50 protein-coding genes, 1 rRNA gene and 1 pseudogene are annotated in these 52,973 nt (G+C 71.6%); 27 read left to right on the top strand and 25 right to left on the bottom strand.

Annotated features, from left to right (window positions below; all coding sequences use genetic code 11):
- Positions 1 to 112 (top strand): 5S ribosomal RNA (rrf, locus tag ACRYR2_RS20985); the annotation flags it as partial.
- A 396-nt stretch (positions 113 to 508) separates the two neighbouring features.
- On the opposite strand, the gene ACRYR2_RS20980 is transcribed toward rrf, so the two are convergent.
- Positions 509 to 1,555 carry an LLM class flavin-dependent oxidoreductase gene (locus ACRYR2_RS20980; protein WP_432564831.1) on the bottom strand — a complete coding sequence of 349 codons (1,047 nt, stop codon included), beginning with the start codon at positions 1,553 to 1,555 and terminating at the stop codon, positions 509 to 511.
- A gap of 184 nt (positions 1,556 to 1,739) precedes the next feature.
- Here ACRYR2_RS20980 and ACRYR2_RS20975 point away from each other — a divergent pair, with 184 nt between their 5' ends.
- Positions 1,740 to 2,021, top strand: coding sequence for a hypothetical protein (locus tag ACRYR2_RS20975; protein ID WP_432564830.1), 282 nt, complete (start codon positions 1,740 to 1,742; stop codon positions 2,019 to 2,021).
- Between the two features lie 76 nt (positions 2,022 to 2,097).
- The gene (locus ACRYR2_RS20970) at positions 2,098 to 3,168 is read left to right on the top strand and encodes an ADP-ribosylglycohydrolase family protein (protein WP_432564829.1); all 1,071 of its coding nucleotides are present in this window, start codon (positions 2,098 to 2,100) and stop codon (positions 3,166 to 3,168) included.
- A 156-nt stretch (positions 3,169 to 3,324) separates the two neighbouring features.
- Here ACRYR2_RS20970 and ACRYR2_RS20965 read toward each other — a convergent pair whose 3' ends face one another.
- Both ACRYR2_RS20965 and ACRYR2_RS20960 read right to left on the bottom strand, forming a co-directional pair.
- Complete coding sequence (locus ACRYR2_RS20965; protein WP_432564828.1) at positions 3,325 to 4,680, bottom strand: 6-phospho-beta-glucosidase; 1,356 nt, start codon at positions 4,678 to 4,680, stop codon at positions 3,325 to 3,327.
- Entirely contained in the window at positions 4,677 to 5,447 is a 771-nt protein-coding gene (locus ACRYR2_RS20960; protein ID WP_432564827.1) for a DeoR/GlpR family DNA-binding transcription regulator, read from the bottom strand. Before ACRYR2_RS20960 ends, ACRYR2_RS20965 begins: the two co-directional genes overlap by 4 nt.
- 137 nt (positions 5,448 to 5,584) lie before the next feature.
- On the opposite strand from ACRYR2_RS20960, the gene ACRYR2_RS20955 reads away from it, so the two are divergent.
- The 5 genes from ACRYR2_RS20955 (at position 5,585) to ACRYR2_RS20935 (ending at position 11,008) form a co-directional block, all read left to right on the top strand.
- Positions 5,585 to 6,547, top strand: coding sequence for a carbohydrate kinase family protein (locus ACRYR2_RS20955; protein ID WP_432564826.1), 963 nt, complete (start codon positions 5,585 to 5,587; stop codon positions 6,545 to 6,547).
- Positions 6,544 to 7,908 carry an extracellular solute-binding protein gene (locus tag ACRYR2_RS20950; RefSeq protein WP_432564825.1) on the top strand — a complete coding sequence of 455 codons (1,365 nt, stop codon included), beginning with the start codon at positions 6,544 to 6,546 and terminating at the stop codon, positions 7,906 to 7,908. The genes ACRYR2_RS20955 and ACRYR2_RS20950 overlap by 4 nt, the downstream gene beginning before the upstream one ends.
- A complete protein-coding gene (locus tag ACRYR2_RS20945) occupies positions 7,909 to 8,835 on the top strand; it encodes a carbohydrate ABC transporter permease (RefSeq protein WP_432564824.1) in 927 nt (308 codons plus the stop codon).
- Position 8,836: 1 nt separating this feature from the next.
- On the top strand, positions 8,837 to 9,661 hold the full coding sequence (locus ACRYR2_RS20940; RefSeq protein ID WP_432564823.1) for a carbohydrate ABC transporter permease: 825 nt from the start codon (positions 8,837 to 8,839) through the stop codon (positions 9,659 to 9,661).
- A gap of 72 nt (positions 9,662 to 9,733) precedes the next feature.
- On the top strand, positions 9,734 to 11,008 hold the full coding sequence (locus ACRYR2_RS20935; RefSeq protein ID WP_432564822.1) for an alkaline phosphatase: 1,275 nt from the start codon (positions 9,734 to 9,736) through the stop codon (positions 11,006 to 11,008).
- A 92-nt stretch (positions 11,009 to 11,100) separates the two neighbouring features.
- Here ACRYR2_RS20935 and ACRYR2_RS20930 read toward each other — a convergent pair whose 3' ends face one another.
- Genes ACRYR2_RS20930 through ACRYR2_RS20920 form a run of 3 tightly spaced genes read right to left on the bottom strand, consistent with a single transcriptional unit; the run spans position 11,101 to position 13,942 of the window.
- A complete protein-coding gene (locus tag ACRYR2_RS20930) occupies positions 11,101 to 12,126 on the bottom strand; it encodes an NAD(P)-dependent alcohol dehydrogenase (RefSeq protein ID WP_432564833.1) in 1,026 nt (341 codons plus the stop codon).
- Between the two features lie 5 nt (positions 12,127 to 12,131).
- The gene (locus ACRYR2_RS20925; protein WP_432564821.1) at positions 12,132 to 12,917 is read right to left on the bottom strand and encodes an iron-sulfur cluster assembly protein; all 786 of its coding nucleotides are present in this window, start codon (positions 12,915 to 12,917) and stop codon (positions 12,132 to 12,134) included.
- On the bottom strand, positions 12,917 to 13,942 hold the full coding sequence (locus tag ACRYR2_RS20920; RefSeq protein ID WP_432564820.1) for an amidohydrolase family protein: 1,026 nt from the start codon (positions 13,940 to 13,942) through the stop codon (positions 12,917 to 12,919). The genes ACRYR2_RS20925 and ACRYR2_RS20920 overlap by 1 nt, the downstream gene beginning before the upstream one ends.
- 135 nt (positions 13,943 to 14,077) lie before the next feature.
- On the opposite strand from ACRYR2_RS20920, the gene ACRYR2_RS20915 reads away from it, so the two are divergent.
- Positions 14,078 to 15,544, top strand: a complete 1,467-nt coding sequence (locus ACRYR2_RS20915) for an AAA-type ATPase lid domain-containing protein (protein WP_432564819.1) — start codon at positions 14,078 to 14,080, stop codon at positions 15,542 to 15,544.
- Between the two features lie 83 nt (positions 15,545 to 15,627).
- Here the strand turns inward: ACRYR2_RS20915 and ACRYR2_RS20910 are convergent.
- Positions 15,628 to 15,777: pseudogene (locus ACRYR2_RS20910) on the bottom strand (DUF4396 domain-containing protein); the annotation flags it as partial.
- A gap of 150 nt (positions 15,778 to 15,927) precedes the next feature.
- Positions 15,928 to 16,713: an SDR family NAD(P)-dependent oxidoreductase gene (locus ACRYR2_RS20905; RefSeq protein WP_432564818.1), complete on the bottom strand. Its 786-nt coding sequence runs from the start codon at positions 16,711 to 16,713 to the stop codon at positions 15,928 to 15,930.
- Between the two features lie 98 nt (positions 16,714 to 16,811).
- On the opposite strand from ACRYR2_RS20905, the gene ACRYR2_RS20900 reads away from it, so the two are divergent.
- Positions 16,812 to 17,396, top strand: a complete 585-nt coding sequence (locus ACRYR2_RS20900; protein WP_432564817.1) for a TetR/AcrR family transcriptional regulator — start codon at positions 16,812 to 16,814, stop codon at positions 17,394 to 17,396.
- 25 nt (positions 17,397 to 17,421) lie between these two features.
- Positions 17,422 to 18,363 carry a DUF808 domain-containing protein gene (locus tag ACRYR2_RS20895; protein WP_432564816.1) on the top strand — a complete coding sequence of 314 codons (942 nt, stop codon included), beginning with the start codon at positions 17,422 to 17,424 and terminating at the stop codon, positions 18,361 to 18,363.
- A gap of 123 nt (positions 18,364 to 18,486) precedes the next feature.
- Here ACRYR2_RS20895 and ACRYR2_RS20890 read toward each other — a convergent pair whose 3' ends face one another.
- Positions 18,487 to 19,098, bottom strand: coding sequence for a DUF998 domain-containing protein (locus tag ACRYR2_RS20890; RefSeq protein ID WP_432564815.1), 612 nt, complete (start codon positions 19,096 to 19,098; stop codon positions 18,487 to 18,489).
- Entirely contained in the window at positions 19,095 to 19,547 is a 453-nt protein-coding gene (locus ACRYR2_RS20885; RefSeq protein WP_432564814.1) for a MarR family winged helix-turn-helix transcriptional regulator, read from the bottom strand. The genes ACRYR2_RS20890 and ACRYR2_RS20885 overlap by 4 nt, the downstream gene beginning before the upstream one ends.
- Positions 19,548 to 19,813: 266 nt before the next feature.
- Here ACRYR2_RS20885 and ACRYR2_RS20880 point away from each other — a divergent pair, with 266 nt between their 5' ends.
- The 3 genes from ACRYR2_RS20880 (at position 19,814) to ACRYR2_RS20870 (ending at position 22,584) form a co-directional block, all read left to right on the top strand.
- Complete coding sequence (locus tag ACRYR2_RS20880) at positions 19,814 to 20,467, top strand: exonuclease domain-containing protein (RefSeq protein WP_432564813.1); 654 nt, start codon at positions 19,814 to 19,816, stop codon at positions 20,465 to 20,467.
- 209 nt (positions 20,468 to 20,676) lie between these two features.
- Positions 20,677 to 20,979, top strand: coding sequence for a hypothetical protein (locus ACRYR2_RS20875; protein WP_432564812.1), 303 nt, complete (start codon positions 20,677 to 20,679; stop codon positions 20,977 to 20,979).
- 327 nt (positions 20,980 to 21,306) lie between these two features.
- The gene (locus ACRYR2_RS20870; RefSeq protein WP_432564811.1) at positions 21,307 to 22,584 is read left to right on the top strand and encodes an ATP-binding protein; all 1,278 of its coding nucleotides are present in this window, start codon (positions 21,307 to 21,309) and stop codon (positions 22,582 to 22,584) included.
- A gap of 24 nt (positions 22,585 to 22,608) precedes the next feature.
- Here ACRYR2_RS20870 and ACRYR2_RS20865 read toward each other — a convergent pair whose 3' ends face one another.
- The 7 genes from ACRYR2_RS20865 to ACRYR2_RS20835 all read right to left on the bottom strand — a co-directional run bounded on the left by ACRYR2_RS20865 (position 22,609) and on the right by ACRYR2_RS20835 (position 31,033).
- The gene (locus tag ACRYR2_RS20865) at positions 22,609 to 23,463 is read right to left on the bottom strand and encodes a nuclease-related domain-containing protein (protein WP_432564810.1); all 855 of its coding nucleotides are present in this window, start codon (positions 23,461 to 23,463) and stop codon (positions 22,609 to 22,611) included.
- A 95-nt stretch (positions 23,464 to 23,558) separates the two neighbouring features.
- A complete protein-coding gene (locus tag ACRYR2_RS20860) occupies positions 23,559 to 24,614 on the bottom strand; it encodes an HNH endonuclease (RefSeq protein WP_432564809.1) in 1,056 nt (351 codons plus the stop codon).
- A complete protein-coding gene (locus tag ACRYR2_RS20855) occupies positions 24,614 to 25,999 on the bottom strand; it encodes an ADP-ribosylglycohydrolase family protein (RefSeq protein WP_432564808.1) in 1,386 nt (461 codons plus the stop codon). Before ACRYR2_RS20855 ends, ACRYR2_RS20860 begins: the two co-directional genes overlap by 1 nt.
- A gap of 54 nt (positions 26,000 to 26,053) precedes the next feature.
- Positions 26,054 to 27,688, bottom strand: a complete 1,635-nt coding sequence (locus tag ACRYR2_RS20850; protein WP_432564807.1) for an MFS transporter — start codon at positions 27,686 to 27,688, stop codon at positions 26,054 to 26,056.
- Between the two features lie 33 nt (positions 27,689 to 27,721).
- Positions 27,722 to 29,065 (bottom strand): glycosyltransferase, encoded by a 1,344-nt coding sequence (locus ACRYR2_RS20845; protein WP_432564806.1) that lies wholly within the window; start codon positions 29,063 to 29,065, stop codon positions 27,722 to 27,724.
- A gap of 184 nt (positions 29,066 to 29,249) precedes the next feature.
- Entirely contained in the window at positions 29,250 to 29,906 is a 657-nt protein-coding gene (locus ACRYR2_RS20840; RefSeq protein WP_432564805.1) for a response regulator, read from the bottom strand.
- On the bottom strand, positions 29,903 to 31,033 hold the full coding sequence (locus tag ACRYR2_RS20835; protein WP_432564804.1) for a sensor histidine kinase: 1,131 nt from the start codon (positions 31,031 to 31,033) through the stop codon (positions 29,903 to 29,905). The genes ACRYR2_RS20840 and ACRYR2_RS20835 overlap by 4 nt, the downstream gene beginning before the upstream one ends.
- 143 nt (positions 31,034 to 31,176) lie before the next feature.
- Between ACRYR2_RS20835 and ACRYR2_RS20830 the strand changes: the two genes are divergently transcribed.
- The 4 genes from ACRYR2_RS20830 to ACRYR2_RS20815 all read left to right on the top strand — a co-directional run bounded on the left by ACRYR2_RS20830 (position 31,177) and on the right by ACRYR2_RS20815 (position 34,244).
- Positions 31,177 to 31,893: an ABC transporter ATP-binding protein gene (locus ACRYR2_RS20830; RefSeq protein WP_432564803.1), complete on the top strand. Its 717-nt coding sequence runs from the start codon at positions 31,177 to 31,179 to the stop codon at positions 31,891 to 31,893.
- Positions 31,890 to 32,717, top strand: coding sequence for an ABC transporter permease (locus tag ACRYR2_RS20825; protein ID WP_432564802.1), 828 nt, complete (start codon positions 31,890 to 31,892; stop codon positions 32,715 to 32,717). The genes ACRYR2_RS20830 and ACRYR2_RS20825 overlap by 4 nt, the downstream gene beginning before the upstream one ends.
- Positions 32,718 to 32,778: 61 nt before the next feature.
- On the top strand, positions 32,779 to 33,018 hold the full coding sequence (locus ACRYR2_RS20820) for a helix-turn-helix domain-containing protein (RefSeq protein WP_432564801.1): 240 nt from the start codon (positions 32,779 to 32,781) through the stop codon (positions 33,016 to 33,018).
- Positions 33,015 to 34,244, top strand: coding sequence for a HipA domain-containing protein (locus ACRYR2_RS20815; RefSeq protein WP_432564800.1), 1,230 nt, complete (start codon positions 33,015 to 33,017; stop codon positions 34,242 to 34,244). Before ACRYR2_RS20820 ends, ACRYR2_RS20815 begins: the two co-directional genes overlap by 4 nt.
- Before the next feature lie 19 nt (positions 34,245 to 34,263).
- Here the strand turns inward: ACRYR2_RS20815 and manD are convergent, their stop codons facing one another.
- Positions 34,264 to 35,484, bottom strand: coding sequence for a D-mannonate dehydratase ManD (gene manD, locus ACRYR2_RS20810; protein ID WP_432564799.1), 1,221 nt, complete (start codon positions 35,482 to 35,484; stop codon positions 34,264 to 34,266).
- Between the two features lie 119 nt (positions 35,485 to 35,603).
- Here manD and ACRYR2_RS20805 point away from each other — a divergent pair, with 119 nt between their 5' ends.
- Positions 35,604 to 35,756, top strand: coding sequence for a hypothetical protein (locus ACRYR2_RS20805; RefSeq protein ID WP_432564798.1), 153 nt, complete (start codon positions 35,604 to 35,606; stop codon positions 35,754 to 35,756).
- 9 nt (positions 35,757 to 35,765) lie between these two features.
- Here the strand turns inward: ACRYR2_RS20805 and ACRYR2_RS20800 are convergent, their stop codons facing one another.
- From ACRYR2_RS20800 to ACRYR2_RS20790, 3 genes are all read right to left on the bottom strand, one after another.
- Entirely contained in the window at positions 35,766 to 35,972 is a 207-nt protein-coding gene (locus ACRYR2_RS20800) for a L,D-transpeptidase (protein ID WP_432564832.1), read from the bottom strand.
- Positions 35,973 to 35,991: 19 nt separating this feature from the next.
- Positions 35,992 to 36,270, bottom strand: a complete 279-nt coding sequence (locus tag ACRYR2_RS20795) for a peptidoglycan-binding domain-containing protein (RefSeq protein ID WP_432564797.1) — start codon at positions 36,268 to 36,270, stop codon at positions 35,992 to 35,994.
- A gap of 83 nt (positions 36,271 to 36,353) precedes the next feature.
- Positions 36,354 to 36,908 carry a very short patch repair endonuclease gene (locus ACRYR2_RS20790; protein ID WP_432564796.1) on the bottom strand — a complete coding sequence of 185 codons (555 nt, stop codon included), beginning with the start codon at positions 36,906 to 36,908 and terminating at the stop codon, positions 36,354 to 36,356.
- A 29-nt stretch (positions 36,909 to 36,937) separates the two neighbouring features.
- Between ACRYR2_RS20790 and ACRYR2_RS20785 the strand changes: the two genes are divergently transcribed.
- The 6 genes from ACRYR2_RS20785 to ACRYR2_RS20760 all read left to right on the top strand — a co-directional run bounded on the left by ACRYR2_RS20785 (position 36,938) and on the right by ACRYR2_RS20760 (position 46,103).
- The gene (locus ACRYR2_RS20785; protein WP_432564795.1) at positions 36,938 to 39,502 is read left to right on the top strand and encodes a Z1 domain-containing protein; all 2,565 of its coding nucleotides are present in this window, start codon (positions 36,938 to 36,940) and stop codon (positions 39,500 to 39,502) included.
- Positions 39,499 to 40,485, top strand: coding sequence for a PD-(D/E)XK motif protein (locus ACRYR2_RS20780; RefSeq protein WP_432564794.1), 987 nt, complete (start codon positions 39,499 to 39,501; stop codon positions 40,483 to 40,485). Before ACRYR2_RS20785 ends, ACRYR2_RS20780 begins: the two co-directional genes overlap by 4 nt.
- The gene (locus ACRYR2_RS20775; protein WP_432564793.1) at positions 40,482 to 42,290 is read left to right on the top strand and encodes a hypothetical protein; all 1,809 of its coding nucleotides are present in this window, start codon (positions 40,482 to 40,484) and stop codon (positions 42,288 to 42,290) included. The genes ACRYR2_RS20780 and ACRYR2_RS20775 overlap by 4 nt, the downstream gene beginning before the upstream one ends.
- On the top strand, positions 42,287 to 43,159 hold the full coding sequence (locus ACRYR2_RS20770) for a hypothetical protein (protein ID WP_432564792.1): 873 nt from the start codon (positions 42,287 to 42,289) through the stop codon (positions 43,157 to 43,159). The genes ACRYR2_RS20775 and ACRYR2_RS20770 overlap by 4 nt, the downstream gene beginning before the upstream one ends.
- 62 nt (positions 43,160 to 43,221) lie before the next feature.
- On the top strand, positions 43,222 to 45,015 hold the full coding sequence (locus tag ACRYR2_RS20765) for a DNA cytosine methyltransferase (protein WP_432564791.1): 1,794 nt from the start codon (positions 43,222 to 43,224) through the stop codon (positions 45,013 to 45,015).
- Positions 45,016 to 45,053: 38 nt separating this feature from the next.
- Positions 45,054 to 46,103 carry a DNA cytosine methyltransferase gene (locus ACRYR2_RS20760; RefSeq protein ID WP_432564790.1) on the top strand — a complete coding sequence of 350 codons (1,050 nt, stop codon included), beginning with the start codon at positions 45,054 to 45,056 and terminating at the stop codon, positions 46,101 to 46,103.
- A gap of 191 nt (positions 46,104 to 46,294) precedes the next feature.
- Here ACRYR2_RS20760 and ACRYR2_RS20755 read toward each other — a convergent pair whose 3' ends face one another.
- Both ACRYR2_RS20755 and ACRYR2_RS20750 read right to left on the bottom strand, forming a co-directional pair.
- Positions 46,295 to 46,984 carry a response regulator gene (locus ACRYR2_RS20755; RefSeq protein WP_432564789.1) on the bottom strand — a complete coding sequence of 230 codons (690 nt, stop codon included), beginning with the start codon at positions 46,982 to 46,984 and terminating at the stop codon, positions 46,295 to 46,297.
- Positions 46,981 to 48,090, bottom strand: coding sequence for a sensor histidine kinase (locus ACRYR2_RS20750; protein ID WP_432564788.1), 1,110 nt, complete (start codon positions 48,088 to 48,090; stop codon positions 46,981 to 46,983). Before ACRYR2_RS20750 ends, ACRYR2_RS20755 begins: the two co-directional genes overlap by 4 nt.
- A 136-nt stretch (positions 48,091 to 48,226) precedes the next feature.
- On the opposite strand from ACRYR2_RS20750, the gene ACRYR2_RS20745 reads away from it, so the two are divergent.
- Positions 48,227 to 49,477, top strand: a complete 1,251-nt coding sequence (locus ACRYR2_RS20745; protein ID WP_432564787.1) for a serine hydrolase domain-containing protein — start codon at positions 48,227 to 48,229, stop codon at positions 49,475 to 49,477.
- A gap of 139 nt (positions 49,478 to 49,616) precedes the next feature.
- Here ACRYR2_RS20745 and ACRYR2_RS20740 read toward each other — a convergent pair whose 3' ends face one another.
- Both ACRYR2_RS20740 and ACRYR2_RS20735 read right to left on the bottom strand, forming a co-directional pair.
- Positions 49,617 to 51,326, bottom strand: a complete 1,710-nt coding sequence (locus ACRYR2_RS20740; protein WP_432564786.1) for a putative bifunctional diguanylate cyclase/phosphodiesterase — start codon at positions 51,324 to 51,326, stop codon at positions 49,617 to 49,619.
- On the bottom strand, positions 51,323 to 52,159 hold the full coding sequence (locus tag ACRYR2_RS20735) for an alpha/beta fold hydrolase (protein ID WP_432564785.1): 837 nt from the start codon (positions 52,157 to 52,159) through the stop codon (positions 51,323 to 51,325). Before ACRYR2_RS20735 ends, ACRYR2_RS20740 begins: the two co-directional genes overlap by 4 nt.
- A 627-nt stretch (positions 52,160 to 52,786) precedes the next feature.
- Between ACRYR2_RS20735 and ACRYR2_RS20730 the strand changes: the two genes are divergently transcribed.
- The coding region (locus ACRYR2_RS20730; protein ID WP_432564784.1) for a hypothetical protein at positions 52,787 to 52,973 on the top strand (187 nt) is incomplete at its 3' end.

Here is a 52,973-nt window from a genome sequence, read left to right as displayed (position 1 = left end):
TGGTCATAGCGGTGGGGAAACGCCCGGTCTCATTCCGAACCCGGAAGCTAAGCCCACCAGCGCCGATGGTACTGCTCGGGAGACTGGGTGGGAGAGTAGGTCACCGCCGGCCACTCAACTTTGAGTGCGGAGGGGGAGATCCCCTTCCTCGGTTCAACCCTTCGGGGTGGACTGGGGGAGGAGGTCTTCCCCTTCGTCGTTCCCGGGCGCACTACGTCGGACGGAAACCGCTGGCCCGCGCGCCGCCGGAGACGGCACGGTGGCCCGGTGAACACCCTCGCCCGCGCCGCTGCCCACGGCTGTCCACCGTCGGCGCCTCGGTGGTCGAGGCCGGGCTGGACTCTCACGGGCGGGCGCGTGAACCGGTGGACCCTGGCCTGGCCGCGCAGGCCCGCCACCTGTGGAACGCCCCTCCGATCCCGTACACGCTGTACGCCCTGACCGCTCAGGCCGAGGAGCACCTCCGCGGCGGCCCGGATGCTGGACCCGCGAACCTGACTCCCCGAGGTCAGCCGACGGGGGTCCACCCCAGGTGCGGTGCGACGTGTTCGGCGACGGCGCTGAGCACGCGCCGGTGGACCTCGAGGCTCCCCTCGGCAGGCAGCACGATCACCAGTCCGTCGGTCTCGCGCACGGCCTCGTCGGCCAGCAGTTCCTCGACGATTCCCTCAGGTGCACCGCTGAGGACGGGACTGAACCGCACGGGGAAGGGCGAGGGGTCCTTCGGCCGTCCGTCCGACGTCATGCCGGAGCTGTACCCCTCGATGAACACCTGGTGGTCGTCGGCGTCCTGGCGGTCGAGGAAGGGCAGCACGATGCGACCCGCGGACGTGCGCGCCGCACGCCGATCGGCGTGACCGGCCTCGGCGAAGGCCCTGCGGTAGCTGCGGATCTGCCGCGCCTGCACGACATCGAACGGCTCGCCGGTCTCCTCGGTGTTCAACGTCGAGACCTGCAGGTCGAGACCCTGCTCGCCCGTGCGGACGGCGGTCCGTTCGCTGCCCGCGCCGTACCAGAGGCGGTCGGACAGACCGGGGGCGTGGGGGGTGACGACGAGGTCGCCGCCTTCGGGCACACCCATGTACGGTGCGGCGGCCTGGGCGATGGGGGCGCCGGAGACGGCGCGGCGCAGGACCTCGATGCGGTGCTGGGCCTCCCCGGCGAAACCCCGCTCGGACGTTCCGTGGATCGGGTCGAGCGCCGCGGCGAGCGGCGGGATGCCGTTGCTGAGACCGAGTTCGAGCCGGCCCCCGCTGAGCAGGTCGACCGTGGCCGCGTCCTCGGCGAGCCGCAGCGGGTCCTCGTAGCGCATGGGGATGACGCCCGTGCCCAGCGCGATGCGGCTCGTCACCTGCGACGCCGCGGCGAAGAAGGTCATGGGCGAGGACAGGAACGGCTCGTGGTGGCGCACCCGCACCCAGGCGGAGTCGAAGCCGAGGTCCTCGGCGTGGCGCACGAGGGACAGACCGTCGCGCAACGCGGCGCCCGCGCTGCCGGATCCGCCGTCGGCGACGAAGGTCAGGAACCCGAGCTCCAGACGTCCGGTGCGGCTCATCACGCCTCCCAAGTAGTTGTCCCTTCAATCGTACGCCAGCTTCAACAGTTGAGCGTTTCTCCCGAGGACCGACGGACGCGGTCACGCCCTCGACCACGTTGTGGACGGCGGCCGATCCGGTCCGCGACGTCGGGGTACGGTCGCCGCACCCGGAGCACTCCGGGACTGCGGAGAGGCGGGGACGATGCGGCTCGGGGTCACGACGGAAGAACTCAGCGCGGCGGCCGGCGTGCTGCGTGAGGACTCCTCCTCGACCGGTGGGCAGGAGTCAGGACTGACCGAGGCCTCCGGCAGCGTGGCGACCTGGGTGCCCGGCCGGTCCGCGCGTGTGGCGCAGGCGTTCTTCGACGCCCTCGCCGACGCCGCACGACAAGCCGGTGACGGGCTCCAGGAACTCGGGAACCGGCTCGGCGCGGCGGCCGGGGAGTACGACGGCGTCGAGCAGCGGCTCCTGCGCGAGCCGTGAGCGCGGTGCGGGCCAACCGGGTGGATTCGGAACCCTCCGGCTTGATGCCGGTCCCGCGGCGGCCGACGTCCTCTGCGTGAACGATGCAGGCCAGGCCGGACCGGGAGTCCCGCCACAGGTCGACGGCTCCCAGGTGGGTTCGCGCGTGCGCGGGTTGCTGCACGGCCTGGCCGTGGGCGAGGTGCTGGGCTCCGGTGCCGCCTCGACGGAGGCAGCGAACGCAACGCTGCGGCACGGGGTCGCCACCCAGCTCGCGTGCTTCACGGCCGCCGCCAGCATCCGCACGTCCCTGCGGCGGGCGCTGGGCGGAACGCCCGACGCGCGCGCCGACCTGCTCGAGGCCTACCGCCGCTGGGTGAGGATGTGGACGGCGACCGGGCGCGCCCCGTCGTCGACCGGTGCCTGGCTGGACGAGGTCCCGTTGTTCGCCCAGCCCGTCGGGGAGGCCGCCGACACCGTCCGTGGCCTCGCGACCGGCAGCGGCGGAACCCGCACCGACCCGGTGACGACGTCCGACGGGTGGCACGCCCTCGCCCGCGCGCTGCCCCTGGCCGCGCAGGTGGAGCGCGACCCGGCCAGGGCCGTCGAGTCGGCCGTCGACTCCGCCGCCCTGACGCACGGACCGAGGTCCTTCGCCCCGTCCGCCCTCGCCGTCCTGGTGGCCGGCGCCGCCGTGCGCACCGGCGACGTGGGCGACGCCGTCGCCGAGGGCATCACCTCGGCCATCCTGCTCGGGGTCGACTTCGCGGCCGTCTCGGTCGTCGACGACGCCGTCCGCGCCGCCCGTGAGACGCCCGCCTCGCCGGTCGTCCTGCGGTCCGGCGCTCCCGACGACAGCGCCGCGTCCACGCTGTGGGGCGCGACCTACTGCCTGTTGAGCCACCCCGGCGCGGATGCCGCCGGAGCGGCCTTCGCGCTGGCCGCCACCGCCCCCCACCTCGTCGCGGTCTCGGCCGTGACCGGTGCGCTGCTGGGCGCCGCCCACGGGGACGTCGCGCTGCCGCAGACCGTGCTCACCCGGGTCGACCTGGCGTACGTCATCGACCGGCTGGCCCGGGACCTGGCCCGGGAGAACCGCCCCAACCCGGACGGCAGCTGGGGCGCAGCCGCCGATCCGGTGCGGCGGGCCCGCTACGGGATCGACTGAACCGCAACCGCACCGACGGCGACGCGGTGGAGGGACGCGACGATCGGCGTCGTCACCCCCCGCGACCTCACCCGGCGATCAAGGACTCGACCACGGACGCGGAACTCTCGAGTCCTTGATCGCCGCGGGTGAATCCTTGATCGCGGGGGAGGAGGGTCAGGGGGTGAAGACGGCGGCGACCTCGGGGATCGCCTCGACGTAGCCGTCGAGCAGTTTCCGGGCCACCTGGACCGAATCCACGAGCGGGTGCAACGCGAAGGCACGCAGCGCCTCGGCGCGGTCTCCGTGGACGGCCGCGGCGATGGTGTGCCGTTCGACGGCCTTGACCTGCTGCATCAACCCCAGCTGGTGCAGGTCCGGCGCCGGCGTCGACAGCGGGTGCACACCGTTGGCGTCCACCGTGGTCGGAACCTCGACGACGGCGTCGTCGGGCAGGCCCGCGATCGTGCCGCCGTTGCGGACGTTGAGGATCATCGTGGACCGCTCGTTGCGGCTGATCGCGGCCATGACGGCCAGCGCCACCCCGGCGTACCCCTGGTGCGCGGGGTCGAGTTCAGGTTGGTCCTGGTGAGCCGGTGCACCCTGCTCGCCGCCCTTGGCCTCGGCCATGTAGCTGGCGCTGCGGGCCGTCACCGTGTCCCGCCACAACCCCGCCGCGTCCGAGGTCGTCGCGAGGTCCTCCCAGAACTTCCCCTGCGTCGACAGCAGGAACTCACCGCGGGTCTGCTGCGCACTCCTGATCGAGGCCACGGCCTCACGGTTGGAGTAGTAGTAGTACAGGTACTCGTTGGGAACGGCGCCGAGCGTGCGCAACCACTCCCCGCCGAACACCAGACCCTCCTCCAGGACCTCCAGCGCGGCGTCGTCGGCCAGCAACCGGGGCAGCACGTCGGTGCCGTCGAACACCAGGCGGCGCATCCAGCCCAGGTGGTTCAGCCCGACGTAGTCCATCTGCACGCGGGTGTGGTCCAGGCCGAGCTGCGCGGCGATCCGCCGCCCCAGACCCGACGGGGTGTCGCAGATCCCGAGGACGCGATCACCCAGGACCGACTGCATCGCCTCGGTGATGATCCCGGCGGGGTTGGTGAAGTTCAGGAAGTAGGCGTCCGGGGCGAGGTCGCGGACCTGCCGGGCGACGTCGAGCATGAACGGCACGGTGCGCAGCGCGTAGGCCAACCCACCCGGCCCGGTCGTCTCCTGCCCCAGCACGTCGAGGTCGAGCGCGACCCGTTCGTCGCAGCAGCGCCCCTGCAGGCCGCCGATGCGGACGGCGGCGAAGATGAAGTCGCTGCCCTGCAGAGCCTCAGTGAGGACGGTCGTGGGCACCAGACGCGGGGCGTCGGGGAAACCCTCCGAGATCTGGCGCAGGATCCGCACCATGCCCTCGAGCTTGCCGGCGTCGGTGTCGTACAGCGCGACCTCGTCGACGCGGGGGCTTCCCGCGTCCCGCAGCAGCGCCTGGTGGACGTACGGGGTGCGGAAACCGCCACCGCCGAGGATGCACAGCTTCATGCCCTGATCACCTTTCCGCCGGCTTCACGGCACAGGTCCGTGGTGGATTGCGGGGCACCGGTCGTCGTCACCAGGACGTCGACCTCGGACAGCGAGCACAGGCGGTACGAACCCTGCCCGGGGAACTTCGCCTCCGTCGCCAGCACGACGACCCGTTCGGCCGCCTCGACCATCGCCTGCTTGACCGGGGTCTCGACCGCCATGTTGTCGACCACGCGCCCCGTGGGTTTCACGCCCGTGCAGGACAGGAACACCACGTCGGCGTTCACCTGCCGCAACGTCGCCTCGGTGAAGGGACCCACCAGGGTCTGGTAGTTCCGCCGCAGCACGCCACCGAGCAGGACGACGTCGACCCGGTCGTCGTCGCGCAACTCGTCGAGCACCCCGAGGTTGGAGGTGACGACGGTGACGTCGCGGCCGCGCAGCCCGCGGGCCACCAGCGGTGTCGTGGTGCCGATGTCCAGGACGACGACGTCCCCGTCCTCGACGAGTTCGACGGCCCGTGCGGCGACCCGGCTCTTGAGGTCGAGGTGCCGGTCGCGTTCGACGCCGAACGGGGATTCGACGCCGTTCCCGTCGGCGGCGGGCTGGGCGGTCATCGCCCCGCCGTAGGTGCGCAGCAGCTCCCCGCCGCGGTCGAGGTACTCGAGGTCGCGCCGGATGGTCGACTCGCTGACCTGCAGTTCCTCGGCGAGCCGGCGCACGCTGGCCGCGCCGTCGGACTGCACGGCGACGAGGATGCGCCGTCGCCGCTCGCTCGAGATCACGCCACGACGGTAGCAACGTCGCGCAGACCCCGCCAGGGTCGAGCACCGGACACGATCACCGTCGCGCAGACCCTTGCACATCCGTGCAGAGCAGCGGCATGCTCACGAGACACCGGACGAGGCTCGCGGGAGGAACCATGGATCTCGACGTCCTCCTGGGCGGGCGGTTGTTCTGCGACCTGGTGTTCTCCGGGTCCTCGCTGCCGAAACCCGGGGCGGAGGTCTTCGCCGACGGGTTCGTCCTCAGTCCCGGCGGCACGGCGAACCGGGCGGTGGCCGCGGCCCGCCTCGGCGCACGCACCGGGCTGCTGGCCGTGCTCGGTCGCGACGTCTTCGGCGACGAGCTCGCCCGGTCGCTGGCCACCGAGCCGAACCTCGACCTGACCTGGCTGCAGCGCAGCGACACCGCGCGCACCGCGGTGACCGTCGCCGTCACCGACGAGCACGACCGCAGTTTCATCACCTACGAGGAGGCCGGGACGGAGGTGCCGCGGGACTGGCCCGGGACCCCGCCGACGGCCGCGACCTGCCACGTCGGGATGGCCACCGACCTCCCGCGCTGGGTGGGCCCGCTGCGAGCGGCCGGGACGACGGTCTTCGGCGGGGTCGGCTGGGACGCCACCCACGAGTGGTCCCCCGTCGTGCTGGACCGGCTCGCCGACGTCGACGTGTTCGTCCCCAACGAGGTCGAGGCGATGAGCTACACCCGCACCGACGACGTCCACACCGCCGCCGGCGTGCTCGCCGAACGCGTCGGCACGGTGGTCGTCACCCGCGGACCGCGCGGCTGCCTGGCGATCCACGACGGCTCCCTCGTGGAGGAACCCGCGCTGGAGGTCCCCGCGATCGACCCGACCGGCGCCGGGGACGTCTTCGTCGCCGGGCTGATGACCGCCACCCGCCTCGGCTGGGACCTGCGGCAGCGGCTGCGGTTCGCCGGGCTGGTCGCCAGCCTGTCCGTGCGCGGGCTCGGGGGAGCGGCCAGCGCCCCCGGACCCCGCGACGTGCTGCGGTTCCTGGAGGACGAGGGACCGCGGGAAGGGTTCGACCTCGTCCACGACTGGGCCCGTTCGGGTTCGCAGGAGCAGGAGGAACAGTGACCACACAGTTCACGGCCCGGCGTTCGGTGCTGCTGGGCCTGGCCGCCACCGGCGCGGGGGTCGCGGCCGCGTGCACGCCCGGGTCCTCGAACGGCGGCGGATCGCAGACGACGAGTTCGGAGCCGGTGTCCACCGACATCGCCGCGCTCGGCGACATCACCCTGACGGTGTGGGACCAGAACACCGACGAAGGCATCGACGCCGCGACCGAGCAGCTCAACGAGCAGTTCATGCAGAAGTACCCCAACGTGAGGGTCGAGCGGGTGTCGCGTTCGTTCGACGACCTCAAGACGACGTTGCGGCTCGCGCTGTCCGGGGACGACGCCCCCGACGTCGTGCAGGCCAACCAGGGCTACCCCGACATGGGCGCGTTCGTCGAGGCCGCGCTGCTGCAACCGGTCGACCCGTGGGACGAGCTGTACGGCTGGACCCAGCGCTACCCGGCGGACCTGCTGAGCCTGAACAGGTTCAGCGAGGACGGGAGGAAGTGGCGGGAGGGGAACCTCTACGGCGTCTCGGCCACCGGCGAGATCGTCGGGCTGTACTACAACAAGAGGCTGCTGCAGCAGGCCGGACTGGCCGCACCGGCGACCATGGAGGAGTTCCAGGCCGCGCTGCCCGTCGTCGCGGCCGCGGGGCTGCTGCCCATCCAGTACGGCGACGCCGACAAGAGCCCGGGGATCCACGTCTTCGGTGCGCTGCTGTCGGCGACGGCGGGGGAGCAGGCCGCCGGCGACCTCGTCTCCGGCTCGGGTGGCGCCTGGACCGACCCGGACGTCGTGGCCTCGGCGACGACGCTGCAGGAGTGGGCGACGCGGGAGTACCTGCCCGACGGGCACAACGGCGTCGCCGAGGACGACGCCGTCGCCCGGTTCGCCGGCGGCGAGGGCGTCTTCCTGTTCAACGGCACCTGGCAGCTGGCGACGCTGGCCGGGGCGATGGGTGCCGACGTGGGTTTCGTCGCGCTCGCCGGTGTCGACGGGAAACCCGAGACGCTGGGCGGCGTCGGGCTGGCCTGGGCGCTGACGGCGAGGACGGCCAACGCCAACGCGGCCGCCGCCTACGTCGACTTCGTGACGAACGCCGCGGCCGGTCAGGTCCTCGTCGACACCGGCAACCTGCCGGTGGTGTTCCCCGACGGCTACCAGGCGCAGTCGGGCACGCTGGCCGGCGACGTCGCCACCAGCTGGGAGGGGGTCAGCCGGAACGGGGGTCTGGTGCCTTACCTCGACTACGCCACGCCGACGTTCTACGACACCCTCACGGGCGCGGTGCAGCAGCTCACCGGTGGGCAGGCCACCCCGGAGCAGTTCACCCGGACGTTGCAGGACGACTACGCCGCCTTCCAGCAGGACCGCTGAGTGGCCGTCCTCCAGCGCGCTCGTGGCGCGGCCCGGCAGGTTCCGGGACGCGGGCCGCGGCCGCGGCGGCAGTGGAAGGCGTACCTGTACCTCGCTCCGGCGCTGGCCGTGCTCGGCGTGTTCCTGCTCTACCCGCTGGGCCAGAGCGTGTGGATCTCGTTCTTCGACTGGAACGGGCTGACGCTGGCGACGTGGGTGGGCGGCGACAACTACGTCGAGATCGTCACCGACCCCCGGATCCGGGCCGCCTTCGGGCACGCCTTCGTCCTCATCGCGTTCTTCTCGGTGCTGCCCGTGGTGTTCGGGTTGCTGCTGACGGCCGTCATGGGCCGCGCCGTGCGGATGCGCGGGCTCGGGTTCTTCCGGACGGTGGTGTTCCTGCCGCAGGTCGTCGCGTCGGTCGTCGTCGCGACGTCGTGGCTGGCGATCTACGCGCCCGACGGGTTGCTCAACCAGGTGCTGCGGGCGATCGGGCTCGAGGTGGCGACCCGGTCGTGGCTGGGCGACTTCGGGACGGCGCTGCCGGCCGTCGGGCTGGTCGGCAGCTGGGTCGGTACCGGTTTGTGCCTGGTGCTGTTCCTCACCGGGGCCGCGCAGATCGACCGCGAGCTGTACGAGGCGGCCCGGCTGGAGGGGGCCGGGTTGATCCGCGAGTTCTTCGCGATCACCCTGCCGGGGTTGCGTGGGCAGGTCGCCGTCGCGCTGACGCTGACCGTCGTCGCCGCCCTGAAGACGTTCGACCTCGTCTACGTGACGACGCGGGGCGGACCGGGGAACGCGACGACCGTGCCGGCGTACCTGGCCTACGAACGGGCGTTCCTGACCAACCAGGTGGGGTCGGCGTGCGCCATCGGCATCACGCTCGCGCTGGTCATCCTGCTCGTGTCGCTGCTGATCTCGCGGGTGCAACCGCGGGAGGAGGACTGACGTGCGGATCGGCCGCGTCGAGACGACGCTGAACTACGTCCTGCTGACGGTGTTCGCCGTCGGCGCGCTCGTCCCGCTCCTGGGGGTGCTGCTGTCGGCCGTGACACCGGCGGGCGAGCTGCGGGTCGGGTTCTCGCTGCCGTCGTCGGTGTCGCTGGGGAACTTCGCGACGGCCTGGACCGAGGGCCGGTTCTCCCGGTACCTGGTGAACTCCGTGCTCGTCGCCGCCGGGGTGGTCGTCCTCACCGGCCTCCTGTCGACGCTGGCGGGCTACGCGTTCGCCACCATGCGCTTCCCCGGCCGCACGGTGCTGTTCCACGTCGTCCTGCTCGGGCTGATGCTGCCCGTGGAGTCGTTCGTCATCCCGCTGTACCACGACCTGCGCGGCTGGGGACTGACCGACACCTACTGGGCGCTGCTGTTCCCGCAGACGGCGCAGTCGCTGGCGTTCGGCACGTTCTGGATGCGCAACTACTTCCTGTCCTTCCCCTCGACGGTGCTGGAGGCCGCGCGGATGGACGGCGCCAGCGACCGGGTGGTGCTGTGGCGGGTGCTCGTGCCCAGCGCCCGGCCGGCGCTGGCGACCATGGGCCTGCTCGTCGGGATGTGGACCTGGAACGAGTTCCTGCTGCCGCTGGTGATGATCCCCGGTGAGGGGTGGCGCACGGCGCCGCTGGGCCTGGCGTTCTTCCAGGGCCAGCACACGACGCAGACCCAGCTGCTGGCGGCCGCCGCGACGATCGTGGCGGTGCCGATCGTGCTGGCCTACCTGTTCGGGCAGCGGCGGTTCATCGCCGGGATGCTGTCGGGGGCGGTGAAGGGCTGACGGCTGGGCTGGCCCGAGCCCGCGCTGAGTGGGAGGGTGTGCCGGTTCATCGCAACGACGCGAGGAGGATCCGTGCGACACGCGAAGACCACCCTGGCCCTGGCCGCAGCTCTCACGCTGGCCCTGACGTCCTGCGCCACGGGCGCCTCCTCCCCGCCCGGCGACGGCCCCCACGGGGGAGGCGACGGGAGGTACGGGCACGACCGCGCGAGGAACGTCATCGTGCTGCAGGGCGACGGGATGGGCATCGCGCACCGCGAGCTCGTCCGGCTGGCCACCGTGGGCCAGGACGCGGAGCTGGCGATGGACAGCCTGGAGGTCAGCGGCTGGGTCCACACCGATCCGGCCGACCCGCTGGAGACCGTCACCGACTCCGCGGCCGCGGCCACCGCGTACGCGACGGGGGTCCGCACCTACAACGGCGCGGTCGGTGTCGACGTCGACGGCAACCCCGTCCCGACACTGCTGGAGGCGGCGCGCGACCTGGGCAAGGCCACCGGGCTCGTGACGACGTCGCAGGTCACCGACGCCACCCCGGCGTCCTTCGGGTCGCACGTCCTGGACCGCGACGACCAGAGCGAGATCGCCCGGCAGTACCTGGAGGAGACGAGGCCGGACGTGGTCCTCGGCGGCGGGGAGGACCGCTGGCTGCCGCCGGGCGAGGAGGGTGCCTGGCCCGACCACCCGGCGACCGACCCGACGGAGGAGAGCTCCGGCACGGCCGGCAACCTCGTCGAGCGCGCGCAGGACCTCGGCTACGAGTACGTCTCCGACGCCGACGAGCTCGCGGCCGCCACCTCCTCCAAGCTCCTGGGCCTGTTCGCCAACGAGGAGATGTTCGAGCACCGCAACGAGGGCGAGGGCGCGATCTACGACCCGTCCGTCCCGCTGCCCGACATGGCCGCCAAGGCGCTGGACACGCTGTCGACCGACGAGGACGGGTTCTTCCTGCTCATCGAGGAGGAGGGCATCGACGAGATGGCGCACCACAACAACGCCCACCTCACGATCGCCGCGGGCGCCGCCCTGGACGCCACCGTCGCGCTCGTCCTGGACTTCGTCGAGGCCAACCCCGACACCCTCGTGGTCGTCGTCGGCGACCACGAGACCGGAGGTCTGGCGATCGAGAACGTGTCCGAGGAGGACGAGAGCGGAGACGCCGACTCCGCCGAGGACGGGCCGTTCACCGTCCACGGGACCGACCTGCAGTTCACCGTCGACTGGACCACGACCGAGCACACCGGCGCCGCCACCCCGCTGACCGCCACCGGCCCCGGCTCGGCGGCTCTGGGCCGGGTGCAGGACAACACCGGCGTCCACGACGCGATCCTCGCCGCCCTGCGCTGAGGGGGTGGGCGGTTGGGGACCGTTGACGCGAAGGGCCGAACCTACCGGCCCGATGCGTCAACGGTCCCCACCCGGACCGCGACCAGGACGCCTCAGGGGACGAGGATCGCCCGGCCCCGCACCCGCCCGCCGTCCAGGTCGTCGATCGCCGTCTGGAAGTCGTCGAGCGCGTACTTGGCGGTGTGCAGCTTCACCAGCCCGCGGGCGGCCAGCGCCATCAGTTCGGTGAGGTCGTTGTACGACCCCACGAGGTTGCCGATGAAGTCGATCTCGGCCGAGATGATGTCGATCGTCGGGACGTCGATGTTCTCGCCGTACCCGACGACGTGGTAGTCCCCGGCCTGCCGCAGCATCCGCACGCCCTCGGACGTCGAACCACCTTCGCCGACGAAGTCGACGACGACCTCCGCGCCGTGGCCGCCGGTGAGTTCCAGCACCTGCTCGACGTGGGAACCGTCCGCGACGACGGCGTGGTGCGCACCGATCGACAGGGCGAGCTTCACGGCGTCGGGGTTGCGGTCGACGACGACGATCTCGGCGGCGGTCATCGCCGCGAGGACCTGGATCCCGATGTGCCCGAGCCCGCCGGCGCCGATGACGACGACCCTGTCGACCGGTCGCAGCCGCCGGGCCGCCTTGGCGCACGCGTGGTACGCCGTCAGACCCGCGTCGGCCAGCGCCGCGACGTCGGCCGGCTCGAGGGAGTCGTCGATCTTCACGACCGCCCGTGCCGAGGTCTTGAGGTGCTCCGCGTACCCGCCGTCGGTGTCGATGCCGGGGAACAGCTTGTTCACGCAGTGCACGTCGTCGCCGGAGCGGCACGCCCGGCACAGCCCGCAGGTCACGTTCGGGTGCAGGATCACCTTGTCGCCCTCGGCGACGTTCGTGACCGCCGAGCCGACGGCCGTGACCCAGCCGGCGTTCTCGTGGCCGATCGTGTACGGCAGCCTCACGCCGGACTTCTGCTCCCACTGCCCCTCGAGGATGTGCAGGTCGGTGCGGCACACCCCTGCGCCACCGATCTTCACGATGACGTCGAACGGGCCGGTGACCTCAGGGGTGGGAACCTCCTGCATCTGCAGCGGCTGGTGGTACCCGACGACCCGGACGGCCTTCATCGTGCTCATGCGGAGAACTCCCTGGTGGAGACGGGGGTGAGGGGCAGCAACGGGTGGTCGCCGGGTTCGGCGCCCTCCGGCCGGACCGTCTGGTCCTGTTCGGACCCGGGGTAGCGGGTGCGCAGCAGACCCCGGCAGAAGTGCGCGTTGCCGTCGATGGAGATGCGCGTGGAGCGCGCGCGCCGCAACCGCATCGGCACCTCCTCGCGCGGGTACGCCCGACCGTGGTCGTCGACGAGGACGGTCGCCCCGGGTTCGGTGGAGATGCCGAGCGCGACCCGCCGGCGCAGCAGCGCCGTCGTCGTGCGCTCGTCGCGCAGGTCGGCGAGCGTCACCTCGCCGACCTCCTCCTCCCGCAGGGAGGCGTCCGCGCGCAGCAGCGTCGTCAGGGCGCGTTCCATGGCCGCCGTGTGCGCCTTGCGGCGGAACGTCAGCCGCAGTTCGTCGAGGTCCTGCTCGGCCTCGTGCTTGAACGTCCCCTTGTACCCGGCGTCGGCCGCGAGACCGGCGTTGATGAGGTCGGAGTCGTGGTGGTCGTCGAGTTCGACGACGACCTGCGACACCCCGGGCAGTTCAGCGAGCGCGTCCTTGCTGTCCGAGGCCATGAGGTAGGCGAAGTTCGGCGAGCAGAACGACGTCGGCAGCCGCAGGTGCACCGTCACGGTCGACCCCTCGACGTCCAGGGACCGCACGAACCCGAGGTCGGTGATGGGTTCGTCGAGTTCGGGGTCGAGCACGGCCGACAGCGCGTCGAGGCACTCCTGTCGCAGGTCAAGGGTGGTGGTCGTCATCAAGCCACCGCCACGGCCTGCGGTTCGGCCAGCTGCGGCGGGTTCGCGACCTGCAGCTCCTCCGGTACCGGGATGCCGTACACCGCGGCGGCGTTCAGCCCGAGGATCTTCTTCTTCTGGTCGGTCGTCAGCGGCGCGTACTCGCTCATGTCCTCGGGGATCTGGAAGTCCACGAACGTCTCGACCAGCCACTTCGGCGTCCACAGCGCGTAGTCGCTGGAGAAGAAGATCCGGTTCTCGTCCAGCCAGTACAGCAGTTCACCGATGATCTGCGCGAAGTACCGCGGGCGGGTGTGCATGAACGGGATGGCGACCGCGAGGCCGGCGTACACGTTGGGTTCCTGCGTGGCGATCCAGCAGAAGTCCTCCAGCCGGGGCAGCCCGCAGTGCTCCACGACAAAGTTCAGGTCGGTGAAGTCGGTCGCGACGTGGTCGACGTCGGCGACGTCGAACGCGTCCCGGTCCAGCGGCCGGATCGTGGGGCCCTTGTGGACGTGGATGTTCTTGATCCCGACCTCGCGGCACACCTCCAGGTACCGGTAGGTCCACGGGTCGGACAGCTTGTAGCCGCGGGAGTCGCCGTGCCAGTCGGCGGTGTAGAGCTTGACGCCCTGCAGGTTCATCTCCTCGGCGTCCTGCCGCAGCCGGTCCAGGCCGCGTTCGCCGTCGCGGGGGTCGAAGTAGTGGTTGTAGGTCAGCTTGTCGGGGTGCTTGCGGGTGAGCTCCAGGGCCTCGGCGGTCTGCCCGAACCCCTTCCGGTAGAACTCGCCGAGCCGGGCCGGCTGGAAGATCGCGTGGTCGGCGTAGCCGACCTCGAAGACGTCGTGCATGAGGCGCTCGCCGCCCTGGTACAGGTACTCCTCGTACGACCACAGCTCCGAGTCCGGGCTGAGGTTGCGGTGGTAGTCGTAGAAGCAGTCGATGAACTGCTTGCCGTGGACGTTCCGCTGGTTCTCCGGGCGGGCGTCCCACAGCGCGATGTGCGCGTCGACGATGAAGTACTTCTCGCCGTCCTTGGTGTACATGCTGCTCTCCATCTCCAGTGACGGGCTCTGCGTGTCTCGACGGTAGGGACGTCCGGGGCGCGGGGGAGGTGCCCGGTGTCTCACTTTGAGACGGAACGGCTCGTGCGGTCCCCGGCCGGGTCGTACGGTGGGCCCATGAGCGATGCGGCTCGGCGACGCGCCGTCCACCCGTTGCGCACCGGTGTGCAGGTCCCCGACCGGCTCGTCGCGTCCTGGCGACGCAGTTCCGACTACGGAGTGCGCACGGACGACGTCGAACCGGTGTTCTCCGGCACGTGGGAGCAGGACTCGCTGTTCTTCGAGTGCGGCCGCGAGGTCCTCACCGACCTGCACCGCACGCTCGCCGACGAACCCGTCAGCCTCATGCTCACCGACGCAGAGGGACTCGTCCTGAACCGGCTGTCGGGGGACACCTCGCTGCTGCGCAGCCTGGACGCGGTGCACCTCGCGCCGGGGTTCGCCTTCTCCGAGCGCGAGGCCGGCACCAGCGGGCTGGGCCTGGCGCTGGCCGACCGGTTGCCGTCGGTGGTGCGGGCCGAGGAGCACTACAGCACGAGCCTGGCCGGGTACACGTGCGCGGCCGTGCCGGTGCTGGACCCCGTCAGCGGCCGGCTCGAGGGCAGCGTCAACATCACGACGTGGGCCGAGCAGCCCGGCAAGCTGCTGCTCGCCCTGGCGCAGTCCGCGGCGGGCGCGACGTCGGCGCTCATGCTGGCCCGCTCGCGCGGGCGGGCCCCGCGGCCGGCTCCGCGCGGGGAGGTCTTCCACGTGCGGGGCGGCACCCTCGAACCGGGGAGCGGGACGGTGCAGGGGCTGTCCGCGCCCTGGCGGGCGGTGCTGCAGCGGTGCGAGGACGTCGTGCGCGACGGGCGCGTCGTCGTCGCGGTGGGCGAGCGCGGGTCGGGGCGCTCGACCGTGCTGGCCCAGGCGGTGCGCCGGGTCCGCCCGCGCGACCGGATCCTGTCGGCGAGCCCACCGGCGCCGCAGGACCTCGACGCGTGGCTGGCGCTGTGGTCGCCCGAACTCGGCAAGGCCGACACGGCCGTCGTCGTGTGCGAGGTGGACAGCCTGCCGGCCCGGGCCGCCGACGAGCTGTGCTCGCTCATCGTGACCGCCCGCGCCGTCCGGCCCGACCTGCCGGTGGTCCTGACGGCCGAGGACCTCGCCGAGGTGCCCGCGTCCCTGGCGGCGCTGGTCGACGCGGTGGTGCCCGTCCCGCCGCTGCGCGAACGGACGGCGGACGTGCTCCCGCTGGCGGCGCACTTCGTCCGCCAGACCCGCGGTCGCGACCTGGACATCACCCCCGCCGCCGCCCGGGCGCTGGAGACGTGCCCGTGGCCGGGGAACGTCGACCAGTTGCACCGCGTCGTGCGAGGCGCTGCGCTGCAGGCGGACACCGTCGACGTGCGGCACCTGCCGGCGGAGGTGTTCAGCGGGTCCGGGCACCGGTTGTCGCGCATCGAGGCGCTCGAGCGCGACGAGATCGTGCGCGTGCTGACGACGCCGGGGGTGTCGATGAAGCAGGCGGCGCAGGAGCTGGGGATGAGCCGGGCGACGATCTACCGCAAGGTCGCGCAGTACGACCTGCGGATCCCGCGCTAGTCGACGCCACCCGCCGGTTCGCCCGTCAGCAGGCGACGCAGGCTCCACGTCGGCGCACCGCCGCCTCCTGACGTCGATCCTGACGTCAGCGCGTACCCGAAGACGAACGCCAGGGCGACCGAGAGGGCGACCGTGGCCGCGTTGTGCAGACCCAGGCTGGTACCGACGACCATGCCGAGGACCTCGCCGACGGCGCAGCCGGTGAGGCAGTGCGACGTGGCCCGGGCCGCCACCGCCCACGTCGCCGGTGGTGGCCGGCGTGAGCGGTGGGGACGTGCTGGACGGGACGGTCGGACATGGCGGGCTCCTCGGCCGGACGGCCAGCGACGACCGTGCCGAACGCCGAACCCGGGCGGCTGTTCCCCGGAGCGCCGGCGGTGGGGTCAGGCCACCTTCACGGCTCCCGCGTCCACCCCCCAGTTCTGCCCGACGGCGCTGGGCATGGTCGGGGAGGCCAGCAGCACGACGGCCCGGGCGATCTCGGCCGGGTCGATGAACCGGCCCGTGAGCATCCCGGTCTGCTGCGGGAAGTTCGCGAGGACCGCGTCGTGGTCGACGCCGGAGGCGGTCGCGATGAGGCGGGCGATGCCGTCCTCGCCCGCGATGAGCGGGGTCAGCGTCGCGGAGGGGCTGACGACGTTCACCCGCACGCCCCGGGGCCCGACGGCTTCGGCGAGTCCGCGGGAGAAGGCGCTCAGCGCGGCTTTGGCGGTCGAGTAGGACAGCGCGCCGCCCGGGCGGCGGGCGCTGTCGGAGGAGACGTTGACGACGGCGCCGCCGGCGGTCAGCAACGCCGGCAGGGCGGCGCGCGTGGTGCGCACGGCCGCGAGCAGGTTGAGGTCCAGCATCTGGGCCCACTGCGCGTCGGTGCCGCCGAAGGGATCGGTGAGCGCGTCCGGGGTGCCGCTGCCGCCGCCGGCGTTGTTCACGAGCACGTCCAGGCGTGAGTCCGCGGACAGGACGGCTTCGAGCAGTTCGCGCGGTCCGTCGGGGGTCGCCAGGTCGGCGGCGAAGAACTGCACGCCGGTGTCGTCGAGTTCGGGGGTGCTGTTGCGGGAGGTGGCGACGACGTCGGCGCCCTCGGCCTGGAAGGCCTGCACGATCGCGAGGCCGATGCCGCGGCTGGCGCCGGTGACGAGGACGCGTCGGTCGGTGAGTCGGAGGTCCACGGGTTTCTCCTCAGGTGGGTCGAGGCGAGAACTGCAACACGCCTGTCGCAGTTTCGTCAAGAGAACTGCGACACTTCTGTGTCAGTTACGCTGGGCCCGTGACCGGCACCCGACGCGTCCGTGCGGACGCCGAACGCAGCACGGCCCGCATCCTCGAGGCGGCCGAGGGCGTGCTGGCGGCCGACCCGAACGCGCCGCTGGAGCGGATCGCCGACGCCGCCGGGCTCGCCCGCGCAACCGTCCACCGGCGCTTCGCCAACCGGACGGCTCTCCTCACCGCACTGGCCGACCAGCTGAACTGCCGCTACGAGCTGGCCTTCGACGAGGCCGAGGCCGCGACCGACGACCCCCTGGCCCTGCTGTGCGAGCTCTCGCACCGCGTCTTCGCGCTGAAGATCGCCAACCGGTTCGCCCTGGCGCTCGCCGACACCCCGGGGCCGCGGTCCCTCGAGCGGATGACCCGGCTCTTCGAGCGGCTGCACGAGGCGGGGGTCATCGCCACCGCCGACCCGGCCTGGACCCGTGGGGTCTGCCTGGCGCTGCTCGACGAGGTGCACCGCCTGCCGGCCGACTCGCCGGCCCTGGGGGGCGGCGACGAGATCAGCGCCCGCAGCGAGCTGTTCGTGCGGGCGCTCCTCGGGGCGCTGGGTGCGCAAGGCCGTGACAACCTGAGAGGGCTCTGAACGCCCGACCGAGGAGGAACCCGCCGTGGCCGGTGGACTCGTGGCCCTGCTGGACGACGTCGCGCTCATCGCGCGCGCGGCGGCGGCCTCCGTCGACGACATCGGCGCCGCCGCCGCCAAGGCCGGCGCCAAGGCGGCCGGGGTCGTCGTCGACGACGCCGCGGTCACCCCGCAGTACGTGCGTGGGCTCACCCCCGACCGCGAGCTGCCGATCATCAAGCGCATCGCGATCGGCTCGCTGCGCAACAAGCTGCTGATCATCCTGCCGGCGATCCTGCTGCTCAGTCAGTTCGCCGACTTCCTGCTCACGCCCATCCTCATGCTGGGTGGTGCCTACCTGTGCTTCGAGGGCGCCGAGAAGGTCTGGGCGAAGGTCAGCGGTCACGGGCACGCGAAGGACGGCGGGCCCCAGGACGAGAAGACGGTCGTGTCCGGGGCCATCCGCACCGATCTCATCCTGTCCGCCGAGATCATGGTCATCTCGCTCAACGAGGTCGCCGACCAGTCCTTCTGGGCCCGGCTGATCATCCTCGTCGTCGTCGGCATCGCCATCACGGTCCTGGTCTACGGCGCCGTCGGGCTCATCGTGAAGATGGACGACGTCGGCCTCAAGCTCGCCCAGCGCCCGTCGGCCGGCGTCGCCCGGTTCGGCCGCGGCCTGGTCAACGCCATGCCGAAGCTCCTGACGTTCCTCACCGTCGTCGGCACCGCCGCGATGCTGTGGGTGGGCGGGCACATCCTGCTGGTGGGCACCGACGAACTCGGTTTCCACCCCCTGTACGAGTTCGTGCACCACCTCGAGGAGGCCGCGCACGAGGCGACCGGGGCGGTCGGCGGAATCGTCGGGTGGCTCGTCAACACGTTCTTCAGCGCCGTGCTCGGCCTGGTCGTCGGCGCGCTGGTCGTCCTGGTGGTGAACCTCACCGTGCACCGCAAGTCGAAGCGCACCGACGCCGTCGCCCACTGACCCCGCGAGCGGGGATCCGTCAGCGGGTCAGCGCCGCCGCCGGGTCGAGGAACCGAGGCCGGCGACCGCGCCAGTCGCTCGTCGGTGGACGTCAGCAGCGCCGAGGGCCTCACGGTGGCGCGGTCAGCGTCCGGTGGCCCCGGTGAGCAGACCGCTCGTCACGAGCAGGTACGAGATCGCGATGCTCACGAGGAACACCCGCTCGCTGAGACCGAAGGTGCGCGCTCGCAGGGGACGGACGGGGAGGGAGAGCACCAGGCAGGTCAAGGAGGCGGCCGCCACCAGGTGCAGCACCCCCAGGGCACCGCCGAGCGCGCTGCCGGTGAACAGGTCGCGGAAGGTGCCGGTGAGCGAGTAGCTGATGGCGAACCAGGTGATGGCCGCGACGTGGTGCAGGACCCCGGTCCGGGTGCGGGGTGCGCCCTCCAGGTCGGTCGGCAGGTGCGGCAGGAGGGTGAACACGAGCGCGAGGAGCAGCAGCCACAGCGTCACCGACGTCCGGTGCTCCCAGCCAGGCAGGGCGATCGCCACCGTGGCCGCCAGCCCGGCCCAGGCGGTGGCGCCGACCCACGTCATGGCCGTCGAGAGGCGGCGGGTGCGGCCGACGGCGTAGTCGCTGACGGCGTGGCGCACCGGGGAGTAGTCGCTGGGCACGACGTGCAGGGCGGCCAGCAGGCCGAGCCGGGTGAGCATGAGGGCCGCGGTGGGGGCGGCGACGACGGCGGTGGGGATCACTGGTCCTCCTCGGAGGCGGGAGCGGGTGTGTTCGCGGGGGCGGGGCGGCGGACCTCCTCGTGCAGGGCGCGCACCGCGGCGGCCAGCCGGTCCGGGTCGAGGCCGATGCGCCGGGCGCTGTCCTCGAGCGCGGCGCCGAGCAGGTCGGTGCAGCGGATCCTGGTGGCCTTCCCGAGTTCGGTGACCTCCAGTCTGCGCACGTTGCCGGCGCCGGCCGGGGCCACGTCGTGCACCAGCCCGGCCGCCACCAGTTGGCGCACCAGGGTGCTCGTGGAGGGCTCGGAGATGCCCAGGGCCCTGGCCAGCTGCCGGCCGGTCAGGCCCGGGTGCTCGGAGGTGATGACGAGGGCGACGTAGCGGTGGTAGCTGAGTCCTTCGGGGCGCAGCGCTCGTTCGGCGTGCTGGTCCAGGGTCCGCACCAGGTCGTGCAGTTCGTGCGCGAGGTCCACGACCAGCAAGTTAGGCGCCTAACTTGCCGTCGTCAAGGGTGAGGGCGGAGAACTCGGGCGACCCGCAGACCGCGCCACGTGACGGGAGTCGTTCGGCGAGGAGTTCCGGATCCACCCTGCGGGGAGCTCCGCGCGGAACGTCCTGCCGTCGGCGCGGTTCACCGTTCGGCGACGAGCGTTCGAAACCCGGTCGAACGGTGAGGGCGTGGGGGCCGGTGTCGGACCCGTCTGCCATGGTCTGTCCCGTTGCACAGCGAGGAGACCCGATGACCACCCGCCTGACCGCCCCACCGGCCGCCGCGCCCCTGCCGCGCGCGGTGGCCTGGCGCTACCGGCACCGCTACGCGGTGCTGGACGTCGAGACGACGGGGCTGAGGCCGGAGGCCGGCGACCGGATCGTCCAGGTCGCGGTGACGTTGCTCGACGCCCGCGGGGTCGTCGAGGAGTCGTGGTCGACGCTGGTCGACCCGCTGCGCGACCCCGGCCCCACCGATCTGCACGGCATCACGGCCGAGCACCTCCTCGGGGCACCGACGTTCGACCAGGTCGCACCCCGGCTGGCCCGGTTGCTCGCCGGGCGGGTGTTCGTCGCCCACAACGCGAAGTTCGACTGGAAGTTCATCGCCGCCGAGATGCAGGCCGCGGGCGTCCGGTTGCCGGTGCGGCAACGGTTGTGCACGTGGAAACTGGCCAAGCGCCTGGAACTCCCGCTGGAGAACCTGCGGCTCGCGACGTTGGCGGCGCACTGGGGGGTCGCGCAGGTGCGCCCGCACGACGCCGCCGACGACACCCGCGTTCTCGTCGAGGTGCTGCGCGAGCAGTTGACCCTGGCCCACCGCTCGCGGGTCGAACTGCCGTTGGTGCGGGTCGCCCCGCGCGGAGTTCGGGCCTGGCTGCAGTGGACGCTGCGCCGCGGGTGAACCCGGAGTTCGACGGGACTGGTTGCACCCGGTACCGATGTGGATCCGGCTGTGTAGAGGCGCCGGGACGGGGTAGCACGGCTGGTGGAGTACCCGAACTGCGGCTGGAACCGGTGGCCGACGCAGGATGGCCGAACCGGCTCCAGGTGGGCGCCTCCGCGTGACGGCGGCGCCCGGGGCTGCGGTCCGGTGCGGAGGAGGAGTACGGCGTGGACGTGGAACTCGGTGACCGGTCGTCGGTGGAGGTCGCGCTGGGGGACCGGGTGACGCTGCGGCTGGCGCAGCCCGTCACCGGACACGAGTGGGACGTGGCCGTCGAGGGACGGCTGATCGTCCTCGACGACATCCTGGAACCCGCCGCCACGGGCGCCCCGGGAGCGACCGCCCAGCGGGTGGTGACCGTCGGGGTGAACGGGCCGGGCACGGCCGTCGCGCAGCTGAAACGGGGGTGGGAGACCGGGTTCCTCGAGCGGCGCGAGATCGAGGTCCTCGTGGACGGGGCGCCGTGGTGACCGATCCCTGAGTCACCGGTTGCGGAGGCTCCGGGTGGTGCGTCCCGGGGGGCGATGGTGGTTCCGCACGCCTCGCGGGTCGAGGAGTTTCCCGGGCCCGCCTCGGCGAACGGGTTGACGACGAACTGCTGCCGCGGGTCGACCGGTCCGCTGTTGCGCAGTTGGCGCGCAGTTCCAGGAGTTCTGCCGCGGTCTCGGGTCCTGTTGCGGCCCGACGGACAGGTGCTCGGCGGGCGACGTCGTCCGCTCCTCACCAGCCCGCCGATCGGTAGCGTTGAGGTCCGCCAAAAAGTAGCGTGATCATGCGCCAAAAGGTAGCGTTCACGCATGCCTGCGCCGCCCTACGCACCTCGTGTCGTCGACGCTGAGCTCGACGAGTACCTCTCGGGGTTGGCTGCCGCGGCGCTGGAGGGCGCGAAGGGAGTCGGCAAGACGCGCACCGCTCTGCAGCGTGCGCGAACCACCGTCCAGCTGGACGACCCCGCACAGCGCGCTCTCGTCGACGCGGACCCCAAGCGTGCGCTGCTGGGTCCGTCGCCGGTCCTCGTCGACGAGTGGCAGCACGTTCCCGCCACCTGGGACGCCGTTCGGCGTGCCGTCGACGCCGGAGCGGCCGTCGGCTCCTTCCTCCTGGCGGGCTCGGCCGTGCCTCGCGATGTGGGCATCCACAGTGGGGCAGGTCGCATCGTCCGATTGCGCATGCGACCGATGACGTTGGTCGAGCGGGGGGTCGCACAGCCCAGCGTGTCCCTGGCCCAGCTGTTGTCCGGCCGCCACGGCGACGTGTCCGGCACGACCGACGTGGGCCTCGGCGACTACGCCGAGGAGATCTGCCGTTCGGGGCTTCCGGCAATCCGCCCGCTGCCCCCACGCCTGCGGCGGGCCCAGCTCGACGGTTACCTGGACACGATCATCGACCGCGACTTCCCCGATCTCGGGCGAGCGGTGCGCAATCCCGCACCGCTGCGCCGCTGGATGACCGCGTACGCCGCGGCGGAATCCACGGTGACGGCCTACGACAGGCTGCTCGAGGCCGCTACGCCCGGAGAGATCGACAAACCGGCGAAGACGACGACGACCGCCTACCGGGACATCCTCGAGCGACTGTGGTTCCTCGACCCGGTTCCCGCCTGGACGCCGTCACGCAACCACCTGGCCCGGCTGGCCGCCGCCCCCAAGCACCACCTCGTCGACCCCGCCTTCGCCGCCCGCCTGCTCGGTGTCGACGCGGACGCCCTGACCGGAACGCACCCCGCGCGGGGCGCCGGCCGCGAGGCGACGCTCCTGGGGCAGCTGTTCGAGTCGCTGGTGACGCTCGACGTGAGGGTCTACGCGCAGGCCGCTGAGGCGCGCACCGGGCACCTGCGACTGCGCGGTGGTGACCACGAGGTCGACCTCGTCGTCGAGCGCGCCGACGGCAAGGTCCTCGCGGTCGAGGTGAAGTTGGCGGGCAGCGTCACGGACGCGGACGTCAAGCACCTGAACTGGCTGAGTGGTGCGCTCGGAGACGACCTGCTGGACGCGGTGGTCGTCACCTCGGGGACGGACGCCTACCGACGCAGGGACGGGATCGCGGTCGTGCCGGCGGCGCTCCTGGGCCCCTGACAACGCTCGCGTGGACGAGGCAGGTCACCCGGGCGTCCGGAGGAAGGATGCGACGACGTGGGCCACCAGCTGCGGTCCGACCGTCACGACCACAGCGACGATCACCACTGCGACGGCGAGGTGGAGCAGCGCATCGAGGAGGACCCGGACCACCCGCGACCGTGCGCGTCGGCGAGCCGGGACGGTGCACGGCACGCCTCGCCGGGCTCGCGGCGACGGCTCGTGGTGGGCGGCGGGTGCGGTGGTCGCCGCCGTGGTGGTCAGCGTCGGGCTGACGGGACCGTCCAGGGCGGTGCGCAGCAGTTCCGCGACCGTCGCCACGTCCTGGTCGGTGAGCCGTTCCCCGAGATCGCGCACGTGCTCGACGAGCTGCCCACGCCCGACCACGGTCACTCCGGCGGTCGTGGAGCTGGGAGCGATGTCCTGCCCGACGACGCACAGCACACCGCGTGCCGCGGATCGATGAGCGGGTGGCAGCAACGCCGCCACGGCCGCGACGGCGCTCGCGATCGCTTCGAGTTCACGGTCCTTGCGCCAGGACTCGCACCACAGGACGCCCTCGTGGACGGTGATCTGCCACGACCAGTTCTTCGCGTCGACCACCACGATCCCGCCCGGACCGATCGCGACGTGGTCGAGGTTGGCCTTCGGCCGGCCGGGCCAGTGGACGTCGTGCAGCAGGATCCAGCCGGCGGCCTGGAGCTCACCGAGCGTCGCAGCGACCAGGCGCTCGCCTTCTGCGCCGGCCGACCAGGCGTACTCGCGGCGTTCGGCGGCGGCGAGCCGCTCGCGCAGTTCGGCGGTGGACGGGTGGCGACGAAGCCGGTTCACCCGCTGCGCGGCCCGCCGGGCCTGCTCGTCCGCTCTGCCGCCCGCCACACCCACGGCATGGGTTTCGGGGGCGGGCGCTGCGCTCTTGAGTTCATGTCACCCGGTCGGCCCCGTGCGGGGGGATCCTGTCGTTCAGCTGCGGATCACCAGGCGACGTGCCCGTCGAAGAAGTCGTACAACCCCGGCTCCCGCCACAACGGCGACCCCACTGTCGCCGCCCGGTACAGTCCCGCCGCCGCCCCACGCACCCGTGCCGTCTCGACCGGCCACCGCAGCGGCGCCGCGATCGTCTGCAGGTCCGCCTCCGGGCGGGCGAGCAGGTCCCGGACGTGGTCGACGGCCGGCAGGGTGGCGAGTTTGTCACCGTTGCACCGCGGGTCGGTGAGGACGAGGTTCCGCACGCCGTCGAGGGGAACTCGGGACCACGGCAGGACGTGGTCGACGTGCACCTCCCGGATCAGGGTCCGGTGGCAGTAGTAGCACCGGTTCGCCTGGTACTCCCGGAGCCCGGGCGCCAGGCGGTCGACGGCGGTGCGGCCGGCTCCGAAGAGGAAGGCGTGCAGGTCGGGGAGTTCCAGTTCGTCCCGGTTCAGGCGCTGGACGTCCTCGACCCACCACTGCCGGACGACCGGCTGCAGCATCGACGAAACCCTGGCCAGCGCCGACGGGACGCCGGGGAGCAGCTCGATCGACCAGTCGTGGGCGTCCAGCGTCGTGATGGTGACGTCGTCGCTGAGCCACGAATCGTCGTAGAGGAACGCGACCCCGGGTTCGCGCCCGCCGGTCTTCTGCAGGCGGAAGAGCGGCTGCCGAGCGAGGGTGGTGGAAACCCTGCGCAACGCCTTCGACCACTCGCGAGGAGCGGCGGCGCGGAGCTGCGCGGCCGTCGACAGACCGCGCTGCTCGGCCTCGCCGCGCAACGCCCGCACGACGTCGAGGAGGGACACGGCGTCGGGCCGCGTGTGCTGGATCTGCCGCAACACCCCGTGCTCGCCGAACACCCGGACCTGCGGCCAGTACGCCTCGACGACCCGGTCGGCCAGGTCGCCGATCGGCACGGTGAGGCCGGCGTCGTCGGGAACGGGGTTCTCCAGGCAGTGCTGGATCAGGGCGTCGAGCGTGGCCAGCTTGTACGTCGCGACGCGCCGGCCCGTCGCGAGCAGCTGGGCCAGGCGGGCACCGAGGTCGAGCGGGTCCACTACCGACGGGCCAGCTCGTCCAGCGCCGCCGTGAAGGTGGAGTTCCACTCGCTCAGGTGCGGCCAGACCGCCGCCACCCGGTCGGTCGCCGCCCGCGCGGACAACCCCTCCGAACGGACCAGCCAGGAACGCAGCACCAGCCCGGTGCGGGACGCCCCGGCGTGGCAGTGCACGAGCACCCGTCTGCCGTCGGCCCGCAGCGCCTCGATGTCGCCCAGCACGTCGTCCAGGACCGTGACGAGTTCGGTGTTGCTGTCGTCGTCGGTGAGGTAGGCGAAACGCTGCACGTCGTGCCCGAACCGTCCGCCCGTGCGGCACAACGAGACGACGGCGAAGTCGCGGTCGCTGCGGCGGGCGCCGTCCAGGTCGGCGGCCCAGACACCGGGCGAGATCTCGGTGGGTTCCAGACCCCGCGTGGGCGGCGGTTCGTACAGGCCGCCCGACGAACCGTCGAGGCGGACGGCCAGCCACTGCAGGTCGCGCAGTTCCCACACCCGGTCGCCGGAACCGGGAACGCGCCCGTGCACGACGGAGGTCCAGCGGATCGGGATTCCGGTCATGCCGGCGCGGGCGCCCGCGAGCGCCCCGGTGACGCAGGCGACGGTGTCGGTGTCCCCGCCGAGGTCGACGACGAGCCGCATCGCCTCCTCGAACGTGGTCGAGTTCCGCAGCGCCCACAACGCCGACCCCAGCGTCGGCCACACGGCGCCGTTGGCCTCGGTGGCGTCCTGCGGTGTCCAGCCGTGGTCGCACACCAGCGCCCACTTCTCGCGGTACGGTTCCCCGACGAGGGGGAGCGCGTCGGCGACGGCCGCGTCGGCGTCCCCGCCGTCCAGCAGCACCCGGAGGGCCTCGTGGAACAGCGCGCACCCCTCACCGGCCGCGGGATCGCCGTGGGTGAGGGCGCTGATCCGGCGGGCGGCGTCCATCGTCGCGTCCCGGCCCGCGGCGGCGAAGCGGATGGCGGCGGGGGTGGTGCGCATGAGCGAGCCGTTGCCCGCGGCGCGGTGCCCGGCGCGGACGTGCTCGACCGCAGCGGTGTCCCAGGGCAGGCCGGACAGCAGCACCGCGGAGGTCTGGACGCCGATGTCGGGTGGCCCGGCCTGCGCCCACCGGCGGAACCGGTCGAAGACGTCGGCCTCGTCCAGACCGTCGTGGTCGAGCAACGACTCCGCCAGCAGCAGCGCCATCTGCGTGTCGTCGGTGAACTCACCCGGTTCCCAGTTCAGCGTCCCGCCGCCGCACATCTCGGTGTGCACGCCGCGGGCGGGGGTGGGGAAGCGGGCGCTGAACGCGTCCGGCGGGCCGAACTCGAACGGCGCGCCGAGCGCGTCGCCGACGGCGGAGCCCACGAGGGCCCCCATCACCCGGTGCTGGCGGTCCACGACGTCTCCTCGCTGGTGCGGTCGGGCAGCGGGGACGGTTCCCCACCGGGAACATCATCGCCGTGACGGCTGCGGCGCGGGTTCCGGGCGGGCCCCGGACAGTGCCGGGGACGGGACGTCGCCCTCCAGGACGGCTTCCCCGCGGGCGACCATCCCGGCGACCTCGGACAGCGGGACCTCCTTCAGCAGCAGGGCCAGCACGACGGCCACGGCCAGGACGGGCAGCAGCCAGCCGAACAACGGGGCGAGCGCGTCGGCGTAGGCACCGACGAGGGCGCCGTGCAGCGGTTCGGCGGCGGCGTGCACGGCCTCGGGCACCAGGCGGTCCGCGGACGTGATGCCGGCCTCGAGGGCCTGCGGGGTGTGCGCGGCCAGGGCGCCGGCCAGGTTGCCGGCCAGGGCGCTGGCGAAGACGGCGCCGCCCACGGCGATCCCGACGGTGGCCCCGACCTCGCGGACGTAGGCGGTCGTCGCGGTCGCGGCCCCCAGCACCTGCGGGCCGACGGCGTTCTGGGCGATGAGGACGACGATCTGCATGATCAGCCCCAGGCCGAGGCCCGCCACGAAGAGCATCGCGCCGACCACCCACAGCGCGGTGGTGGCGGACAGCGTCGTCATCCACCCCACCGCCGCGGCGATGGTCAGGACGCCGGCGACCGGGAAGACCGTGCAGCGACCGGTGCGCGCCACGACGATCCCCGAGCCGATGAGCGTCAGGAACAACCCGGCCGTCATCGGCAGCATGAGCAGCCCGGAACCGGCCGCGGACGTCCCGGAGGCCATCTGCAGGAACGTCGGCATGAACACCACCGGGGTGAGCAGACCCATCCCCACCAGGGCGCTGAGGGCGGTGGCGAGGACGAAGTTCCGGTTGCGGAACAGCCCCAGCGGGACGATCGGTTCCTGTGCGGTGCGTTCGACCAGCACGAAACCCACCGTGCAGACGGCGAACGCGCCCAGCAGGGCCAGCGCCGGCCAGGAACCCCAGCCGCGGCTGCTGCCCGCTTCGGTGCCGAGGATCAGCGAGGTGGTCAGCAGGGACAGGGTGGCGATGCCGGCCAGGTCGAGACGGGCGGTGCTGCGCCGTCGTGGCAGGCTCAGGGCGACGCAGCCGATGAGCAGGGCCGCCACCCCGACCGGCACGTTGATCCAGAAGCACCAGCGCCAGCCGAGCCCGGCGTGGTCGGTGAAGTACCCGCCGATGAGGGGACCGGCGACGGCGGACAACCCGAAGATCGCCCCCAGGGGACCCATGTACTTCCCGCGTTCGCGGGCGGGGACGACGTCGGCGACGATCGCCTGCGACAGGACCATCATCCCGCCGCCACCCAGGCCCTGGACCCCGCGCCAGAACACGAACGCGGTGAAACCGTCGGCCAGGGCCAGCCCGGCGCTGGCGAGGGTGAACAGGGCGACGGCTCCCAGGAACAGCGTCCGCCGCCCCCACAGGTCGCCGAACTTGCCGTAGACGGGCATGACCAGGGTGCTGGCCAGCAGGTAGGCCGTCGTCACCCAGGCCATGTGGGAGATGCCGCCGAGGTCGCCGACGATCGTGGGCATGGCGGTGGAGACGATGGTCTGGTCCAGGCTCGCCAGGAGCATCGCGGCGGCGAGCGCGCAGAACACGAGGTTGATCCGCCGCCTGGTCAGCACCATCGGCGAGGTCGTCGCGCAGGTCGAGGTGTTCACGGTTCTCCTGTCCGGTACCGGTTCTCGGCGGGGTCAGTTCTGTGTGCTCGTCGGGGTGCTCGTCGGTGCGGTCGTGGGCGGCGCCCAGGGGTCGGTGGAGCGCAGGACGGGCGCGCGCCGGTCCAGCAGCTGCCCGAGCAGGCCGACCACCTCCGCCGGGGTGTCGTGCGCGGCGAACTCGGCCGCCAGCCGCTGGGCGTTGCGCCGGTAGGACGGGTCGCGCAGCACGGTGTCCACGGCCTCGCCGACGGCGCGCGCCGAGGGGCGGCCGGTGCGCAGGTCGATGCCGGCGCCGCTGCGGGCCACCCGGGCGGCCACGACGGGTTTGTCGAGGTCGGCACCGGCCACGACCAGGGGCACGCCGTGGCGCAGTGTCGCCAGAACCCCACCCCAGCCGCCGTTGGTGACCACGACGTCGGTGCGCGGCAGCAGCCGGCCGTGCGGAACCCGGCCGGCGACGACGGCGTTGCCGGGAACGGGGAAGGGCAGCCGGTCGCGGCCGGTGATGCCGGTGACGGCGGCGACGGTGACCTCCCGCTGCCCCAGCGCCTCCAGCGCCGGGCGCAACAGCTGCTGCGGGTCGGTGCCGAAGGTGCCCTGCGTGACGTGGACGACGGGCCGCGGCGCGGCCAGGGCCTGGTCCCACCCCGGCGGGAGTTCCCCGTCGGCGGGGGCGAAGGACCCCACGAAGTGCACGTGCGTGGGCAGGTCACCGCGGACCGGTTCCAGGCCGGGGATCCCCAGGGTGAGGACGAGGAACGGGGAGAACCACTGCTCGTCCAGACCGACGTCCGTCGGCCCCAGGCCCACCTCGGCCCGGACGTCGGCCAGCGCGGTCCGCAGCCGGCGCGTCGTGACGTGCACGAGCCCGCGCAGGGCCGCGTCGCGCGTCCGGCCCAGCCGGCCGCGGGCCGGGGCGAGCGGCAGACCCGGCGGAGGGAGTTCCCGGCTGGGCAGGGCCAGCGGCGCCACCGAGACCGTGGCCCACGGCGTGCCCAGCAGTTCCGCGGCCAGCGCACCGCCCATGCTCGTGGAGTCGGCGACCAGCAGGTCCCACGGACGCCGCTCCCACTCCTCCCGCAGGTCCTGCACCTGAGCGGGGGCGGTGCGCAGGAACACGTGCTCCAGGTTCGCCAGGAACCCCAGCGGGCCGCCGCGCCCCGTGGCGGGGAACGTCGCGCTCAGGTCGTGCTCGTCGAAGTCCGGCGCGTGACGCCACGGCAGTTCCTGCGCACCCGCCGCGCGGACCGACTGGGTGAACCGCGAACCGGTGTGGAACCGCACCCGGTGACCGGCGCGCACGAGGGCCTCGGCCACGTGGGTCAGGGGGATGACGTGCCCGCTGAAGGGCATGGCCGTCACGAGGACCTCAGCCACGGGAACCACCTCCTCCGCACAGGGTTTCCGCTGACGACAGCACGACGGTGGTTCTCACGGCTCCTCCTGGTGGCTGCGGGGAACGGGTACGCAGCGAGGGTAGGAACGGAGGTGGTCGCCGCACCTGTGCCGGAGGTCACGGATGTGCTGCCACGCACGCCGGACGCCGGCGGGGAACCGGACCTCAGCCGTCCAGCAGACCCAGTTCCAGCGCGCGCAGCACCGCCCGGGTGCGGTCGCGGACGCCGAGTTTCAGCAGGACGGCCGTCACGTGGTTCTTCACCGTGCCCGGCGCCAGGTGCAGGGCGGCGGCGATCTCCTTGTTCGACCACCCGGCCGCGGCCAGGCGCAGCACGTCCAGTTCCCGCCGGGTCAGCTGCGCCAGCGCCCCCAGGTCGGCCGGTGCGGCCGGCCGGTTCGCGACGGCCCGCAGCAGCCGGTCGGTCAACGCCGGCTGCAGCATGCTCCCGCCGTCGGCCAGGGTGCGGATCGCGGCCAGGACCTGGTCGAGGGTGACGTCCTTGAGCAGGTACCCGCGGGCCCCGGCGCGCAACGCGGCCAGGACCAGTTCGTCGTCGTCGAAGGTGGTCAGCACCAGCACGGGAACGGTGCTGCCGCGTTCGCGCAGGGCCTCCAGCGTCGCGATGCCGTCGCGGCGCGGCATCCGCAGGTCCAGCAGCAGGACGTCGACGTCGCCGCGGGCCACGAGGTCCAGCGCCTCGTCGCCGTCCTCGCCCTCCCCGACGACCTCGACGGCGTCGCTGAGGGCGAGCAGGCGCAGGATGCCCTGCCGCACCAGCGTCTGGTCGTCGACCACGGCGACCCGCACCGGAGCGTTCACGCCGGCACCTGCAGTTCGGCGGTGAAACCCCGGCCGGGAGCGGTGCTGAACCGCACCGTCCCGCCGACGTCCTGCACGCGTTCGGTCAGACCCGTCAGCCCGTTGCCCGGCCGCAGGTGGTGGGTTCCGCGGCCGTCGTCGCCCGCGCGCAGGCGCACCCCGGCCGCGGTGGCCTCGACGTCGAGGGTGAAGCGGTGCGCCCCGGCGTGGCGCAGGGTGTTCGTCAGCAGTTCCTGCGCGCAGCGCACCACCACCAGGGCCCGTTCGGGACTCACCGGCACCTCCTCGCGCACCGTCAGCACCACCGGCAGGCCGGGGGCGCGACCGACGACCTCGCGCAACGCGCTCTCCAGCCCCCGCACCTCCCCACGCAGGTCACCCACGACGTGCCGCACGTCGCCCAGCAGTTCCTTGGCGATCCCGCGGGCCCGCTCGACCTGCTCGGCGGCCGGTCCCTGCACGCGGTGGACGGCGACCTCCAGTTCCAGCGCCAGCGCGGTCAGGCCGTGACCGACGACGTCGTGCAGTTCCCGGGAGATGCGCAGCCGCTCGGCGTCGCGGCTCGAGGCGGCCAGCAGCGCCGAGGCGGCCCGCAGCTGGGCGTGGGCCGCGGCCAGCGCGGCGCGCTGCTCGGCCTGCCGGCGCCCGGCGAGGACCACGACCGCGGCGAACACCTGGAACGCGCCGTACAGCGCCCCCAGGGCGACGACCTCGTCGGTGTCGGCGCCCACCCGGGCCACGCCCGCCACGATGGCCAGCACCTGCACGCCGATGAGGCCGGCGGTGGCGGCCGGGGGCAGGCTGAGCGCGGCCGGGACCGCGGTGACGACGAACAGGATGGCCGTCCAGTTCACCTGCGGCGCCAGCCACCACGCCACCAGCGCGGCCGCGACGTCCACGGCCAGCAGCGCCCGGCTCGGCAGCCACCGCGGCCGCGGGCCCAGCACACCGCTGTCGGCGACGTCGTCGGCGACGAACGCGACCACGAAGACGCCGTAGGCCAGCCACCACCAGGTCCGGGCGTCCGGTGGCCCGTCCCAGCCGCCGACCGCGGCGCTGGCGCCGACGGCGGCGAGCGCGACGTACCCCGTCACCGCCGTCGAACGTTCCTGGGCCCCGGTGAACACGGGGGAATCGTAGGGGCGCCCGCACCGGCGGCACCCGTGCTGGAAGTCACGGGTGCAGGTGGTGACCTCCGGCACTTCGGCCGGACCCCGCGCCCTTCCTACCGTCCTGACCACCACGACGGAGAACGAGGAAGGAGGCACCGGTGGACGTCATCGAGATGGACGGGGTCGTGAAGACCTACGGCTCCGTGCGGGCCGTCGACGGGATCGACCTGCAGGTGCGGGCCGGGGAGGTGGTCGCCCTGCTCGGCCCCAACGGCGCCGGCAAGAGCACCACGTTCGAACTGCTGCTGGACCTGGTGCACCCCACGGCCGGGACGGTGCGCGTCCTGGGCGGCAGCCCCGGCGCGGCCCGCGGTCGCGTCGGGGCGATGCTGCAGTCCGCCGGCCTGCCCGAGCAGGTCACGGTGCGCGAACTCGTCCGGCTCGTCGGGCGCGCCTACCCCCACCGCCGGCCGCTGGCCGAGGTCCTGGAACGCACCGGGCTGACGACCCGCGCCACCCGCACCGTGACGGCCCTGTCCGGCGGCGAACGGCAACGGCTGCTGCTGGCCCTGGCCCTGGTCGGCGAACCCGACCTGCTGCTGCTGGACGAACCGACCGCCGCGATGGACGTGCTCGCGCGCCGGTCGTTCTGGGAGCAGGCCCGCGCCGCCGCCGCCGGTGGCGCGACGATCCTGTTCGCCACCCACGACCTCACCGAGGCCGCCACCGTCGCCGACCGCGTCGTCGTCCTGGCCGCCGGCCGGACCGTCGCCGACGGCACCCCGCAGGCGCTCGCCGGCGACGGCGACCTCGAATCGGCCTACCTGGCCCTCACCGACGCACGCCCCACCACACAGGCAGGAGAACGGTCGTGACTGTTCTGCAGGAGAGCACCGCCCGCCGCGCCGGGTCCCGGTTCGGTTTCGCCGGCCTCGCCGTGCGCACCGAGGTGCGGGCCGGTCTGCGCACCCCCGAGTTCGCGGTGCTGGGGATGGCGCTGCCGCTGATCCTCTACGCGATCTTCGCGTTGCCCAACGCCGACTCCACCCTGCCCGGCGGAACGTCGTTCGGGCTGGTCATGCTCGCCGGGATCGGCTGCTACGGGTCCCTCACCCTCGGGATCGTCGTGTTCGGCGAGGACGTCGCCAAGGACCGCGCCCGCGGCTGGTTGCGGACCCTGGCCGCCACCCCCGTCCCCGCCGGCGCCTACCAGCTGGGCAAACTCGGCGCCGGGTTCGTGCACGGCCTGCTCATGGTCAGCGCGCTGTGCCTGTTCGCCGGGCTGGTCGGCTCGGTCGACCTGTCGGCGGGGGAGTGGCTCGCCCTCGGCGCGCTCCTGGTCGCCGGGGTGCTCCTGTTCAGCCCGCTGGGTTTCGCGATCGCCTACCTGGCCCGGCCCCGCGCGGCCGTCGTCGTCACCAACGTCCTGTTCCTGCCGCTGTCCTTCCTCTCGGGGTTCTTCGTCCCGCTGTCCGAACTGCCCGACGTCATCGGCCGGATCGCGCAGTGGCTGCCGAGCTACCACTTCGGGCAGCTGGTGCTGCAGACCGTCGTCGACGACACCGACATCGCGGCGCTGACCGGGCTGAGCGTCCAGCCGGTCGCCGTGAACGTGGCGTGGGTGCTCGGCAGTGCCGTCGTGTTCGCCGCGGTGGCGCTCGCGGCGGCGCACCGGGAGGCCGTGACGCGGCGAGGGTGAGACGGGCGTGACGACAGTCCAGAGTTGACGGGATGTCCGGGCATGACTGACGATGACAGTCATGCCCGAGAATCCTGGCACCACCGCTCGTGTGGCCACCCCCACCCAGCTGGGGGCCCTCCTGCAGGAGCGACGGAAGGCAGCGGGACTCAGTCAGCAGGACCTGGCCGAGTGGGCGGGGGTGAGCCGGCAGTACGTCAGCCTGCTCGAGACCGGAGACGTCTCGCTGCAGGTCAAACGGCTCTTCGACCTCTTCGGCGTCCTCGGCTGTGACCTCGCGGTCGTGGACCGGGCACGGTGAGCCCTCGGATCCCCACCCTGACCGCCTGGCTCGACGGCCACCCCGTCGCGGAACTGCGCGAGGTCCGCTCCCGCCAGGTGGTGTGGTCGTGGACGCAGGACGCCGTGGCGCGGTGGGGCGAGGGTGCGGTGGTCGTCTCGGCCTCGTTGCCGGTCCAGAGCCGTGCCTTCTCCGTCGGCAGGACGCGTCCGTTCATCGAGGGCCTGCTGCTCGAGGGAGAGGCCCGGACCGCGGTCGAGCGCGCGTTCGAGGTCCCGCGGGGGGACGTCTTCCGGCTGCTGGCGGCCGTCGGTGGGGACTGCGCGGGAGCGTTGCAGATCCTCCCGGACGGCGTCCGCCCGGGGACGGCGCCGGAACCGGGCCCGCTGGAACCCGGCGAGCTGGAACGGCTCGTGCGGAACCTTCCGCAGCACCCCCTCGGGACCGGTGACGGGGTGCGGTTGTCGCTGGCCGGCATGCAGGACAAACTCCTGCTGACCCGCCGCAGCGACGGTCGCTGGGCCCGGCCGGTCGGCGGGTACCCCTCGACGCACATCTTGAAGCCCCAACCGGAGACGTTTCCCGATCTCGTCGCTGCCGAGTGGTTCGGCCTCGCCCTCGCCCGCGCGGTGGGTCTCGACGCCGCCCGCGCCGAGGTCATCGAGGTCGACGACCGCCCGGTGCTGGTCGTCGAGCGGTACGACCGGACGGTCACCGCCGGTGGAGGTGTCGACCGGATCCAGCAGGAGGACTTCTGCCAAGCCTGCGGCCGGCTGCCCGAGCAGAAGTACGAGGCGGACGGAGGTCCGGGCTGGCGAGAGCTCGCAGGTGTTCTGCGCGCAGTGGCGGCCGATCCGCGCGCGGAACTGGAACGTCTCGCGAGGGTTCTGGTGTTGACCGTCCTGTCCGGCAACGCCGATGCCCACGCCCGAAACCTGTCGATCCTCCACCCACCCACCGGATCCCGTCTCGCCCCCGTGTACGACGTCGTTCCCACGGTGCACCTGGCTCGCACGCCGGGCGCGGTACCGCTCGGGAGCGCGATGGCCATGGCGGTCGACGGGACCTGGGACGTCCAGCAGGTGCAGCGCGACGACGTCCTGGCCGAACTCGCCTCCTGGCCCCTGCCGACCCGGGTAGCCGCCCGTGTCGTGGCGGACGTCGTGGACCGGGCGTACGAGTTCGCAAGCGCGCAGCCTGGAGCGTGCGCGCAGGCGGTGGCGCAGCGGGCCTCCAGCTGGCGGTGATCCACGACTCCCGGGCGTGTCACCAGTCGTGCACCGTCCCGTCGGCCAGCCGGTTCACCGGCAGGTACGCCGGGTCGTACGGGTGCGCCGCGGCCAGTTCCGCGTCGTACTCGACGCCGATCCCCGGCGCCTCGCCCGGGTGCAGGTGGCCGTCAGTGAACGTGTAGGCGTGCCGGAACACCTGGTCGGTGAGGTCGGTGTGCCCGGAGTACTCCTGGATCCCGAAGTTGTGCACGGCCAGGTCGAGGTGGACCGCGGCGGCCATCCCCACGGGGGAGATGTCCTCCGGCCCGTGGATGGCGCCCTTGATCTGGTACTGCGCGGCGAAGTCGAACAGCTTGCGCAGCGCGGAGATCCCGCCGAAGTGGGTCACGGCGGAGCGGACGTAGTCGATGAGCTGCTCGGTCACGAGGGTCTGGTAGTCGAAGACCGTGTTGAACACCTCACCCACGGCCAGCGGCGTGGTGGTGTGCTGCCGCACGAGCCGGAAACCCTCCTGGTTCTCCGCCGGCGTGCAGTCCTCCAGCCAGAACAGGTCGTACGGTTCGACGTCCTTGCCCAACCGCGCGGCCTGCAGCGGCGTGAGCCGGTGGTGCGCGTCGTGCAGCAGCGGCAGGTCGGGGCCGAACTCGTTCCGCACCGCCTCCAGGACGGTCGGCAGGTGGCGCAGGTAGGCGCCGGTGTCCCAGTCCTCCACGACGGGCACCGCGCGCTGGTCCAGCCGGGTGGGGTCGAGCGCGACGGCCTCGCCGGTGTGGACGCCGTAGACCTTCTCCAGCCCCGGCACCCCGGTCTGCACGCGGACGGCCTGGTACCCCTCGGCCCGCCGCTGCCGGACCGAGTCGAGGAGTTCAGGAATGTCGCGGCCGTTGGCGTGCCCGTAGGTGCGGACGCGCTCGCGGGAGGCGCCGCCGAGCAGCTGGTACAGCGGCAGGTTCGCGACCTTGGCCTTGATGTCCCACAGCGCGACGTCGACGGCGGCGATCGCGGCCATCGTCACCGGCCCACGCCGCCAGTACGCGCCCCGGTACAGCGACTGCCAGGTGTCCTCGATGCGGTGCGGGTCGGTGCCCAGGAGCAGCGGGACGACGTGCTCGCGCAGGTAGGCCACGACGGCCTGCTCACGGCCGTTGAGGGTCGCGTCGCCCAGGCCGGTGATGCCCTCGTCGGTGGTGATCTTCAGGGTGACGAAGTTGCGGCCGGGGCAGGTGACCATTACGGCGGCGTCGACGATGCGCACGGTGCTCCTCGGGTCCGGAGGGGTGGCGCCAGCGTAGGCGTTGGAGAACCGAGGGTGAGTGTCCGATCCGTGCGGCACCCTGCGCGGCGGAGGTGGTCGGAGTGCCGACGGGGGTGTGGATGGTGCAGCAGAAGCGGGACCAGGCGGCTGCGTTCCTGCAGCAGGCGCTGGCGCGGGGGAACGAGGAGGAGATCGCGTTCGGGCGCCTTTGGCTGGCGGAGCGGCAGCAGACAGGCGCCGAGGCGGAGCGCATCTACGACATCCGGCTGTGACGCCGCCGCTCAACGGACCACAACGAGCGAGTTCTGCGGCATGAGGTTGTGCGCCCAGACGACGTCCATCGCGGCGTTCGTCACCCGCGCGCAGCCGTGCGAGGCGGCGAAGGCGGGAGCGCTCGCCGTCCCGTGCATCGCGATGCCCTGGCGCGGGCTCAACGACGACGGGTAGCGCTGGCAGCTGCCGGTGGAGGTGTCGGACACCGCTGTGATTCGCCGTCGTCCGCGACGGTCAGGGTCCCCGCGGCGCGATCGACCTCGACGACGTGACCGAGCGTCCCGAAACCGCCGGTAGGGCGCCCGTCTGCAGGGCCGCTCGGGTGGCCGACCTGGCGACCCCGTCGCGCGGCAGGTCGGCCGCACCCTGCAACGCCAGGACAGCCTGCTTCGTCAGCTCACCAAACCTCCCGTCCGGAGCGCCCAGCCAGTACCCGAGGCCGGACAGTCGCTGCTGTAGTGCGAGGACCTGAGGGCTGCAGGCCCCTACTGCGAGGTTGTCGACCTGCGTCATCGCTGATGTGATCGTGGGAGCGGCGCACGCCTGGCCCTGGGTGGGGGCGTTGACTAGCGCCGTGTGAGTCGACGCCCGACGACCTAAGCAGTGCGACCCGAGGGGCGCAATCCGCCCACACACTCGGCGATGACCTCGACGATCTGCTCCGGCGATTCGTGCTCCCAAAACCTTAGAACGGTCCAGCCCATACTCTCGAGCTGGTCCGTCGACGCGCGATCTCGGGCCTGGTTGACTCCTAACTTGTCGCGCCACCACTGCTGGTTCGCCTTGGGCATCGTCCCGTGGACCGGGCACGAGTGCCAGAAGCACCCATCGATGAAGACGGCCAGGCGGCGCTTGGTGAAGGCGATGTCGATGGTCCGACGACGCTGACCCGGGATCGGCCACGCCACGCGGTACCGGAGTCCCCGGGCGTGGAGCAGCCGACGCACTGCGAGCTCGGGACCGTTGTCCCTGCGCTTTACCGCGCTCATCCGCCGAGAGACCGACGCGCTCGAGGCCCCGGGGTGGGGAGGTGTGACAGTCACTGCTCCAGTGTCGCGGGTGAGCGCCCCGAGATTCTGGTCCTCCTCCGCATGAGATTCGGTACCCGGACCACGCGTGAGCGCTCGACCGCCTAAAGTTACGGTGTGCATGCGCAGCGTAGTGCTCGAGAGGACAGGCGATGAGTGAGGACTTCTTCCCCGTCTTCGCGGGGTGGGCGCGCCAACATGGCCTCGATGAGGCGAGTCAGCGCTTCGGTCCGGTCCTCGAAGGGCCCGTCCTCGAACGGTTCGTCTTGGAGTACCAACGGCGGATCGACACCATCGAGACCGACGATCCGGTCGTCCTCCATGGTCCCAGGGACCCCTGGTATGCAGGACCGAACGAGGACGCCGACGTCTACTGGCCGAAGCTCAAGCAGCATTTTGAGGAGGCGCTCGGCTGGTCCGAGCGAAGGATCGAGCCGGTCGACCGATCCTCCACCAAGGTGGTCGCCTACACACCGAGGCCTCAGCTGCCGAGGTGGGCGTCCAAAGGCCTCGTCGTCGGCTACGTTCAAAGCGGTAAGACCACCAACTTCACGTCGGTGATCGCCAAGGCCGCTGACGCGGGGTACAAGCTCGTCATCGTTCTCTCCGGAATCCACAACGGGCTCCGTCGCCAGACTCAGGAGCGGCTGAACGAGCAGCTGCGCGACCTCGTGCCCACCGACTGGCTGACCCTGACGGACGAGCACAACGACTTCCGCCCTCACTCCATGCCGGCGACGGCCCTCCTGCACAACCAGGGGTCAAAGGTGGCCCTGTGCGTCGTGAAGAAGAACAAGGCTGTTCTGACCAAGCTGGACGCCTGGCTCGAGGGGGCAGCGCGGAAGAACGTCCTGGACGACGTCCCCGTGCTCGTCATCGACGACGAGGCCGATCAGGCAACGGTGGCCACCGCCACCATCAACCCGCTGATCAAGAAGATCCTCGGCAAGTTGCCTCGGTGCACCTACATCGGCTACACGGCCACGCCCTTCGCGAACGTGCTGATCCGGCCGGGTCAAGACGATTTGTATCCCGACGACTTCATCCTCAACCTTCCCAAGCCTGAAGGGTACTTCGGCTCCGAGCGGATCTTCGGACGAGACGCAGTGGAGGGTGATGAGGCCTCCGGGGCCGACCTCGACGGGTACGACATGGTCCGTCTCATCGGGGACGACGAGCTGGACAGTCTGCGCCCGGCGGGCAAGTCGGCGGCAGCCACGTTCAAACCGGCGGTCACAGGCTCCCTTCGTGCTGCGGCTCTCTGGTTCTGGATGGCCACGGCCGCCCGGAGGGCTCGGGGGGACGCCGGCCACTCCACGATGCTGATCCACACTTCCATGAAGATCGCCGTGCACGAGGCGTTCAAGGAGCCGCTCGTCGAGCTGAGGGACAACGTCCTCTTCGGGGTGCGGCACGGCGACGAGCAACTCCTAGAAGAGCTAGAGGCCACCTGGCGCGACGAAAGCGGTAAGGTCCCGGCCTCGCAGTTCGGTGTTCCTACGCTGACGTTCGAGGGCGTGCTCGATCGACTGCCCGAGGTCGTTGCGTCCACCAAGGTCATCCTCGACAACTGCGCGAGTGAGGATCGGCTCGACTACAGCGGGGAACCTCAGGTTGCGATCGCCGTCGGCGGAAACACCTTGAGTCGAGGGCTGACCCTCGACGGCCTGGTTGTAAGCTTTTTCGTTCGTTCCGCCCAGGCCTATGACACGTTGCTTCAGATGGCCCGCTGGTTCGGCTTTCGCCCCGGATATGAGGACCTCCCCCGGATCTGGATGACGCCTCAACTGGAGCAGTGGTTCCGGCACCTGGCCACGGTCGAGCACGAGATCCGACTCGACATCGATCGCTACGAGCAGCAGGACCTGACACCGACGGAGTTCGGGGTCCGCATCCGGACGCATCCCGTACTCAGGGTCACCGGAAAGATGGGTGCCTGGGTCCCCGCTTATGCCTCGTACGGTGGCCGACGAATCCAGACCAGGTACTTCGTCGCCGGCAACGAGTCATGGCTTCAGGGCAACGTGGATGCGGCTCACGAGCTGGTCCGCGATGCACGAGCCGCCGGTGCTCAGGGTGAGCAGCTGCCCAGCGGCGGCCGTCTGTTCCGGGATGTGGAGGCCGAGATCGTGGAGCGGTTCCTGCGCCGCTACGAGAGTCACCCGGACTCGCCGGACCTCGATCGCGAGCTGGTGTTGAACTACATCGCGAAGGAACGCGAGTCCGGAAGTCTTGAACGATGGAGTGTGGCCGTGATGTCTGCACCGAACGCGGATTTGGGAACCGTTCGTCTCGGCGGCCTCGACTTCGGTCGGATCGCCCGCGCGCAGCTCAGCTCGGGAAGCCTTGAGCGAGCAGACATCAAGACCCTCATGTCCAAGGACCACCGCGTCGTCGACCTCGATATCACACCTGCCGCCGCACGTGGGATGGCGGAGCACGAGCTCATGACCGCGCGCAACGACGATCCGATTGCCCACGAACGAGGGCTGCTACTCATCTATCCGATCGATCCGACCTCGACCCCGGACGCCGCGAACACGAAACGCAAGCCGCTCAACGCGACGGCGGATGTCATCGGGATGGCGCTGGTGTTCCCCGGCAATGCGGAGTCCAGGGTGAAGATGACCCATGTGACGGTCAACCTGACCCCCGCCGAGGTGGAGTCGCCGGACGACGCCGAACTCGCGGAACTCACGGGGCAGGATGCCACGTGACGGCCAGTCACGACTGGGCGGTGGAGCTCTCGCACACGTGGCCGCTGCTCGGTGACACCGGACGGGCAAGCATCTCCTCGACGGCCCTTGCGGTCGGGTCGACGGCCGGAGCCGTCCGTATCGGTGTGGACGGCGGCGCAGGTCGACACCTCCTCGTTCCCGTGGGGCAGGAGGACGTGCACGGTGACGACTCCGACGGTGTGCTCACCGTTCTGGTCAAGGAGTACACGTTCCAGCGGACGACTCTGAGATACGTGGACGTTGCCTGCGCCCGGCCGGATCTCGCAAGCGCTTTCGACAACGTCCTCGTGGACATCCTCGGGCAGCTCGAGGAGACGGACACGCCGGCCGGGACGACCGTGGAGGCGGTGAAGCGCTGGCGGGCGCTTCTTGCGACCCGCCGAGGCAGCAAGCTTACCCTCACACAGCAGATGTCCCTCTTCGCGGAGCTCTTCGTGCTCGATCTGGTTTCCGACGGGACGCGCATTGACCCACACTGTTGGCGAGGTCCTCGTCGCGAACCTCACGACATCGTTCTGCCAGCCGCCGCGCTGGAGGTCAAGGCAGTCGGGAAGAGTTCCCAGTCCATCACGATCCATGGTGTTGACCAATTGGAGCCGCCGGGCAAGCCGCTCGCGCTCGTCCTCGTGGAGGTTCTCGAGGACGAGCAAGGGCAAACGCTTTCCGAGCTAGTGGAAGAGTTCCTCTCACGTGCCACCGATAGGGGCGAAGCCCTGTGGCTTTTGGCCACCGCAGGCTTCGAACGGCTGGAAGCCGAGCGTTATCAGGAGAGGTTTGCCGTGGGTGCCCTCTCGCACCTCGCGGTTTCGCGGGACACCCCTCGGGTGGTGGCGTCGTCGTTCGAGGGCGGATCCGTTCCTGAGGGGGTGACGAGACTGCAGTACCACATCGGCCTCGACCAGATCGGCCCGCGGTTGACACGTGGCCAGACCGCTTTGTCCGCTTGGGTGGCGAGCGCATGAACTCGGCGCAGTGGTGGTCGCAACCCGTCGCCGCGGAAGGGTCGACGGCGTCCGAAGGAATCCGTCGGCAGCTTGGCAAGCCGCGACTCGACCCCTTAGAGGTGCTCGTCCGCGAGACGGCACAGAACACCTGTGACGCGGGCCTTCCCGACGAGGTCATCGACTACTCGATCCGGCTGCGGAACTTGTCCGGCAACCAGCTGAGAGCCTGGCAGGGATTCCTGCTGCCCGAGCCGCTCGGCTCTCGGCTCGGACTCGACACCGCGATGCGTGAGGCGCCGCTCGTCATGACCATCGCCGACAGAGGGACTACGGGTCTCGGAGGTCCCCTGAGGGCGAACGAAGTCCCGGAGCCCGGCGAACGCCCCGACTTCGTGAACTTCATCCGGAACGTCGGGGAGCGCAAGAACCTGGATCTGGGCGGGGGATCCTATGGTTTCGGCAAGGGGATCCTCTACAACGTGAGTCGTTGCCACGTCATCGTGGTCGACAGCGTGTGCCGCTTCAGGGGGAAATTGCAGCGCCGGCTCATCGCGGCGGCTCTGGGCGACGGCTACACGCAGGACGCGCGACGGTTCACAGGACGGCACTGGCTCGGGGTGCAGGAGTCCGACGGACACACCCGACCACTGCTGAACCAGGAGGCGGACGAGGTGTCGCGGCGTCTGGGGCTGCCCACCTTCGAGCCGGGGATCACGGGAACGACGATCGCGGTCGTGGATGCGGACTTGGGAAACAGGCGCGACGGTGACGAGCCTCGCGACGGAGCCGAGGCCGCCGAGTTCTTGGCCTCGACGATGCTCTGGAACCTCTGGCCGCGGATGATGAGCGGTCGATCCAATCGACTCAATTGCTCGGTCCGACGAGACGGCTTCGTGGTGGAGGTGCCTGCCCCCGAGGAGACCATCGAGTTGGCCCCCTTCGTCCAGGCGTACCGGAAGCTCGAACTGCCGGGTGAACACCAGATTCCCGTGCGCCGAGCCGCCCCGCAGGAGATCGGGCGCTTCGCCGTGGCCAACGGGATGGCTCCCCTGAAGAAGAACGCTCTCGTCGCGGCGGCCGCACCCTTTGAAGGCGCGGCTCACCATTGCGCCCGCATGCGCCAGGCAGACCTCGTCGTCGACTACCTCGAGGGTGAATCGGCCAGCGACGAGATGATCCAATACGGGGCCGTGTTCAAAGCTTCGGGTGAAGCGGACCCGTACTTCGCAGAGGCCGAGCCGCCGACGCACGACAGCTGGGTGACCAACGGGCTGAGTGGTACAGCGTTGGGAGTAGTACGTCTGGCCAACTCGTTCATCCGCGATGAGCTTCGCAGTCGTGTGTTGAGTTCGCGACCGACCAGGCCGGTGGGCGACGTACCGCTCGCCGGGCTGGCGACGCGCCTGTCCGGATTGTTGGCGGCTGACGGAGGTGCCGCAGAACCGATCGAGACGTCCGGGCCGACAAGCGGGACGAGACCGCGCTTGAAAGGACCAAGGTTCCTGGAGGGTCCGGAGCTGGTTGTTAGGCAGGGGCGAGCGCTCGTGCGCGGTCTTGTCGAGTTCCCAGACTGGGCCGAGGACCGTGCTGTCGTCGCTCGACCGAGCGTCGTGCTGGGCCCCGGGAACGGCTCCGAGCCGCGCGACGACGGGCTTCCCCTCCCCATCGTCGAGTCGTGGACGTCGGGCGAGTCCGAGGAGACCGTCCTCGGAAACCTAATCCTTCTGGGCCGTTCGAGTCCTCGAGTGTGGGAGCTCCTCGTCGTCCCGCCGGCCGACACCGTCGTCCGGGTCGATCTTGAGACCGTAGAGGTGGACGAGTGAAGCGGGTCCAGCCGTACATGGTGCCGCCGGATGGGGTGGTGAGCGCAGCACCGTGGGAGAGGTACACCGGGGAGTGGGCACAGCTGGAATCCTGGATCGAGGAGTGGGACTACCGAACGGTGCTGCGACTGCGCAGCGCCGTCGAGGTCGATGAGCACAAGCTGCGCGCCGGCGTCGGCCTCGGGGACGGGACTCCGCTCCTCTGGTCGTTCGGCTGGATCGCTCGGGACAGTCAGCTCGTCACGACCGTGACGTCCGAGCTGCGGGACGGCAGGGGACTTCTCGAACTGGACATCTCTTCCGACCGCGCCGGCTCGACGATTGTACTCGGCCGCAAGATCGTCCTTGGTCGTAGTCGGATGCACGCACGAGCAGGGGAGCCGCGATGGGCGGGCAGCGTCCTATGGGCGGACGAGACGTCCGTGCGCCTGACCGGGCACGGTTCGGCCTTCCCCACCGAGATCGTCGACTTTCGTGCGATCGGACGTGATCCCGGTGCGAGCTGGTTCCTGGAGCTGCCTTCTTCGCCCGACGTGGCGGCGATGGGGTCGTTCTTGCTGCTCATCAACTCCGCGGACTCCACACTCGTCTCGGCCGTCTCCACGTCCAAGTCTTCCGAGGCACAGACCGCGGTGAGCGACTCGATGATCGAAGGCGTCGTGGAGGAGGTCGTGAGGTGGGCCCTTTCCCGTTGGCCCGAGCTCGCAGACTGCGAGGAGGACTCCGCTGGGTTCAGCGCTCGCATCCTCACCGTGCGCGTTCTTCCCGATGCGGATCGGTGGACAGGCCCTGACGTGGACTCGATGGCGCTCAAGGCGGCAATCGTCTCGGGCGCCCGAGGCATCGGATTCGGACGGCGACTGACGTGAACCAACTCTGGCCCCGGTTGTCCCGAACGGCAGCCCAGGCGCTCTATACAGAACGACGGCACATGGATGTCGTGCAGCTCGCGGCCCTGGCTTCTGTCGAGCATCCACGCCGCACCTATGCCGCGACCGGCGGTATTCGGGCAACCGACCAGCAGGTCCGCGACCTGGTCGGCGAGCTCAGGAGTGTGGCAGCCGACCTCGGCTACCCGGATGTGGGAACGGACGATCGAAGTCGGATCGCCTTCGACAGAGCGGCGGCGGAGGTCGTGCACCGTCGTGTCCGGGTGAACACCGTCGAGGCAGCCAACAACGAGGTATGGAACTTCCTCGGTCTGGTGGCAGCGCCCGACCTCGTCCGATGGCGTTGGGCAGAAAGCAGGAATTCGGAACGATGGGTCTCCTCCGACCGCACTCGTCACATGTTCGCCAGGTTGTGGTGGCAGGCACTCACCTTCGCGGACGCAGGTTTAGGGGAGCGCGCTGATTTCACACTCCTCAACAGCTTGAGCGAGCGAGCTCTGAACCAGCTCACCGAGCGCCGGAGCATCGGGGGTCTGCCTCACCTGGCCAGGGCGCTGGCGCGGCTGGAGATTGCTGAGGACGGTCCAACCGGCGGTGGGGACGGGAGTCAGCTCCGTCGGCTCGCACCGATCCTTATCCGACGGATGGCGTTCATCGACTTCTCGTCCCTGTCCGAGGAGCAGATCGACGACCAACTCCGCGCGATTCGAGCCGAAGCCGAGACGCTCCTCACGCCAGGATCCCTGAAGGAGACGCCTGAGAACCGTTCTTCATCAAGTGGCGTCTCCGTCCGGCAGGTGGCTCCCGCCCGGGAGTCTTCCCCGCCCAGTCCCTCGGCTCGACTTGACGGTGGGGATGGTCGAGCTCTGACCTTCGTCGACCTCTGCGCCGGGGCCGGGGGACTGGCCCAAGGGCTCGAGTCAGTCGGGTTCAAGCCGCTTCTTCTGCTCGACAACCGGGCGGTTGCCTGCGAGACGTTGCGTATTAATCGCCCTAGCTGGGATGTCGAAGAGCTGGACCTTCTGGAGTTCAGAACGGAGGCGTACCCCGACCTCGCGGGTGTGGACCTCGTCTCTGCCGGACTGCCTCGTGTGCGCTCGGCCGCAACTGCCAGTCGCCCTCGTGGGGACGAGGAAGAGTTTGCCTTGATCGACGCGGCGGTCACCGTGTTCCTGAACCTGCGTGGACGTGCCCTGCTCATTGACAACGTCCCGGCGCTGGCGGACTCGGAGGCCTACGCCGACGTCCGGCGCGCAATCGGTGGCCGCCTCTACGAGGCGGGATTCGACCACGAGTGGTTCGTCGTCAACGCGGCCGAGTTCGGTGTACCGCAACACCGACCGCATGGGGTGCTCGTCGCCATGGAGAGGCGACGGATGGAGGAGTTCGTGCAGCCGAGCGCTGACATGTCTGCGGCGCCCACGGTGGCAGCCGTACTGAGGGAGTCCATGACCGCGGGCGGCTGGAGCGGCGTGGACCGCTGGGCGGAGGTCGCCGATCGTCTCGCCCCCACGATCGTCGGCGGATCCTGGGATCGCGGTGGTGCCGACCTAGGCCCTAGCGGCAGCAAGCGCGCCTGGGCGGACCTCGGTATTGATGGTGGGACGGTGGCGGATGACGTCCCCGGGCCGGACTTCCGATGGGACCCCGCGGAGGGACGTCCGGGACAGGTGCGCTTGACCGTACCTCAGGTGGCGCTCCTCCAAGGGGTCCCAACCACCTGGCGCATCGCGGGTCGGAAGACGGCTCAGTACCGGCAGGTGGCGGAGGCCATGCCGCCGCCCCTCGCGGCTGCGCTCGGCCGGGCCGTTGCCACGGCTCTGGCGGTGTCGTAGTCCACCAGGTTGTCGGCTTCGCTGGGTAACATCCCTGCATGACCGAGTCGCCCGCCCTCGCTCCTGATGGGAGTCCCTGGAGCATTGTCGACCTATTCGCGGGTCCTGGCGGGCTCGACGTCGCGGCGCGTTGGCTGGGCGTCCCGGTTCGCGGGATCGAATGGGACGCGAACGCGTGCGCCACGAGGGCCGCCGCCGGCCTCAAGACCCTAGCTGGGGACGTGCGCGATCACGGGCCCGGGGAGTTCGCCGGGGCGAACGTTCTGGCGGGCGGCCCCCCGTGTCAGACCTTCACGGTCGCGGGTCACGGGGCGGGGCGCCGAAATCTTGAGCAAGTCCTGTCGCTCGTCAAGCGGATGTCGGTCGGGGACGACGTCCGTAGAACCCTCGGTGAGCTCTCCGACGAGCGCACCGGACTGGTCCTGGAACCTCTGCGTTGGATTCTGGATGCGCGCAAGGCCGAGCGGCCTTTCGAAGCCGTGGTCCTGGAGCAGGTGCCAGCTGTTCTTCCGGTCTGGGCGGCGTATGCCGAAGTTCTGGAAGGAATCGGATACAACTGCGACCTTGGCGTGCTGCGCTCTGAAGAGTTCGGTGTTCCCCAGACTCGTCGCCGAGCGATCCTCGTCGCACGACTCTCGTCGCAGGCAAAGTTGCCCGCCCCTACTCATCGTCGATTTGTGACAGGAGTCGCCAGAGGGGATGGTGATGCTTCCCTGCTGCCCTGGCAGTCGATGAGGGATGCGCTTCCGCTTCGCGCTCCATTCACGGTCGTCTCGAACTACGGCACGGGGGGCGATCCGAAGGCTCGAGGGCGCAGGACGTCCGATCAACCTTCCGCGACAGTGACCGGAAAGGTCAGGCGGAATCTCTTGGTTGTCGAAGGGCGAACGGAGACCGATCGGTTCAGCTTGCAGGAAGCTGGAAAGCTGCAGACCTTCCCGCTGGACTTCCCCTGGCGTGGGCGAGACGTTGCTCAACAGATCGGAAATGCGATCCCGCCCCGAATGGGCGCCCATGTTCTTGCATCCGCGTTGGAACTATCGACGGATGAGTTGAACTGGGCGAGGATCCTCAATAGATGGAGCTAATCCTAGATCACGACTGGGCCTCAGTAAGGGCGGACGAGGGGGAGTTCGTCCACGCGGTGGAACATGACCTCCCGTGGTGACTGTTGCGGTCGTTGCTGGCGCAGTCGCGGAATATAAAGGCGAGTTAGAGGAATGGCTGCAGGACGCGACTACCCCTGTCGCACAAAGGGGAACACCCGGAAGCTGAACGCTCAGGACACCTGTCCGGCATCCCCACCGCTCCCCGGCACCACCAATCCGCTCTCGTACGCCAGCACCACCGCCTGCGCCCGGCTGGCCAGTTCCAGCTTCCCCATCACCCGCTTCACGTGCGTCTTCACCGTCGCCTCGCTGAGGACGAACCGCTCCGCGATCTGCGCGTTGCTCAATCCTTTCCCCACGAGGACGAGCACCTCGCGCTCGCGGGCGGTGAGCGCGTCCACGGCGGCGGAACCGCTGATCCGTTGCGGGCGGAACGCGTCGACGAGGCGGTGGGTGATGCGGGGGGTGAGCAGCACGTCCCCGGCGGCGACGGCCTCGACGGCGGCGATGATCCGCGCCGGCGGGGTCTCCTTGAGCAGGAACCCGGCGGCGCCGGCGCGCAGGGCGGCGTAGACGTGCTCGTCGAGGTCGAACGTCGTCAGCACGAGGACCTTGGGCGGCTCCTCGCCGCCGCCACGCTCGGCGGCCAGGATCTGCCGGGTCGCGGCGATCCCGTCGAGCACCGGCATCCGGATGTCCATGAGCACCACGTCGGGCCGGACTGCGGCGGTCAGCTCGACGGCCTGCTGTCCGTCGGCGGCCTCGCCCGCGACCTCCGTGCCGGGGGCGGCGCGCAGCAGCGCGACGAGACCGGCGCGCACGAGCGTCTGGTCGTCGGCGACGAGGACGCGCACGCTCACTGCTCGCCCCGCACCGGCAGCCGCAGCTGCACGGCGAAACCCCGCCCGTCCCGCGGACCGGCGGTGAGGGTGCCGCCGTAGAGGGCGGCACGTTCACGCATCCCGCGCAGACCGTGCCCCTCTCGCACCGGTCCCAGAACCGCGGGGCCGTCGTCGTGGACGTCGACGTGCAGGGTGCCGTCGCGGCGTTCCACCAGCACCTGCGCGTGCACGGCGTGCGGCGCGGTCGCGGTGTGCTTGATGACGTTCGTCAGGGACTCCTGCACGACCCGGTACGCGCACAGGTCCTGGCCGGCGCTGAGGTCGTCGAAGGTGCCGTCGGTCCGCACGTCGACCGCGACACCGGCCGAGCGGGCGCGTTCGGCCAGGTCCGGCAGCGCGGCCAGACCCGGCTGGGGCAGGTAGTCGGCGTCGGGGTCGTCGTCGGCGCGCAGCACCTCCAGCAGTCGGCGCATCTCCGCCAGCGCCTCCCGGGTGGTGTCCTCGACGGTCGCGAGCGCGGTCTTCGCGGTGGCGGGGTCGTCGTCGAACACGTACCCGGCGACACCGGCCTGCAAGGCGGTCACCGACAGGTGGTGACCGACCACATCGTGCAGTTCGCGGGCGATGCGGCGGCGTTCGGCGGCCACCGCGCGGGCGGACTCCGCGGCCAGCGCCTCGGTGCGCTGCGCCCAGCGGCGGGTGCTCTCCCCGAGCGCCCACGCCCCCGCCAGGACCAGGACGGCCTGGGCCAGGTCGAACCAGCTGGGGACAGGGTCGGCGCCGCTGGCCCCACCGAGCCACACCACCACCACCGCCGCGGCGAACACCGCGGCCGCAGTACGCCGGGACCGCAGGGTGGCGACGGTGAACATCGCCACGACCATGCCGAGACCGCTGCCGGGGAAGGCACCGAGGACCAGCTGGTGCGCCGTGACCGCCGCCAGCACCAGCACCGCCGTCACGACCGGCACCCGCTGACGCACCGCGATCGGCGCGGCGGTGAGTGTGGCGAGCACGAGCCCCGGCAGCGGTTCCCCGGCGCGCACCAGCGGACCCAGGGTGAGCAGCGTCAACAGCGCCGCGAGCGCCGGGTCGACCAGGGACGGACCGGGCAGTCTGCGCACGCTCGCGAGCCTGGCACGCCGCCTGCGCCCGCCACCATCGGCCGACGGGACCACCGGCTGTACCTCCGCGGGGGTAGGTGAGGTTGCCCACCGCGGGGGACGCCCCGGGACGGTGGACCTCCCTAGCGTCCTGGCCATGACGACGCGAACGACTTCCGGACCGAACACCCGCCCCCGCCGGACCCGGCGCACCGCGGCCGCGGCGGCCGCGGCTTGCGCGACCCTGGCGACGGCGCTGCCCGCCACCGCCGTCGCGACGCCACCGCGCCACCACGACGCACACCTGCAGCAGGTGCTGCAGCAGGACGCCGACGCGCTGCTGGCGCAGGGAACTCCCGGTGTCCTGGCCGAACTGGACCGTGCCGGCCACCGCGACGTGACCGTCCGTGCCGGTTACGGGAACGTCGCCGCGCAGACCCCCGTCCCGTGGAACGCGCGGTTCCGCATCGCCAGCGTCACCAAGCCGTTCGTCGCCGTGACGTTGCTGCAGCTCGTCGGCGAGGGCCGCCTGTCGCTGGAGGACACCGTCGAGCAGCACCTGCCCGGAGTGGTGCAGGGCAACGGCAACGACGGGAACCTCATCACGATCCGCCAGCTGCTGCAGCACACCAGCGGCTTGCCGGAGTACCTGGCCGTGATGCCGCAGCTGTTCAGCGAGGAAGGTTTCCTGCAGCACCGCTTCGACGACCTCACCCAGGAGGAGGCGGTCGCGCTGGCCATGACGCAGGCCCCGACGTTCGCGCCGGGCACGAGCTGGAACTACTCCAACACCAACTACGTCCTCGCCGGGATGGTCATCGAGCAGGTCACCGGGAACACCTGGGAACACGAGGTGCGGGAGCGGATCGTGCGCCCCCTCGGACTGCGGCACACCACCCTGCCGGGGAGTTCCTCCGAGATCCCCGGCCCGCACGCCGTCGGCTACGAGCGGTTCCCCGGCGAGGGCGCCACCCCCGAGGACCCCCGCTACGGCGAGGCGATCGACGCCACCGAGCTGAACCCGTCGTGGGCGGGCGCGGCCGGGGCGATCATCAGCACCACCGACGACGTGAACGAGTTCCTCCAGGCCCTCGTCAGCGGCCGGGTGCTGCGCCCGGCGCAGTGGGTGGACATGACCGCGACCGTCCCGGCCAGCGAGGAGTTCCGCAGCAACTGGCCCGGCGCCCGCTACGGCCTGGGCATCATGTGGGTCCCGACGTCCTGCGGCGGCATGTGGGCGCACGGCGGGGACATCCAGGGGTTCATGACCCGCAACGGCGTCACCCCGGACGGGCGGCGCAGCGTCGTCGTCTCCTTCAACACCGACTCCCCGGTGCCGCAGCCGGGCGTCCAGTCGCCGGCCGGGGACCTCGCGACGCAGCTCATCGACGACGCCCTGTGCCGGTGAACCCGGCCAGCGCGGTCGGGGTCGTCCTCGATCGTGCTGGTCGCACGCCGTGCCTCGTCAGCGCACGGTGGAATCCGAGGCGGGACGCGGCCCGAGACCTGCCCGACGGGAACTGGTCACCGAGGCCCGGTCGGAGGGATCACGCGGCGGACGGAGTCCATCCCTGGACCACGTCCGCCCCCACCGGCCGCGAGAACAGGTACCCCTGCCCCACCTCGCACCCCATCCCCGCGAGCAACTCCCGCTGCTCCTCGGTCTCCACACCCTCGGCCACCGCGCGGATCCCGACGGCGTGCGCCAACTGCACGCACGCCCGCACGATCCCGGTGTCCCCGTCGGAGGCGCCGAGCCCGGTGACGAACGAGCGGTCGATCTTCAGCTCGTCCACGGGAAAGCGCTGCAGGTACGTCAGGCTCGCGTACCCCGTGCCGAAGTCGTCGACGGAGATGCCCACCCCGAGGTCCTTCAGCGCCGTCAGCGTGGCCGCGGCCGCGTCGGGGTCGGCAACCAGCGCGGTCTCGGTGACCTCCAGCACGAGCAGGTGCGCGGGCAACCGGTGCCGGGACAGCGTCTGCGTCACCAGGTCCACGAGACCCGGGTCGGTGAGCTGGCGCGTCGACAGGTTCACCGAGACGTCGACCGTCGCGCACGACGGGTCCCGCGCCCACTGGGCCGCCTGCTGCACGGCGGCGTCCAGCACCCACGCACCGAGCTCGTGCACCAGGCCGGACTGCTCGGCGATGTCGATGAACTCCGCGGGCGACAGCAGTCCGCGCACCGGGTGCTGCCAGCGCACGAGCGCCTCCACGCCGCGCAGCCGCCCGTCGTCCAGCTGGATCTGCGGTTGGTACAGCAGCCGCAGCTGACCCTCAGCGATCCCGCGGCGTAGTTCGCCGAGCAGGCGCAGGCGGTCGGCGGTGACGCTGGTGCGCGTCGGGTCGTGGACCTCCACACGTCGGCGGCCGCGGGCCTTGGCCCGGTGCATCGCCGCGCCCGCGTCACGCAGCGCGCGGTCGGCCGCGCCGGGGGAGGCGAGCGCGGCGCCGATGCTCGCCGACGTCACGACCTCCAGCCCCGCGAGCACCACGGGGGCGGTGAGTTCCGCCAGCAGCCGCTCGGCCAGCGTCCTGGCCGCCTCGAGGTCGGCGCAGCGGTCCACCACGACGAACTCGTTCGCGGACGTGCGCGCCACGACAGCACCGTCGCGCACCGCGGCGCCGAGCCGTTCGGCCGCCGTCAGCAGCAGGTCGTCGCCGGCCTCGGCACCCAGGCTCTCGTTGACGACGGCGAAGTGGTCGAGGTCCACGACGAGCACGCCCAGCGGCTCAGCCTCGACGGCGGACTCCAGGTGCCGCGACAGCCCCGCCCGGTTCGGCAACCCCGTCAGCGGATCCAGCAGCGCACGCCGCCGCGCCTCGGCCTCCACGTCGGCCCGGCGGTTGTCGGCCTCCTCGATCCGCTGCAGGGCGGTGCTCAGTTCCCGTTCGTGCGCCCGCCGCTCGGGGGCGCTGAACACGATGAGGCGCACCTCCGCCTCAGCACCCTCGCGGGCGGGAACGCGGGTGGCGGTGACCAGCGCGGGCCGGCGCGCGCGGTCGGCGCCGACGATCTCGACGACGACCTCGCTGACGGTGCCGGTGGTGCCGAGCTGGGGCACGCTGTGGGCGGACCACAGGATCCGGTCACCGACCGGCAGCAACCGCCCGAACGCCGATCCCAGCAGGCCCTCGCGCCGGTGCCCCGACCAGGCGAGGAACGTGTCGTTGACACGGGTGATGCGGCCGTCGTCGGCCGTCGTCAGGTACCCGCACGGGGCCTGCTGGAACAGCGCCTCGAAGGGGTCGCTCACGGTTGGCCGGTGAGGTGGGTGAGGATCGCCCGCGCCGTCTCCGCGGGGGCGCTGAGGTGAGGGGCGTGGCCGGAGGCGTCCAGCGGCACCAACGTGGCGTGCGGCAGCCGGGTGGCGACCTCGCGGACGGCGCTGTCGCAGGCCAGGGCGTCGTCGCGGCACTGCAGGACGAGGGTCGGGGTCGTCAGCTGCGGCAGCAGGTCGCGCGAGTCGGTGAGGAACGTCGCCCGGGCGAAGTCGCGGGCGGAGCCGGGGTGCAGCTCGCGCAACGAGGCCGTCAGCTCGTCCCCGAGCTCGGGCCGGTCGGGGTTCCCCATGATCATCGGGCCGACGCTCGCGGTCCACGACAGGTAGTTGCGGGACAGGGAGTCCAGCAGCTCCTCGATGTCCTCGGCGGAGAAGCCGCCGTCGTACCCCGTGGCGGGGTCGTCGAGGTAGCGCGCGGACGGCGCGATCATCACGATCCGCGCGAACCGCTCGGGCGCCCGCAGCGCGGCGCGGGCGGCGATCATCGAGCTCACGCTGTGACCCACGACGACGACGTCGCGCAGGTCCAGCTCCTCGCACACCTCCACGAGGTCGGCGACGTACCCGTCGAGCGTGGAGTACCTCTGTCGGTCGTAGGCCGACGTGTCGAAGCCGCCGGCGCCGGCCTGGTCCAGCAGCACGACGCGGTGCGTGGGCAGGAAGGCCGGCAGCAACTGGTCCCAGGCGTGCTGGTCGGTACCGAAACCGTGCACGAGGACCAGCACCGGCCCGTCCGCGCGCCCGAGGATGCGCACGTGGTGGCGTGCCGCTGCGGTGCTGCGGCTGGGTGCAGCGGGAATGGGCACAACGCTCCTCGGGGGACGGGCTTCGGCGCCTGCTCGGACCACTCTGTGTCGGCGGGGGTGCGGCAGACCTTGAGCCGTCTCGAGGCAGCCGACCAGCTGCCTGTCCCCAGGCGCGCGGTGGCGACCGCGTCTGCGATGGCCGGGTCGCCCGGGAACGCGGCGCCGGCTCGACGTCGGGCGCTCGCGGTGGAGGAGGTCGAGGTGAGCGCGGACGACTGCCCGCCGGGCGATCGTCGTGCTCGCCGACATCGGTCGCCGGCGGTGGGAATGTCTCGGCGGTCAGGGCGTTGTACCCCTCGGCGGCGCCCTGGTTACATGCCCCGGGCTCCAAAAATAGTCGCTACGAGCGACCACCGTGCCGACAGGCGCAGTGCAGGGCGTCGCCACCTACGTCCTCCGCTTCGAGCGGTTGCCGTGGGACCAGGGTGCCTCCGCGCCCTGGTCCATGCGGCGGCCGTCGCCCAGCCACCCGCTCCGAGACGCCGTTCGAGCAGCTCGGCAGGTGGACGGGTGGAAGTTCCAGCCGTCGGAGCGGGTGCGGCTGCCGCGCCAACTGCCCGGGTGTCGATCGACCGACGACGCCGCCACGGGCAGAGGGGCGGCAGAAGCCCTTCAGAAGGGTCGATCTTGTTGCAGCGCAACGGGATCGGTCGTGAGGGTGACGCGGATTTGCCTCCTCTGCCGGAGGCCGCGTACTGTTCTTCATGTCGCCCCGACGGGGCGGAAAACCAGAACCGCTCAGGTTGGGTGATCCGCGTCCGACGGGTGGCACCGGAAGGCCTGATCGGGGCTGGGTTGAAGTTCGGCCTGGTGT

Origin of the sequence: Kineococcus deserti (genome assembly GCF_050871945.1) — a bacterium.
Taxonomy (GTDB): Bacteria; Actinomycetota; Actinomycetes; order Actinomycetales; family Kineococcaceae; genus Kineococcus.
Note: the sequence above shows the minus strand (reverse complement) of the source record. Positions and strands in the feature narration are given on the sequence as shown.

What these genes read in the sequence shown, in the direction of transcription:
- ACRYR2_RS20785 (WP_432564795.1), top strand. Translation starts at nt 36,938, where the DNA reads ATGAGTGAGGACTTCTTCCCCGTCTTCGCGGGGTGGGCGCGCCAACAT.
- ACRYR2_RS20880 (WP_432564813.1), top strand. Translation starts at nt 19,814, where the DNA reads ATGACCACCCGCCTGACCGCCCCACCGGCCGCCGCGCCCCTGCCGCGC.
- ACRYR2_RS20870 (WP_432564811.1), top strand. Translation starts at nt 21,307, where the DNA reads ATGCCTGCGCCGCCCTACGCACCTCGTGTCGTCGACGCTGAGCTCGAC.
- ACRYR2_RS20930 (WP_432564833.1), bottom strand. Translation starts at nt 12,126, where the DNA reads ATGAAGGCCGTCCGGGTCGTCGGGTACCACCAGCCGCTGCAGATGCAG.
- ACRYR2_RS20955 (WP_432564826.1), top strand. Translation starts at nt 5,585, where the DNA reads ATGGATCTCGACGTCCTCCTGGGCGGGCGGTTGTTCTGCGACCTGGTG.
- ACRYR2_RS20965 (WP_432564828.1), bottom strand. Translation starts at nt 4,680, where the DNA reads ATGAAGCTGTGCATCCTCGGCGGTGGCGGTTTCCGCACCCCGTACGTC.
- ACRYR2_RS20795 (WP_432564797.1), bottom strand. Translation starts at nt 36,270, where the DNA reads ATGACGCAGGTCGACAACCTCGCAGTAGGGGCCTGCAGCCCTCAGGTC.
- ACRYR2_RS20765 (WP_432564791.1), top strand. Translation starts at nt 43,222, where the DNA reads ATGGATGTCGTGCAGCTCGCGGCCCTGGCTTCTGTCGAGCATCCACGC.
- ACRYR2_RS20975 (WP_432564830.1), top strand. Translation starts at nt 1,740, where the DNA reads ATGCGGCTCGGGGTCACGACGGAAGAACTCAGCGCGGCGGCCGGCGTG.
- ACRYR2_RS20980 (WP_432564831.1), bottom strand. Translation starts at nt 1,555, where the DNA reads ATGAGCCGCACCGGACGTCTGGAGCTCGGGTTCCTGACCTTCGTCGCC.
- ACRYR2_RS20790 (WP_432564796.1), bottom strand. Translation starts at nt 36,908, where the DNA reads ATGCACACCGTAACTTTAGGCGGTCGAGCGCTCACGCGTGGTCCGGGT.
- ACRYR2_RS20925 (WP_432564821.1), bottom strand. Translation starts at nt 12,917, where the DNA reads ATGACGACCACCACCCTTGACCTGCGACAGGAGTGCCTCGACGCGCTG.
- ACRYR2_RS20745 (WP_432564787.1), top strand. Translation starts at nt 48,227, where the DNA reads ATGACGACGCGAACGACTTCCGGACCGAACACCCGCCCCCGCCGGACC.
- ACRYR2_RS20760 (WP_432564790.1), top strand. Translation starts at nt 45,054, where the DNA reads ATGACCGAGTCGCCCGCCCTCGCTCCTGATGGGAGTCCCTGGAGCATT.
- ACRYR2_RS20920 (WP_432564820.1), bottom strand. Translation starts at nt 13,942, where the DNA reads ATGTACACCAAGGACGGCGAGAAGTACTTCATCGTCGACGCGCACATC.
- ACRYR2_RS20915 (WP_432564819.1), top strand. Translation starts at nt 14,078, where the DNA reads ATGAGCGATGCGGCTCGGCGACGCGCCGTCCACCCGTTGCGCACCGGT.
- ACRYR2_RS20775 (WP_432564793.1), top strand. Translation starts at nt 40,482, where the DNA reads ATGAACTCGGCGCAGTGGTGGTCGCAACCCGTCGCCGCGGAAGGGTCG.
- ACRYR2_RS20805 (WP_432564798.1), top strand. Translation starts at nt 35,604, where the DNA reads ATGGTGCAGCAGAAGCGGGACCAGGCGGCTGCGTTCCTGCAGCAGGCG.
- ACRYR2_RS20820 (WP_432564801.1), top strand. Translation starts at nt 32,779, where the DNA reads ATGCCCGAGAATCCTGGCACCACCGCTCGTGTGGCCACCCCCACCCAG.